Raw genomic sequence first — 54,388 nt, 5'->3', positions numbered from 1 at the left:
CGGCTGACGCGGGCGGAGTTCCTGACGCTGCGGATGCGCGATTTCGTGCTGTCCTGCCGCACCCTCGGCATGGCGCATGCGCGCATTATCTTCCGCGAGATCCTGCCGAGCGCGCTGCCGCCGGTCATCGTCTATGTCAGCGTCGTCATGGCCATCGCGATCCTCAACGAAAGCGCGCTCGCCTTCCTCGGCCTGTCGGATCCGAACATCGCCTCCTGGGGCAATCTGATCGGCGACGGGCGGCGCGTGCTGCGCGGGGCCTGGTATGTCGCGGCGCTGCCGGGGCTCGCCATCATCGTCACGGTGCTGGCCATCTCGCTGGTCGGGCAGGGGGTGAACGACCTGCTGAACCCGCGGCTGGGCCGGCGATGACGCTGCTCGAGATCCAGAACCTTTCGGTTGCCCTGCCGCGTGGCGCGGACCGGCCCTTTGCGGCGCGGGATGTCTCGCTCTCCGTCGCGGCGGGGGAAGTGCTCTGCGTGGTGGGGGAGAGTGGATCGGGCAAGTCGCTGACTGCGGCGGCGATCCTCGGCCTGCTGCCGCCTGGGGTGCGCGCCACCGCGGGGCGCATCCTCTTCGAGGGCACGGACCTGCTGCCACTGCTACTCGCGCAGTTGCGCGGCATCAGCGGCCGTCGCATCGGCATGGTGTTCCAGGACCCGATGACGGCGCTGAATCCGCTGCATACGGTGGGCGCGCAGATCGCCGAGGTCTATCGCACCCATACCACCCTCGGCCGTGCCGCGATCGCTGCCCGGGTGCAGGCGCTGCTGGAGAGCCTGCACCTGCCCGAGCCCCGGCAGATCGCCCGCGCCTATCCGCATGAACTCTCGGGCGGCCAGCGGCAGCGCTGCGTCATCGCCATGGCCATCGCGCTGGAGCCGCGTCTGCTGATCGCGGACGAGCCGACGACGGCGCTGGATGTGACGACCCAGGCGCAGATCCTCGGCCTGATCCGGGAGCTGCGCGCGCGGCGCGGCATGGGCGTGCTGTTCATCACGCATGATTTCGGCGTGGTGGCGGAGGTGGCGACGCGCATCGCGGTGATGCGGCAGGGGGAGGTGGTGGAGCAGGGCCCGGCGGAGGCCGTGCTGAACCATCCGCGCCACGCCTATACCCAGGCGCTGATCGCCGCCATGCCGGCGCTGCGGCCGCCGCCCTATCGGCCGAGCCAGGCGCCGGCGGTGCTGGAGGTGGCAGGCCTGAACAAGACCTTCCGCAAGCGTGGCCGCACGGTGCCGGCGCTGCGCGACGTCTCGCTGCGGCTGCCGCGCGGCACCACGCTCGGCATCGTGGGCGAAAGCGGCTCGGGCAAGTCCACCCTGGCGCGCTGCCTGATGAAGCTGATGACGCCGGATTCGGGGGCCATCCGCATCCTCGGCACGGATATCACGCGCATCGGCAGCGCGGCCTGGCGATCGCAGACCGGGCGGATCCAGATGGTCTTCCAGGATCCCTTCACCTCGCTCAACCCGCGTCGGCGGGCGGGAGACCTGGTGACGCAGGGGCTGGCGCTGCGCGGGGTGCGGGGGCGGGACCTGCGCGAAAGGGCCGAGGACCTGTTCCTGCTGGTGGGGCTCGACCCCGCTTCCCTGGACCGCTTCCCGCATGAATTCTCCGGCGGCCAGCGCCAGCGCATCGGCCTGGCGCGCGCCCTGGCGCTGGAGCCCGATGTGCTGGTGGCGGACGAACCCGTCTCCGCCCTCGATCTTTCGGTGCAGGCGCAGGTGCTGGACCTGCTGGCCGGGCTGCGCCGCAAGCTGGGCCTGTCGATGGTCTTCATCACCCATGACCTGCGCGTGGCGGCGCAGGTCTGCGACCGCGTCGCCATCATGCAGCGTGGGGAGGTGGTGGAGGAGGGGCCGGCGGAGACCCTGCTGACCGCGCCCAGCCACCCCTATTCGCAGGCGCTGCTCGCCGCCGTGCCCGGCCGCGGCTGGGCCGCCGGGCGCCGCGCGGCAACCCCCGACCTCGCCCGGATCGGGACCGACCATGCTGGATGAGGCCGCGCTGCTGATCGCCGAGGCGCAGGCCGGCCGCGCCGTGGTGCTCTGCGAGCAGGACGGGGCGGAGGCCGCGGGCGCGCTGGTGGTGCCCGCCGCGCATGCCAGCGCGGCCCTCATCGCCCTGATGGCGCGGGAGGCGCGGGGCCTGGTCTGCCTGGCGCTGACGCCGGAGCGGGTCCGCCAGCTCGCCCTGCCGCTGCTGCCCGCCAGCTTCGCCGCCCCGCGCCCGCGCTTCACCGTCTCGATCGAGGCGCGGGAAGGGGTTTCCACCGGCATCTCCGCCTTCGACCGCGCGCGGACCATCGCGGTCGCCATCGATGCCACGGCGGGCCCGGAGGCGCTGGTCACGCCCGGCCATGTCTTTCCCCTGGTGGCGGAGCCGGAGGGGCTGCTGGGCCGGCCGGGGCTGGTGGAGGCGGCGGTCGACCTCGGCCGGCTTTCCGGCAGCCAGGCGGCCGGGGTGCTCTGCCAGGTGCTGGACGAGGCCGGGGAGGTGGCGCGCGGCCCGGCGCTGCGCGCCTTCGCCGAGCGGCACGGCCTGGTCTGCGGCACCGTCACCGCCCTGCTGCACCACCGCCTGGCCGCCGCCCCGCTGCTGCGGCGCCTGGCGCAGACCGAGCTGCGCGACAGCGCGGGCGCGCGCTGGACGGCGATCGCCTTCGCCGAGACGGACGGCGGGGCGGAGCATCTGGCCCTGCTGCTGGGCCGGCCGGCGCCCGGCATGGCGCTGCACCTGCATCCCGGCGCGGCGCTGCCGGGGTTGCTGGCGGCCTTCCAGGCGCCACGCGGCGCGGAGGCCGGCCAGGCGGCGCCGGCGCTGGCGGCCATGGCGGCGATGCGGGAGGCGGGCAGGGGCCTGGTGCTGTGCCTGGATGCCGGCCCCGGCATCGGGCTGGTCGAGCTGCTGCGCCGCGGCGCCGCGGCCGTGGCCCGCCCGGCGGAGGCGGTGCTGGTGGCGGCGATCCTGACCGAGCTCGGCCTGGCCGCGACGCCGGCCATCGCCTGAGGCCTGGGCTTGCCTGTATTGCGAATGATTCGCAAATGCGTCAGGCTGCGCCCGCGCCCAGACGTAAGGATCCGGACATGCTGCCTTTCACCTCCGAGGCGGTGATCCCGCTGCGCGACCCGGCCGCCGTCGCCGCCCGGCTTGTCGCGCATCTGGCCGAGCACGGGCTGGTCTTCCGGCCGCAGGGCGAGGCGCTGGTGGCGGAGCTGCCGATCGGGCAGGGCAGCCTGCGGGTCGGCGTGGGCGAGCTGCACCTCGGCGCCGCGGCCACCGATGCCAGGGCGCTGCAGCGCCTCTGCCTGGGCATGGCGGAGCATGTGGTGGAATTCGCCGAGGGCGAGGCGCCCGAGATCCGCTGGGCGGGGCTCGGGGCCGGCACGCTGCTCTCGGATTTCCGGGAGCTGCGCGTGCAGGCGGTGCAGGACCTTGCGCCGCGGCTGCGCCGGCTGGTGCTGTGGGGCGAGGATCTGGCCCGCTTCGACACGGCGGAGGCCCTTCATGTCCGCCTCCATATCCCGCCCGAGGGCCAGGGTCCCGCGCAATGGCCGCGCCAGGCGGCGGATGGCAGCCTGGTCTGGCCGGCCGCCGCCCTGCGCCCGGACCGGCGGGCCTATACGATCCGCCGGGTGGATGTCGCGGCCGGGCTGATCGAGATCGATTTCGTCCGCCACGCCCATGGCGGCCCGGGGACCCGATTCGCCGAACAGGCACGGCCTGGGGATCTTTGCGGCATCACCGGCCCCGGCGGCGGCGGGCTGCACCCGGCCCCCTGGCAATTGCTGATGGGGGACGAGACGGCGCTGCCCGCCATCGCCCGGATGCTGGAATTGCTGCCGCGCAGCACGGCCGGCGTCGCGGTGATCGAGGTGGACGGCCCGGCGGATGAGATCCCGCTGGCCCTGCCACCCGGCTTCACGCTGCGCTGGCTGCATCGCGCGCCGGCCGCGCCGGGCACGGCCAGCCTGCTGCCGGCGGCACTGGCCGATATCGATTGGCCGGCGGCGGAGGATCGTTTCGTCTGGGCCGCCTGCGAAAGGCAGGCTGCGGCGCAGTTGCGAGAGGCGCTGGCCGGGCTCGGCATCAGCCGCCAGCAGAGCCGCGTCGCCGCCTATTGGCGCCACGGACAGGCCGAGGCGGACTGAGATCAGGGGGAGAAGTGGTGCGGGCGGTCGGAATCGAACCGACACTCCTCTCGGAACCGGATTTTGAGTCCGGCGCGTCTACCAGTTCCACCACGCCCGCGCGGCGCCCAGGATAGCGGAAAGCGGGCTCAGGGGGAACTGCCCGGAAGCGCGGGCGGTGCCTCCGTGACGGCGGTCGCGAAGTCCGCGGGGCTGGTGATCTCGAGCAGCTCCAGATCCTCGGAATGCGCCACCTCCACATGTCGGATGCCGGGCGGCTGCAGCACGCTGTCGCCGGGCCGGAAGGTGACCTCCCCGATATCCTCGTAGGTGAAGGTCACCCAGCCGCGCAGCACATAGACCAGCTGGAAGCCCAGATCGTGGGTGTGCCATTGCGGCGCCGCCCCGGTGCCGGGCACGGCGCGGATGACATGCGCGCCGAAGGCCCCGCCGGTGGCGGCCCGCACGCCGAGGTCGCGATAGGCGAAGAAGCTGCGCAGGCCCTGTTCGAAGACCGCCCCCTCCGCCCGGCTGATGGTGGTGCGCCCCTGCATCGCGTCCTCCTGGATCTCCCGGCTGGAAGGCTAGCACGTCGTCGCACGGCGTCACGGTTCCGCAGCAGGACTCACGATCGCGCGAGGGCGTGGCAACAGGAACGCCTGCATCGTGTTAGAATCCACCATGCAAGCTTTACCGACCGCGCCCGAACACGCGGCGCTTTTCCTCGACTTCGACGGCACCCTTGTCGAGATCGCCGAGCGGCCCGATGCCGTTGTGGTCCCGGCCGAACTTCCCCGGATGCTGGAGCGCCTGGCCAACCAGCTGGATGGCGCCCTGGCCATCGTTTCCGGCCGTCCGCTCGCCGAGCTCGATCATCTGCTGCCGGTGGCCATCGCCAAGGCGGGCAGCCATGGCGCGGAGCTGCGCCCGCTGCCGGATGGCGGGACGGAGGGGCCCGCGCTGCCCTCGCCGCCGGCCGCCTGGCGCGCGCGCGCCGACCTGCTGCTGCAATCCTTCCCGAACGCCTTCATCGAGGACAAGACCCACGGCTTCGTGCTGCATTTCCGGCAGGCGCCGGAGGCCGGGCCGGCGGCGCGCGCGCTGCTGGAATCCCTGGTGGCGGAGGCGCCGGACTCCTTCGCGCTGCTGCCCGCGCGCATGGCCTGGGAGGTGACGCCGCGCGGCGCCAACAAGGGCACCGCGGTGGCCAGCCTGATGGCGCGCCACCCCTTCGCGGGCCGTGTGCCGGTCTTCGTCGGCGACGATGTGACGGATGAGGCCGGCATGGCGGTGGCCCGCGCGGCGGGTGGGCTGGGGTTGCGCCTGCAGGATGTCTTCGGCACGCCGGATGTCTTCCGCGGCTGGCTCGCCACGCTCGAAGCGCGCGGGGCGGCAGCATGAGCCGCCTGGTCATCGTCGCCAATCGTGTTCCCGATCCGAAGGAGACCGGCGCCACCGCCGGCGGCCTGGCGGTGGCCCTGAAGGATGCGCTGGCGAAGCGCGATTCGATGTATTTCGGCTGGTCCGGCAAGACCGCGGCGCAAACCGGGACGGAAGCCGCCCTGCTGCGCCATGGCACGACCACCTATGCCACGATCGACCTCGGCCACGACGACTACAAGCATTTCTACCAGGGTTTTTCGAATGCCGCGCTCTGGCCGGTGCTGCACTACCGGCTCGGCATCGCGCGCTTCGACCGGCGCGACTTTGCCGGCTACCAGCGCACCAACAAGGCCTTCGCCGCGGCGCTGGCGCCGCTGCTGCAGCCGGACGACACCATCTGGATCCACGATTTCCATCTGTTCCTGATGGCGGCGGAGTTGCGCGCGCTGGGCTGCAAGCAGCGCATCGGCTTCTTCCTGCACGTGCCCTTCCCGCCGCGCTCCGTCTTCAGCGGCCTGCCGCATGCGGAGAGGCTGCTGGAGGCGATGGAGGCGATCGATGCCATCGGCATGCAGACCGAGGATGATGCCGAGAACCTGCGCGCCGCGCTGATCGCCATCGGCAAGGGCGATGTCGCCATGCGCGTCGGCGCTTTCGCCATCGGCATCGATGCCACCGGCTTCGCCAAGCTGGCCGCGCAACGCGCCGAGGCGAAGGAGGTGAAGCGGCTGCGGGATTCGCTCGCCGGCCGGTCGCTCGCCATCGGCATCGACCGGCTGGACTACACCAAGGGCCTGCCGCAGCGCATCGCGGGCTTCGGCGCGATGCTGGAGCGGTTTCCGCGGCATCGCGGCAAGATCACCTTCCTGCAGGTGGCGCCCGTCAGCCGCGGCGATGTGGCGATGTACCGCGCGCTGCGGCGCGAGCTGGATGAGGGTGTGGGCCGCATCAACGGCCAGATGGCGGAGCCCGACTGGGCGCCGATCCGCTACATCACCCGCGCCGTGGCACGCCCGACGCTGGCGGGCTTCATGCGCATGGCGCGCATCGGCCTGGTGACGCCGCTGCGGGACGGCATGAACCTGGTGGCCAAGGAATATGTCGCGGCGCAGGACCCGGCCGACCCCGGCGTGCTGGTGCTGTCGCGCTTCGCCGGTGCGGCGGTGGAGCTGGATGGCGCCCTGATCGTCAATCCGCTCGACCCGGACGATATCGCCGAGGCGCTGGATGCGGCGATGGACATGCCGGCGGATGAGCGGCTGGACCGATGGAATCGCATGTGGGCCAGCGTGAAGGCCGGCACCGCCGCCATCTGGTGCCGCCGCTTCCTCTCGGCGCTGGAGGGCAACAAGGACGTGGCCGATGCCGGCGAGGCCGAGGCCCAGCCAGCACCGGTCCGCAAGCCGCGCGGCAAGCGCGCGGCTTGAGGGTTCGCCTCAGAAGACGAAGCGGGTTCCGACCAGCAGGCTGCGGCCTGGTGTCACAAAACCGTTCGCCGGTTCCCACTGGCTATTGCCCAGGTTGCGACCCTCGACATAGCCCGTGATGGCCGGCGTCACGCGGTAGGAGGCGGTCAGGTTCAGCACCGTGCCGGACTTGTTGTAGTTCACGCCGGAGATGAAATTTCCCGAATCGTCGTAGGAGGCCGTGTCCGGCGAGGGACCTGTGAACAGCACTTCCGGGCTGATCACGATTCGATCCGTCGGCGCGATACGGGCACCGGCCGAGACCACGTTGCGCGGCCGGCGGGCGAGCGGCGCATCCGTCACCTCGTCCCGCGCCTCCGTGATGGTCCAGCCGAGCCGCGCATCCAGCCAGCGGAAGGGCCGCACCACCAGCCCCAGCTCCACGCCCTGGCTGCTCGCCTTCTCGATATTCTCGAGCGAGGAGAAGCTGCGGTTGAAGTTGATCAGGTTGTTGGTGCGCGTGTTGAAATAGGTGGCGCTGGCGGTCGCGCCGTCGCTGCGGCCGAACAGCGGCAGGTCCGTCTCCGCGCCCACTTCCCAGGCGAAGCTGTCCTCCGCCTCCAGGTTCGGATTGCCGCGGAAGAAGCTGCCGATGCGGCCGTAGCGCTGATACAGCGAGGGCGCCTTGAAGGCGGTGCCGGCCGAGGCGCGGAGGCGGGAGGAGACCTCCGGCAGCGCCAGCACGGCGCCGAGGCGCCAGGAGGTGAAGCCGTCATAATCGTCCGCCGCATCGCGCCGCAGCCCGGCCGAGAGGTCGAGGCGCGGGCCGAGGCGCGCCTGCAGCCCGGCATGCAGCGCCGTGCTGCTGGCGGAGGCATCGGTGGTGGTGCGGAAGGAGGGGGAGCCGGAATTGGCCTCCACATCCTCCCGCTCATGCGTCACGCCGAAGGCGAGGCCGGCGAGGGAGAAGGGACCGATATCGCCGAGCCGGATGCGATTGCCCCAGTCCAGCGTCTGCCGCGTGCCGCGATACAGGTCGTCGGTGGAGGCGCTGCTGCGCGAATCCGGCAGATTGGTGTAGCGGCGCCGATCCTCCGTCACCGCGGCGCGCAGGCCGGTGGTCCAGACGCCATCGAAAAGGCCGGTCTCGGCGCGCAGCTGGCCGAACCAGCGGCGGTCATTGCCCTCGTAGTTCGGGTCGTCGTTCGGGACATTGTCCAGCTCCAGCCGGTTCTCGCGCCAGCGCAGCAGGCCCTCCACGCTGGTGGTGCCGCCGGTCCAGCCGAAGCGGGCGGTGCCGGCGCCGGCGCGGAGCGATTCCGTCTCCTTCGTGTCGTTGTTCATGCGCCGCGGCGTGGCATCGCTGCCCTGGGTGGTCAGGCCCTGTCCCATGACCATGTAATTCCAGCCCTGCAGGCTGCCCGCCGCGCCGAGCGCGCCGCGCGCGGTGCCCTGGCTGCCGCCGGCGATATCGCCGAAGACCTGCAGCGGCACGCCGGCCGGCGCGCGCCGCGTCACCAGGTTGATGACGCCGCCGATGGCCCCCGAGCCGTAGAGGGAGGAACCGGGGCCGCGCACCACCTCGATCCGCTCGATATCGCCCAGCAGCTCATTGCCGAAGTTGAAGGCGCCATTGGCCTCCGACGGGTCGTTCACCGGCACGCCGTCCAGCAGGACCAGCACGTGGCGCGAGGCGGTGCCGCGGATGAAGACGCTGGCCTGCTGGCCGAGGCCGCCGGTCTGCACCATGTTCATCCCCGGCACGGTGGCCAGGGCCTCGGCCAGGGTCTGGTAGCCGCGCTCCTCGATGTCCTGGCGCGTCAGCACGGTGATGGCGGCCGGCACGCGCTCCGCCTCGGTGGGGATGCGGGTGGCGGTGACGATGGTTTCGGGGATGGCCTGCTGCGCCTGGATGGGGTTGGGCAGCAGCAGGGGCAGGGCGAGCGCGAGGGGCGCGGCCCGAAAGGCAGGATTCAGTCGCATCGGTTTCCTCCGAGCGAGCGGACGACAAGCCACGCAGCCCTTGCAGGCCACGCGGCGGCTGGCGTCGTCGCCGCAGGCGGAGACGAGCGGTCACCTTCGGGGATTGCCCGCCGGTGGCCTGTCGTTCCGTTGCGCCGGTGCACCCCGCCCGGCACGCGCGTGACGTCTCTGCGCCGGCCGGTCTCCTGGCTCGCGGAGCGCCGGGAGGCGAACCTCCCGGATCCTGTCCCCGCCTTCTCGGGCTTGAGGGGCCCAATGGCATGAGGGGGACAGGGTCTCCGCCTACAGTTGCGGGGGCAGCCGCGGGCTGGGCCCGGCGGCTTGCGCCACAAGGCCTTCACGCGTTCCCGTTTCAGCCCTTGCGGGCCACCGGCGCATGACGGGTTGTTACCACCGGCTTAAGCCACCGCACAATCGGGCGCTTCAGAACATCCAGCCCAGCGCCTGCAGGCCGAGCCAACCGAGCACGCCCAGCACCGCCGTCGCAAACAGGCAGCCGGCGATGGTCAGCACCACGCCCCACATGGTCACCGTGCTGTCGTGCTCGATCAGGCCGAGCGCCATGACGATATTGCCGAAGGCGGGCGGGCCATTGGTGCCGGGGCCGGGCAGGATCAGCATGATCGCCACATAGGCGGTCAGCCAGCCGATGATGCGTTCGCCGAAGGGCGAGGTGAAGAAGCCCGGACGCGGCTTCACATAGCGCTCGATCCGCCCGAGGCCCTTGGAGGAGGCGGAGGCCAGCCGCAGCAGGTCCGCCCGCTTGATGGTCTGCCGCGCCAGGATGCCGGGCAGCTTCGGCACCCGCAGGCCGAGGCCCATCTGCACGCCGAGGATCAGCAGCGGCGTGCCGAAGACGCTGGCCATGCCGGGCAGCAGGCCGGGCAGCAGCAGCAGCAGCAGCAGCAGGCCGAAGGCGCGGTCGCCAAAGGCCTCCGCCATCTCGCCCAGGCTGATGCGCTCCCCGGGGAAGGCGGCCGCCACTTCGGAGACGATGCGGGAGATCGGCGCCAGATCCTCCGCCGCCATATGGGTCTGGTCGGGGCTCATGCGATATGCGCCTGGATAGGGGTCAGGAGGCGGCGGCGGGCCGGGCTGCGCCGGCCATCCCGTGGCGCCGTCCGTGGCAGTCCGGGACCGCCATGCGCTGAAGCGGGTCGATGACGCGCCGTCTCCTTCTCCTGCCTGACCTGCCCGGTCGAGCAGCCATTCGAATGGCGGAGCGGTAGCATGCAGCCAGCCGGCTTCACAGGGGGGATATCACGGCGCCGTGATGCGGCGGGGGCCGGGCGGGGCGTGCCGCGCTCGGGCCGATCCCCGAGGGGCATGGGGCAGGCCGTCATGAACGGGTCAGGCGGTCCGTGCACGACGCATGCGGGATGACGAAGCGGGGCGCAAGCGATACCCCAGCCCCGTCGAGCTTCCTCCACTCCATTCGGCAAGCCTCCACCCCACGCTCGCTGCGCGGGTTGGATCCCAGCCTAGGCGCGGCGGGCGCTTCGCGCCAGCTTCCGCCGCCGCCCGGTCCCGGCGCTATTGCGGCTCGAAATTCGCGATCCGCAGCAGCTCCGCATTGCGGGCGACATCGGCGGCGATGAAGGCCTCGGCCTGCGCCACCGTCTCGGCCACCGGCTCGAAGCCCAGGCCGGTCAGGCGCGCCACCACCTCCGGCTCCTGCAGCCCGCTGACCAGCGCGGTATTGATCCGGTCCGCGATCTCCCGCGGCATCGCGCGGGGGCCCCAGACGCCGTACCAGGAATAGAATTCGAAGCCGGCCAGGCCACCCTCCACCGCGGTGGGAAGTTCCGGCGCCAGCTGGGTGCGGGTGGCGGTGGCAATCGCCAGGCCGCGCAGCTGGCCGCCGCGCACCATGGGCAGGGTGGCCAGCACCGGGTCGAACATCAGCTGCGCATTGCCCGCCGCCACATCGGTCAGCGCAGGGGCGCTGCCGCGATAGCCGACGATCTCGATATTGGCGCCGGTCACCCGGTTGAACTCGATGCTGGCGAGGTGTCCCGCCGAGCCGAGGCTGCTGGTGGCAAAGGTCCACTTCGCCGGCTCGCGCTTCGCCGCCTCAACCACCTGCGCGACCGTGGTCTGCGGCAGGCGAGGGTTGGAGACGAGCACGAGGGGGCCCCGCGCGGTGCGCGCCAATGGCAGAAAATCCGCCACCGGGTCGTAGGGCGCCGCCTTCATCACATGCCGCGCCATCGGGTGGATCGAGGCGGAGCCAAGGATCGTATGGCCATCGGGGGGCGCCTGCAGCACGGCCTGGCTGCCGATGGCGCCATTGGCCCCGGCGCGGTTTTCCACCACCACCGTCACGCCCAGCTTTTCCTGCAGCTTCTGGGCGGAAAGGCGCGCCATGGCATCGGTGGCCGCACCCGGCGTATAGGGCACGATCATGCGGATCGGCCGTGCCGGCCAGGCCTGGGCCAGCACCGCGGGGGCTGCCAAGGGGGCGGCCAGCAGGCCGCCGCCTGCCGCCAGAATGCCACGCCTGCCGATCATTGTGCACATCCCTGTCATGTTGCGCTGCCGAATGCTGGCACCGGTCGTGGCGCGAGGCAAACGGGGCGTGAATCAGGATGCTTGCACCGATGGAAAGCGTGGATATCGCCCTCTGCCTGGCCATGGATGTCTCCGCCAGCGTCGACTTCGAGGAGTTCCGGCTGATGGTGGGCGGCACCGCCGCGGCGCTGCGCGACCCCGCGGTGCTGGCCGCCGCCACATCCGGCCCCCGCGGCGCGGCGGCCCTGGCGCTGCTGCTCTGGTCCGGGCCGGGCCAGCAGGACCTGGCGGTGGGCTGGACCCGGCTGGCCGATGCGGAAGGGGCGGCGGCGCTGGCGGAGGCCATCGAGAACATCCCCCGCTTGCCGGCCGCCGGCGCCACCGCACTGGGGGAGGGGATGGCGGCGGGCCTCGCCGTGCTGGCCCGCGCGCCGGGTGACCCCACGCGGCTGGTGCTCGATGTCTCGGGCGATGGCCGCCACAATGCCGGCCGCGCCCCGGGCCCGGTGCGGGACCTGGCGGTGGCGGCGGGCCTCACGGTGAATGGCCTCGCCATCCTGAACGAGGAGCCGGACCTGCTGGACCATTACGTGGCGGAGGTGATCGGCGGCCCGGGGTCCTTCGCCATGCCCTGCGGCGACTACGTGGATTTCGCGGAAGCCATCCTGCGCAAGCTGCGGCGGGAATTGCTGGGCGGCGGGCTGGTGGTATAGCCCAGGAACGAAGCCCCAGACGGTGAACCCCATGCTGCTGCTGATCCCCGGCCCCGTGCAGACCCGCCCCGAAGTCCGCGCCTGCATGGCGGAGGATATCGCCCCCTGGGACGAGGATTTCCGGGCCGAATACGCCGCCATGCGCCCCGCCATCGTGCGGATTGCCGGCGGGGTGGCGGGGGTGCATGCCTCCCTGCCGCTGCCCGGCTGCGGCCATATGATCATCGAATCCGCGATCCGCACCTTCGTGCCGGCGGGCGAAAAACTGCTGGTGGTGCGCAATGGCGGCTATGCGGAACGCCTGGCGCGGCTGGCGGAGACCGCCGGGCGGGTGGTGGTGGCCCTCGACGGGCCGGACAATGTTCCCATGTCGCCCGAGCGCCTGGCCCAGGCGCTGGCCGAGAACCCGGATTGCGGCCATGTGGCCCTGGTGGTCAGCGAGACCGGCACCGGCATCATCAACGACCCGCAGATCCTGGGGCCGGTGATCGCGGCGGCGGGGCGGCGAATGATCTGCGACGCCGTCTCCGCCTTCGGCGCGCTGCCCTTCCGCATCGCCGACCATCCGGAATGCGACGTGGTGGTCTTCACCTCGAACAAGTGCCTGGAGGGGCTGCCGGGCTTCGGCTTCGCCGTGGCACCGATCGCCCGCCTGGAGGCCTGCCGCGGCCAGGCCGGCTCCTGGGTGATGGACCTGTCCGATGTCTACGACCACGCGCTGAAGAACGGCTGGGGCGGTTTCCGCTTCACCCCGGCGGTGCAGGCCTTGCGGGCCTTTGGGAAGGCGATGGAGATCTACGAGGCGGAGGGCGGCCAGCCGGCCCGCTTCGCGCGCTACAGCCGCAACCGGGACGTGATGTATGCGGGCCTCAAGGCGCTGGGCTTCACGCCCTATGTGGCGCCCGAGCACCAGGGGCCGATCATCGTCAATGTCTACCAGCCGGTGGACCCGAACTGGAACCTGGAGACCTTCCAGCGGAAGATGAAGCAGCGCGGCGTCATCCTCTCCGACTTCTCCTCCACGAAGCAGCCTTCCATGCGCTTCGGCTGCATCGGCGCGATCGGGGAGGAGGAGATCCGCTTCGCCCTGAAGCAGGCCGAGGCGGTGCTGGAGGAGATGGGGGTGGGGCGGCGCGCCGCGGCCTGAGGGCCGCTATTCGATGCGGATGCCGCTGTCGCGGATGATCGGCGCCCATTTCGCCCGCTCCTCCGCGATCGCCGCAGCCAGCTGCGCCGGCGTCGTCCAACGCGGCTCCAGCCCATTGCGGTTCAGCACCTCCGTCGTCTCCGCATCGGCCAGCGCCAGGCGCATCGCGGCATTGATCCGCGCGATCGCGGGCTCCGGCGTGCCGCGCGGCGCCATCACCGCATACCAGGAGGGCACGTCGAAGCCCGGCACGCCGGATTCGGCGACGGTCGGGATCTCCGCCATCAGGCGCGAGCGTTCGAGATGCGGAATCGCCAGCGCGCGCAGCTTGCCCGCGCGCACCTGTTCCAGCACCGAGGCGGCGGTGGCGAAGGAGAAGTCGACGCGGCCGGCCAGCAGGTCGTTCACCACCAGGCCGCCGCCGCGGTAGTGCACCGCCGTCGTCTCCGTCCCCGCGATGCGGTCGAACAGCAGCCCGGCGAGATGCGGCCCGCCGGCGATGCCGCTGGTGCCATAGGACAGGGTGCCCGGCGCGGCCTTGGCCGCCGCCACCAGGTCCGCGACGCTGCGCCAGGGGCGGTCGACCGGCACCACCAGGATATTGAACAGGTCGACCGCGACGGAGACCGGCACCAGGTCCCGCGACGGATCGACCGGCAGGCGGATCACCATCGGGCTGACCACCATGGCGCCGAGGGTGGCCAGCAGCAGCGTATGCCCATCGGCGGGGCTGCGGGCCACCACCTCCGTCGCGATATTGCTGCCGGCACCGGGACGGTTCTCGACGATCACCGGCTGGCCCAGCGCCTCGCCCATCTTCGGCGCGATGGCGCGGGCGGAGATATCGGTGGCGCCGCCCGGCGTGAAGCCGACGACGAGGCGCAGCGGACGGGCGGGAAAAGCCTCCTGCGCCAGGGCCGGGGCGGCGAGCGGCAGCGCGGCGGCGCCGAGCAGGGCCCGGCGGCCGAGGGTGCGAATTGTCATGACGTTCCGTCCCAGGTGGTTGTTATTGCCACCCTTATGGCACGGATCGCGGAAGGCGCGAAACCGTCAGGCCTTCTTCCGCTTCTTCGCCGCCGCCTCGCCCGTCGCATGGCCGGCGGCCGACAGCGTGTGGAGGCGCTGCGGCAGCGCGGCGCGGATCGCCGGCCGCTCCTCCTTGTCCTTCTTCCAGCGCTTCTTCTCCGGCTTCAGCATGCCGCAGCCGAAGCAGAATCCGGTCTCGTGGTCGTAGCGGCAGATATCGATGCAGGGGCTGGCCATGCAGGGCAGATGGGGCGCCTTGGCCAGGGCGGGAAGGGCATGGCTGCCCTTCCCGGAACACGCATCAGAAGCGGTAGCGCACGCTGGTGCCGATGATCCAGGGATCGATATTCGCCTCCGCCCGCACGGCGCCGTGGTTGACGCTGACATCGGGGCGCAGCCACAGCCGCTTCACGTCGAAGTTGGCGAGGAAGTTCGGCGTGATCTCGTAATCCACGCCCGCATTCACCGCGACGCCCCAGGCATTGTCGACATCGACATGGGTGATGCCCGCGCTGCGCCCGCCGCCCTCGCCGTAGAAGACCGTGTAGTTCAGCCCGACGCCGAGATAGGGGCTGAAGCGGCTGGTCGGCAGCGGGTGGTATTGCAGCGTCACCGTCGGCGGCAGCGCCCAGACGCGGCCGAGGTCGATATTGCCGCCCGGGAGGCCGCGCACGGAGACATCATGCCGCGAGGTGGCGGCAATCACATTCACCGCGAAATTCGGCGTGAGGAAATAGGTGAGGTCGAGCTGCGGGGTCGCCGTCGCGCTCGCATGCGGCTCGCCACCGATGCTGGTATTGCCACCGTTGGAGGGCAGCACGCCGATCACGCCGACGCCCAGCACGATATCGCCCGCCAGCTTGCCGCGCACATCCTGCGCCATCGCCGGCATCGCCGCGACCATGCCCGCCAGGGCCGCTGCGCAGATTTTCCCAATCATCGTCCAAGCCTTTGCTCCGCGGCGCGCCCTGTGCGCGGCCGCGGGAGGGTTCTGGGCCTGGCGGCGTCACGCTGCCTTGATGCAGGTCAAGCGACCGGTCGCTTTCGCATCCTCCGTTGCGGCATCGAAGGCCTTACGAAATGGGAAGGTGCGGTGCTCACTCCGCGCGGATATTCGCCGCGCGCACGACCTCGCGCCAGCGCGCGATCTCCGCCTGCTGGAAGGTTCGGTAATCGTCCGGCGAATTCGCCACCACGTCGAAGCCGATGGCGTTCAGCCGCTGCACCGATTCGGGATGCCGCAGCGCCGCCACCGTCGCCTCATGCACCTTCGCCAGCACCGGCTGCGGCAGGCCGGCCGGGGCCATGACCGCCTGCCAGGAGGTCACGACGAAATCGGCGAGGCCGGCCTCCGCCGCGGTCGGCACATCCGGCAGCACCGGGCTGCGCGTCGCACTCGTCAGCATGATGGCGCGCAGCCGGCCGCCCTGGATATGCGCGGCGACGGTGCCGAGATTCTGGAAGGAGAGCTGCACATTGCCGGCGATGAGATCCGTCGCCGCCGCCGCGCCGCCCTGATAGGGCACATGCGTCACCTCCGTCCCCGTGCGCTGCTTGAACAGCTCCATCGTCAGATGGTCGGAGGAGCCGACGCCGGAGGTGGAATAGCTGGCGCGGCCGCCATTCGCCTTCAGCCAGGCGATCACCTCGGGCAGCGTGCGCGCCGGCACCTTCTCCGCATTCACCACCAGCACGTTCGGCGTGGTGACGGCCATGGTGATGGGCGTGAAGTCGCGCACGGGATCGTAGCCAAGCGTGGGGCGCAGCGCGGCGTTGATGGCGAAGACGCCGATCGAGCCGACGAAGAGCATGTGGCCGTCGGCCGGCGCGCGCATCACCAGCCGCGCCGCCACCTCGCCATTCGCGCCGGCGCGGTTTTCCGCCACCACCGGCTGGCCCACCACCTGGGACATGCGGTTGGCGATGGTGCGCGCGATGATGTCGGAAGGGCCGCCGGCGACGAAGGGCACCATCACGGTGACCGGGCGCGTCGGCCAGGCGTCCTGGGCGCGCGCTGCGCCCGGCAGCAGCGGGGTGGCGGCGAGCGCGCCCAGCAGGGTACGGCGATACATGGATTTTTCCTCCGGTGGTTTCGTTGTGCCCAGCATGGCGCGGGATCCCGCCCGCCGAAAGGCCGCCGAGGGTCGGCGAACTCGGATTGCCGGGTTGGTGAACGTATGGTTACCCTTTCGTATCCCCCCTCCCGGACCGCCCCGCCATGACCCTCGCCGATTCGCCGCTGTCCCGCCGCCTGCTGCTGGGCGCCGGCGCCGCGCTGCTGGCCACCCCCGCCATCGCCCAGGCGCCCTGGCCGAACCGCCCGATCCGCCTGGTGGTGCCCTTCGGCCCCGGCGGGTCCACGGATGTGCTGGCACGGCTGCTGACGGAGCAGATGGCGCCACGCCTCGGCCAGCCCTTCGTCATCGACAACCGCCCGGGCGCCGGCGCGACGCTGGGCACCGGGCTGGTCGCGGATGCCGCGCCGGATGGCTACACCGTGCTGCTTTCCGCCATCAGCGCCTTCTCCGTCGGCAGCACGCTCTATCGCGGCCGCATCAGCTGGGATCCGGTGCGCAGCTTCGCCCATCTCGGCATGATCCAGTCCGGCTACTACGCGCTGATGGCGCATAACGGCACGCCCTATCGCAATCCGGCGGAACTGGCGGCGGCCGCGCGCGCCCGGCCGGGCATCGGCTATGCGACCAGCGGCGTGGGGTCCCTGCCGCATCTCTTCATGCTGCGCTTCGCCCAGCAGGCGCAGATCGAGCTGCAGCACATCCCCTATCGCGGCGGCGCCCAGGCGGTGAACGATGTGGTGGCCGGCGTGGTGCCGGTGACGCTGGACGGCATTGCCAGCTCCGTCGCGCTGATGCGGGAAGGGCGGATCCGCGGCATCGGCATCACCGGCCCGACGCGCCAGGCGCTGTTCCCGGACATGCCCACCTTCGTCGAAAGCGGCTTCCCCGGCCTGGTGGCGGAAGGCTGGGCCGGCATGGCGATGCCCGCCGCGACCCCGCGCCCGATCCAGGACCGCTTCGCGGCGGTGCTGAAGGAGGTGCTGGAACTGCCCGCCATCGTCGCCCGCTACGCCCAGCTCGCCATCGACCCCGGCACGCGCTTCGGCGATGCGGCCCAGGCCTTCGTGGCGCAGGAGGTGGAAACCTGGCGCCCGCTGGTCCTCGCCTCCGGCGCCACAGTGGATTGAAGACAGACATGACGAATCGCCTCGCCGCCTTCCGGCAGAAGCTGGAGGGCAGGGTGGACCTCGCCTTCCTGCCGCTCGGCAGCACGGACCTGCACTATGCCGCGGGCCTCGCGCGCGACATCCCGAAATATGGTGTGACGCTGCATCCCGGCGACTGGCTGGAGGGCGCCTGGGTGGCGCCGGGCCATCCGCCGGTGCTGGCCCTGCCGCGCATGACCGCCGAATTCGGCGGCCGCGGCGCGCCGGAGGGGGTGGAGCTGCGCGTGCTGGGTGACTGGGACGACCCGGCGAAGCTGGTCACCGAAATTTTGGCCGCCTTCCGCCTGCCGCCGAAGCCGCGCATCGCGGTTTCCGAGCGCGCCCATGCCGACAGCCTGATCCAGCTGCAAGCGCTGCTGCCCGACGCCACCTTCGTATCCGCCACCGCGATCCTGCGCGAGTTGCGGCTGATCAAATCGGACGAAGAAATCGCGCTGATGCGCGAGGCCGGCCGCCGCACCGAGGCCGCCTTCGCGGAGGTGCTGCCGAAACTGCGCTTCGGCATGACGGAACTCGATGTGGTGGCGGAGGTCGACTACCAGATGAAGCGCCAGGACAGCCTGGGGCCGACCTTCACCACCACGCTCTACAACACCGGCCCGGAGCATCCGCTGATGCTGGGCCGGCGCATGGAAAGCTGGAAGCGGAAGATCGGGCCGGGCGTCTCCGTCCTGTTCGATTTCGGCGCCTCGCATCAGGGCCTCTGCTACGACTATGGCCGTACCGTCTCCTTCGGCGCGCCCAGCGCGGACCAGATCCGCGTGCATGGGCTGGTGATGCAGGCGCAGAGCGTGGGCATCGCGGCGCTGAAGGTGGGCGCGACCTGCGAGAGCGTGGATGCGCTGGCCCGCCAGGTGATCCTGGATGCCGGCCTCGGCGCCGGCTTCCGGCACCGCCTCGGCCACGGCATCGGCTGGGACGTGCACGAGCCGCCCTTCCTAACCCGCGGCGATACGACCGTGCTGCAGGAAGGCATGATGTTCACCATCGAGCCCAGCATCCTGCAGGACACCGGTTTTTCGGCTCGGACCGAGGATGTGGTGGTGGTCCGGCCGGGCGGCGGGGAGCGGCTGACGGAAGGCTTCCAGGATCTGCTGGTGGTGGACCACTAGCTCCGCCAGACTGCCTCCATAAAGGGAGGACCAGAAGCATGACGACACGGCGCGGGGCCCTTGCGGGGCTGGCGACGATCCTGGCTGCACCCCCGATCCTTGCTGCCCGCAAGGCGCTGGCGCAGCCCGCCTGGACGCCGAACCGGCCGCTGCGCCTGTTCGTCACCTATCCGCCCGGCGGCGTCACCGACATCGTCGGCCGCCTGGCCGCGGAGGCGCTGGGGCCGGAGATCGGCCAGCCCGTGCTGGTGGAGAATCGCGCCGGCGCCGGCGGCAATCTCGGCATGCAGGCGGCGCTGGCAGCACCTGCGGATGGCACCACGCTGATGCTCGGCACCGTCGCGCTGTTCGGCGTGAACCCGGTTCTCTACGCCGGCTCCGGCGTGGATGGCGTGCGGGATTTCGCGCCGCTCGGCATGCTGGGGGAGGCGGCCAATGTGCTCTCCGCCGTGCCGGCGCGGCTTGCCGCGCGCAATGTGGCGGAGCTGGTGGCGGAGGGAAGGCGCCGGCCGCTGACCTATGGCTCGGTCGGCAATGGCAGCTCCTCCCACCTCTCGGCCGTGCTGCTGCTGAAGACGCTGGGGCTGGAGGCGACGCATGTGCCCTATCGCGGCTCCGCCCCGCTGGTCACGGCGATGCTGGCCGGGGAGGTGGATTTCGGCTTCGACACCACCGCCACCTCCACCGCCCATGTGCAGTCCGGCGCCTTCCGCGCGCTCGGCGTCACCACGGCCCGCCGGGCCTCCTCGCTGCCGGAGGTGCCGACGCTGCAGGAGGCTGGGCTGGCCGGCTATGCGCTCAGCGTCTGGTTCGGCCTCTTCGCCCCCGCCGCCACCCCGCCCGAGCGCCGCGCGCGGCTGGAGGAGGCGGTGGCCCGCAGCCAGACGCCGGCCCTGGCCGAGAAGCTCCGCCGCGCCTTCGTCGATCCGCTGGCGGTGCCGCCGGCCGAACTTCCGGGCTGGGTCGCGGCCGATGCGGCGCGCTGGCAGCAGCTGGCGCGGGATGCGCGCATCGAGCTGAACTGAGGCCGGGTTGCCGGTTTTGGAGGGGACGGATAAGCCGACCTTCGACTTGCGGGAGACAGGGAAAGACATGGCCACCGACCTCGACATCGCCCGCGCCGCCACCTTGCGCCCGATCGCGGAGATCGCCGCCGCCGCCGGCATCCCCGATTCCGCGCTGGAGCCCTACGGCAAGTACAAGGCGAAGGTCGGAACGCAATTCGTGGCGGAGGCCTCGGCCCGGCCGCCCGGCGCGCTGGTGCTGGTCACCGGCATCAGCCCCACCCCGGCCGGCGAGGGCAAGACCACCACGACCATCGGCCTGGGCGATGCGCTGAACGCGCTGGGCACGAAGACCATGATCTGCCTGCGCGAGCCCTCGCTGGGTCCCTGCTTCGGGGTGAAGGGGGGTGCCACGGGCGGCGGCTATGCCCAGGTGCTGCCGATGGAGGATATCAACCTCCATTTCACCGGCGATTTTCACGCGATCACCAGCGCGAACAACCTGCTCTCCGCCATGGTGGACAACCACCTGTATTGGGGGAACGAGCTAGGCCTCGATCCGCGGCGCATCTCCTGGCGCCGCGCCATGGATATGAACGACCGCAACCTGCGGGATTGCGTGGTGGGCCTGGGCGGCGCCAGCCAGGGCGTGGTGCGCGAGGACGGCTTTGACATCACTGTGGCCTCCGAGGTCATGGCGGTCTTCTGCCTGGCCAAGGACCTCGCCGACCTGCAGGAGCGTCTCGGCCGCATGATCGTCGGCCGCCGGCGCGATGGCACGGCGGTGACGGCGCGGGACGTGAAGGCGGATGGCGCGATGGCGGCGCTGCTGCGCGATGCGCTTTCGCCCAACCTGGTGCAGACCATCGCAGGCTCGCCGGCGCTGGTGCATGGCGGGCCCTTCGCGAATATCGCGCATGGCTGCAACAGCGTGGTCGCCACGCGGATGGGACTTGGCCTCGCCGATGTCGTGGTCACGGAGGCCGGCTTCGGCGCGGATCTCGGCGCGGAAAAATTCCTGGACATCAAGTGCCGCCTCGCAGGGCTGAACCCCGCGGCCTGCGTCATCGTCGCCACCGTGCGCGCGCTGAAGATGCATGGCGGCGTGGCCAAGTCCGAATTGGGCCGCGAAGACGTGGCGGCGGTGGAGCGCGGTGTGGCCAACCTCGCGCGCCATGTCGAGAACATGCACAAATTCGGCCTGCCCGTGGTGGTCGCGCTGAACCGCTTCACCAGCGACACGCCGGCCGAGATCGCCGCCGTGCAGCAGGCGATGGCGCGGCTGGATACGCAGGCGATCCTCTGCACCCATTGGTCCGATGGCGCGGCGGGTGCTGCCGAACTGGCCCAGGCGGTGCAGTCGCGCATCGCGGCCGGCGCCGCGCGCTTCGCCCCGCTCTACCCGGATGCGATGCCGCTGAGCGAAAAACTGCGCACCATCGCCCGCGAGGTCTATCGCGCCAAGGACGTGGCGATTCCCGCCCCGGCGGCCCAGAAACTGGCGCGGTGGGAGGCGGAAGGTTTTGGCCACCTGCCGGTCTGCGTGGCGAAGACCCAGTATTCCTTCAGCGCCGATCCCACCGCACTCGGCGCGCCGGTCGACCACACCCTGCCGGTGCGCGACGTGCGGCTTTCGGCCGGCGCCGGCTTCGTCGTGGCGGTGTGCGGCGAGATCATGACCATGCCCGGCCTGCCGCGCCGTCCGGCGGCGGAGACCATCGGGCTGGATGCCGAAGGCCGCATCGAAGGGCTGTTCTGACAGCCACGGCCGGCCGCGCGGGGCCTCTCGCGCGGCCGGTTACGCTTCGTCATGGGCGAGGCGCGCGAATTCGTGAAGTAGTAGTTGCGAGTCATTCTCACTCGCACTAAAGCCATCCCAGCCACCCAGCCCGAGCCGCCCGTTTCCGCAGCGACCAGCCAGGTACGCACGTGAAGCACGCGCCGCCGGGCCCCGTCCCGCGGCAGGACGGAGATCGACCCATGCCTTCCTTCACCCAGTGGCTCCTGGCGGGCACCGCCATGGGGCTGGTGCTGGCCCATTCCGCCCAGGCCCAGGAAACAGCGGCGGGCGAGACCATGCGCCTGACCCCGGTGGTGGTGACCGAATCCGGCAATGCTGCAGCGAACAACACCAGCACCATCGGCCAGGACCGGCTGAACCTGGAAGGCGCGACCAATCTCGACGACCTGCTGCGCACGCTCCCCGGTGTCTTCACGCGCGAAACCTCGCAGCAGCCGGGCGTCGCGGTGAATATCCGCGGCTTCGAGGGCTCCGGCCGGGTCAATATGTCGATCGACGGCGTGCGCCAGAATTTCCGCTTCACGGGGCATGAGGCCGGCGGTTTCACCTATGTCGATCCCAACCTGCTGGCGGATATCGACGTCACCCGCGGCACCGTCTCCGGCGTCGGCGGCGGCGCGCTGGCGGGCACGGTGAATTTCCGCACGCTGGATGTGGATGACGTGGTGCAGCAGGGCCATGCCCGCGGCGGCCTGGCGCGGCTGTCCTGGGGCAGCAATGGCGTCGGCTTCCAGGAGATGCTGGCGGCCGGCGCGCGCTCGGGCGGCATCGGCGTGGTCGGCGCGATCAGCCGGCGCAACTCCGACAACTACCAGGACGGCAACGGCAATAGCGTCGCCTATTCGGGCCAGGACCTGATCTCCGGCCTGCTGCGCACGAATATCGATTTCGGCAGCGGCCATACGCTCTCGCTCGGCGGCGTCTTCTACGACAACGATTTCGCGGCGAATTCCTACCGCCAGACGGTGGTGAACCGCACCCTGTCCGCGAACTACCGCTACAATCCCGGCGATCCGCTGATCGACCTGCGGGTCAATGCCTATCGCAACGACCTCACCATGAAATACACCGGCGCCATGGGCACCACGACCAGCGGCATCGGCCGCCGGATCGAGGATGTCGGCATGGGCTTCGATGCCTCCAATACCTCGCGCTTCAACCTGGGCCCGGTGCGGGTGCGCAGCACCACGGGCCTGGAGTATTTCCACGACGACGTCACGGCGCGGAATGGCGGCGTCAATCCCGGTGACGGCACCAGCTCCATGCTCGGCGTCTTCACCGAGAATACCTTCAGCTACGGCATCTTCGATCTCACCCCGGCGCTGCGCTACAACCACTACCAGCTCAGCGGCGCGGGCAGCACGCGCTACGGCGCCTATGACGTCGATATCTCCGATGGCTCACTCGATCCGAAGCTGACGCTGGCGGCAAATGTCACGGACTGGCTGCAGCCCTACGTCACCTGGTCCCGCTCGATGCGCGCGCCCACGTTGCAGGAGACGATGCTGGGCGGCGACCATCCCGGCGGCGGCTCCGCCGGCAGCTATATCGCCAATCCGAACCTGCAGCCGGAGACGCAGCAGGGCTGGGAATTCGGCGTGAATCTCCGCCGCCGCGGCCTGCTGCGGCCGAACGACCAGTTCAGCGCCCGCTTCAACTACTTCATGATGGATGTGGAGGACTATATCACCGCGGCCTATGTCTCCTCCGCCCGCGCCTTCCAGATGCAGAATGTGGCCGGCACCACCAAGGTGGATGGTTTCGAGGCCGAGGTCAGCTACGACCCGCGCTTCGTCTTCGCCAGCCTCAGCTACACCCACACCAATTCCCGCCTGCCGAGCCAGCTGATGGGACTCGGCGCCAGCCAGTACACGCCGGATGACGTGGTCTCGATCCGCGCCGGCGCGCGCTTCCTCGAGGAGAAGCTGACCGTGGGAGCGCGCTGGGACTATGTCTCGGGCGGGCTTGTGGCCGGCTTCAACAGCACCGGCACCGCGGGCCAGTCGAGCCAGGGCGGCGAGCCCTACAACCTGCTCGGCCTGTTTGCGAGCTACCAGGTGGCGCCGAATATCGAGATCAATGCCCGCGCCACCAACCTGCTGGACGAGGCCTATACGCCCTTCCTCAGCACCATCGGCACGGGCCAGGGGCGCACCGTCTATCTCGGCACGCAGATCCGCTTCTGACCGGCCTGCGCCGTCAGTGCGTCTCGCGCAGCAGGCGGAGGAGTTCCTCCGGCACCGGCTCCGCGAGCGCCTGGTCGTAGCGGCGAGTCAGCTCCACCTGCAGCCACCGCTCGAAGGCGGCCGGCGGCGGCGCGGGCGGAAGTTTTGGCCGATCCGGGGGTTGCAGGTGCAGGTTCATGCGATGCAAGCGCAGCCGGCCGCCGTCGGTTCCGCTTCCCCGGTGCACTGCGACATTTCGCAACCCCTTGCCGCTCAGGGCGCGTGCCGCCGGCCCCGCTGGGCGCCGTCCAGGATGAACTCGGCGAGCGCCTTGGCCAGGCAGTCATGCAGCTCATCCGCCACTGCCACGCGGCGGGACCGGGGCGCCCGTTCCAGGTCCAGCCGTTCCGTCTCCACCCAATGGCGCATGATGACCCAGCGGCTGAACATCTGCGCGCCGCTGGCCGCGGCCGAGACGCGCAGCCAGTCCCTGTAGCTTTCCACATCGGCATTGCTGCGCAGGAAGCGGGAGAATTGCGGGTCCATCAGCACCACGTCGGTGCGTTCGCCGCGGATGGCGCGCAGCCGCGCCAGGGCGCCCTGCACGGCCTCCGCCATCTCCTCCACCGGCATGCCGCGCGCCGCCTCCACCGTGCCGAGCTGCCAGATGATGAGGTGCGGCCGCAGCCTGGGGCCCTGCTCGGCCAGGATCTTCGCATGGTCCGCCGCCGTGCTGCCGCGCGCGCCGAAGACCTCCACCCGCACCGCCACGGGCGCGATCCGGGTCGCCAGCCGGGCCTGCAGCCGTTCCGGCCAGGTCGCCTCCTTGCCCGAGGTGCCGCCGGCCTGGGTCGAGGCGCTGCCCACGACCAGCACGCGCAGCTCGGTATGCGCCAGGGCGGCGAAGACGCCGGCCATGGGCGCCGCCTCCATCGTCTCGGACGGCGCGCCGCAGCCCGGTCCCTCCGCCTGCGCCCAGGCAGGGGTGGCGGTGGCCAGGGTGCCGGCCAGGGCGAGAAGGGGCAGCCATGGGGCGCGGGGCATGACGCGCATCAGCTAACGGCCCCGTGAGCGGGCGGCAAGCCCGTTTGCGGCTTGCGCTTGCCTTCGCCGCCATACCAGGCGGAGACCACCGCGACGGCCATCAGCGCCGCCAGCCCGATCCCATTCACCAGCAGCTGCGCCGGCGGGCCGGAGTCCATCTCCAGCGCCAGCCGGCCAAGGAAGGACAGGAAGATGCCGGCGCAGAAAACCGGCAGGCCCTGCTGGCCCATCAGCACGAAGGCAGCCGGCAATGGCTGGCCCAGCCAGTCCGCCTGGCGGGGAATCAGATGCGCCACCAGCCAGCCGAGCAGCAGCACGGAGGCGAGCCGCGCCGGATGCAGACCGGCCTTGTCCACCATGGCGATGGCGCCGGCCATCCATTCGGGCGCATAGAGCCCGAAGCCCGGCCCGTGCCAGACCAGGTTCAGCGCCAGCGCGATGGCCACCAGCAGCAGCCCGGCCAGCACCGCGAGCGCCCGGTTCCAGGGCAGCCGCCGCGCCAGCACCGCCGGATCGGCGCGGCCCAGCACCACGCCGATGGCGAACAGCAGCTGCCAGGCGAAGGGGTTGAAGAACCAGCCGCCGCCGGTCCAACTCGGCAGGGTGAAGCCGGTGGCCCGCGTCGCGGCATAAAGCCCAAGCGACAGGCCGAGCAGCCAGGCCGGCCGGCGGATCAGCGGCAGGGAAAGGGCGAAAAGCCCCATCACCACGATGTAGAGCGGCAGGATATCCAGGAAGGCCGGCTGGTAGCGCAGCAGCAGCGCCTCCAGCAGCGCGCGATAGGGCTCCTGCCCGAAGGGGTCCAGGTGCATCTCATCCAGATAGGCGGCCTGGTTCAGCGCGGCGGCGGAAAAGCCCACCTGGGCGGCGAAGACCACGAACAGGAAGATATGCGCCACATAAAGCGTGCCCATCCGGCCGGCGATGCGGGCGCCGGCGGCGAGCCAGCCGTCACGCTCCAGCACGCGGCCATAGGCGATGCCGGCGGCATAGCCCGCCAGCAGCACGAAGACCTCCGTCGCATCGCAGAAGGCCACGTTGCGCAAGGTGGCGTGCGCCAGCAGATTGCCCGGCGTATGGGTGATGAAGATGAACCAGAGCGCGAGCCCCCGCAGGAAATCCACCCGGATGTCGCGGCTGGGGCGGGCGGGCGAGCCGGGGGAGGGGGTCATGCCGGGGCAGCATCGTGGAAGGGGGCGGCTTGGCGCAAGTCTCGGCTGACGACCTGCTGCGCGAAGGCGCCGCGCGCCATGCGCGGGGCGAGCTGGCGATGGCGGAGCGCCTGTATCGCCGCGTGCTGAAGCTGCGGCCCGGGGATGGCAATGCCTTGAACCTGCTGGCGGTGGCCGCCCGGCAGCGCGGCGACCTGCCGGCGGCGCTGGACCTGTCCGGGAAGGCGCTGGCGGCGCAACCCGAAAGCCCCGTCTTCCTGGCCAATCGCGGCGCCGTGCTGGCGGAATCGGGCCAGCTGGAGGCGGCCATCGCCGCGCTGCAGGCCGCCCTGGCGCGCCGCCCGGCGGATGCCACGGCATTGCGCAACCTGGGCCAGGCGCTCTGTGCTGCCGGCCGGGCGCCGGCCGCCGTGGCGCCGCTGCGCCAGGCCGTGCGGCTGGCGCCCCAGGCGGCGGAGCCCTGGCTGGCGCTGGCCCATGCGCTGCGGGAGGCGGGGCAGGAGGGGGCGGTGCAGGCGGCGCGCCAGGTGCTGGACCTGCCCGGCACCGCGCCCGCCCTGGCCGAACAGGCGCGATTCCTGCTGGCCGCGCTGGGCGAGGGGGCGGCGCCGGACCGCGCGCCGGCCGCCTATGTGCGCGACCTCTTCGACCAATACGCGCCGCGCTTCGACGACGACCTGCAGGACCGCCTGGGCTATCGGACGCCGGCGCTGCTGGCGGCGCTGCTGGAATCCGCCGGCATCGCGCCGGATGGCCGCCGCCGGCTGCTCGACCTCGGCTGTGGCACCGGGCTTTCGGGGCTGGCGCTGAAGCCCTGGTCCAGGCGGCTGGAGGGGTTGGACCTGTCGCCGCGGATGCTGGCGGAGGCGCGGTCGCGCGGCATCTACGATGCGCTGCATGAGGCCGATCTGGTCGAATTCCTCGGCACCCGCCCCGCGGGCTTCGATCTGGTGGCGGCGGTGGATGTGCTAAACTACCTGGGCGACCTCGGCCCCGCCTTGGCGGGCATCGCCCAGGCCCTGGCGCCCGGCGGCCTTGCCGCCTTCAGCCTGGAGGCGGGGCAGGGCGCACCCTTCGCCTTGGGGGAGGGGCTGCGCTACCGGCACGACCCGGAGCATGTCCTGGCCTTGGCCGGGGCCGCAGGCCTGGCGCCGCTGGCGCGCGAGGCGGCGGCGCTGCGGGTGGAAAAGGGCGTGCCGGTGGCTGGCCTGCTGCTGGTGCTGCGGCGCGGTTAAAGCATTTCAAGCCTTGCGGCTTCGCAAGGCGACTCGGAAATGCATTCAAACAATAAGCTGGAGCCATTTCGCCGTCTTCGCTGCCGGTGGAACGGCTCTAGCCGAGCAGCCCCCGCGCCAGGGCCCGCACATCCTGCGCCGCCGGGCAGGTGGGGTGCCGGGTCAGCAGGGGGGTCTGGTGGCGGATGGCATCCGGCACCTTCGGATCCCGCCGCACCACCCCGGCCAGCACCAGGCCGCGGGCGAGAAAGCGCTTTGTCGCGGCCTCCAGCGTCGCATGGGTGCGCTGGCCGCTGGCGGCGCTGCCGGCCAGGTTCACCACCAGCCGCGCCTCGCCGCCCGGCGCGTCCTTCGCATGCAGCTTCAGCACGGCATAGGCATCGGTCAGGCTGGTCGGCTCCTCCGTCGCCACCACCAGCAGCAGGTCGGCCTGCGCCGCCAGCCGGCGCTGCGGCGCCTCCACCCCCGCGCCGAGATCCACCACGACATCCTGGAACTGGTCCGAGAGCTGGCGTGGCAGGTCCAGCGCCGCCTCCAGCGCCGGGCCGGCGAGGCTGGCCAGGGCGCCGCTGCCGGACCGCCCGGCGAGCAGATGAAAACCGGCCGCCAGCGCCATGGTGGCGGTCACCGCCGAAGCGCCGGCCAGCACAGCGGAAAGATCCCGCCCCGGGTTCAGCCCCAGCTGCACATCCGCATTGGCCAGGCCGAGATCGGCATCCATCAGCACCACGCGGCGGCCCTGCTCGGCCAAGGCCTGCGCCAGGGTGATGGAGAGCCAGGTCTTGCCGACGCCCCCCTTGCCGGAGGCGACGGCGATGATCCGTCCCGTCATGCTCGCTCCTGCACCGCCGGCGGGGCGGCAAGGCGCCGCGCCAGGCCTTCCGGCGAAAGGGGTTCCAACCCGTCCGAGGCATCAGGCCCGGTGCCGGCCTCGGTCAGCTTCAGGCCCACCGCCGCGGCGGCCAGCACGCTGCCCAGCCGCCGGGCACTGTCCAGGCGCGTCGGCAGCAGGTAGCGGCAGCCCAGCAGCTGGAAGGCGGTCGCCGTCTCCGCCGCCTCCTCCGCATCCAGCCCGGCGGGCAGCACCAGCACGCAGGCGCCGCGCGCCACCTCCAGCATCGCCGCCAGGGCGCGGGCGCCGGCCGGGTTGAAGGGGTCGCAGCCCGGCAGGTCCACCAGCACCGGCTGACCCGCCGCGCGCCGCGCCAGGGCCTTGCCGAGCGCCGAGGGAGTATTGGCGATGGCCAGCGGCAGTTCCAGCACGCGGGCGAAGGCGGCCAGCTGTTCCGCGGCACCGGCCCGCCGGCCATCGGCGCTGATCAGCAGCGGCCGCGTGCCGGCCAGCACCAGCCGCGTGGCGAGTTTCGCGGTCGTCAGCGTCTTGCCCGCGCCGGGCGGGCCGGCCAGCAGCAGCGGCGCCGGGCCGAGCGGCAGCTTCGCGAAGCCCAGCACGGATTCGAGCGCCGCCGGCAGCCGGCCCTCCGCCAGCCGCTGGGCCAGCACCGCCGGCACATTGTGGCGCGCGAGGGCGGGCGGGATGGGACGCGCGCGCGGCGCATCCGGCGCGATCATCAGCGGCTCGTCATCCAGCTGGTCCAGCGCCGCCGTCACCTCCACCCCGCCGGCGACTCGGCGGGTGGAGAGCAGCACGGCATCCTCGCCCAGCTCGGCGCGCAGCTGCGCCAGCGCGTCGGAAAGCCTGGCGGCGCGGATCACGCGAAGCTTCACGCGTGGGGCTCCGTCACTGCCCGGCCTTTCACTGGACCGTACCGATCGTGCGGATGCGGGCGCGCGCATGGATCTCGGTATGCGCCAGCACCATGGTCGCCGGCCGGAAGCGCTCCACCACGGCGCGCAGATGCGCGCGGATGCTGCCCGAGCAGACCAGCACCGCGGGCTCGCCCTGCGCGCTCGCCGCATCGAAGGCGCTGCGCAGCGCCGTCATGAAGGCCGAGAGCTTCGAGGGCGCCATGGCGAGCTGCTTCTCCTCGCCGGGCCCGATCAGCGATTCCGCGAAAGCCTGTTCCCATTCGGCCGAGAGGGCGATGATCGGCACATAGCCCTGCGGCCCGCGCGCGGCATCGCTGATCTGGCGCGCGAGGCGCGTGCGCACCATGGCGAGGATCGGGCTGAGCGAGCGGGCGCCGCTCGCCGCCGCCTCCTGCATGCCCTCCAGGATGGTCGGCAGGTCGCGGATGGAGACGCGCTCCGCCAGCAGCGCCTGCAGCAGCCGCTGCACCGTGCCGATGCTGGCCTGCGCCGGCACCAGATCCGCCACCAGCCGCTTGTGCTCCGGCGGCATCTCGTCCAGCAGTTTCTGGGTCTCGGCGAAGGACAGCATCTCGGGCATGTATTCCCGGGTGACCTCCGTGAGGTGTGTCGCCAGAACGCCCGCGGCATCCACCACGGTACAGCCGAGCGCCAGCGCCTCCTCGCGGCGAAACTCCTCGATCCAGGCGGCGGGCAGGCCGAAGGTGGGTTCCTGCACCCGCTCGCCGGGAATGGCAGGCGGATTGCCGGAGGGGTCGATCGCCAGGTGCAGCGGCGGCTTCAGCGATCCGCGCCCGGCCTCGATCTCCTTCACCCGGATCACATAGGTATCCGGCGGCAATTGCAGATTGTCCTGGATGCGCACGCTGGGCAGCACGAAGCCCAGCTCCTGCGCCGTGGTCTTTCTCAACGTACGGATCTGCTCGGACAGCCGCGGCGCGTCGCCGGCGGCGAGGCTCAGCAAGCCGTAGCCGAGCTCGAGGCGCAGCAGATCCATCTTCAACGAATCACTGGCAGGCGGCTCGCCCGGCGGCGGCGGCGGCGCCTCCGCCACGGCGCGCTTCGTGCGTTCCGCGAGATCCTGCAGCCGCGCCGCCCAGACCGCGCCCCCGGCCAGCGCCAGGAAGGGGATCAGCGGCATGCCCGGCAGCAGGCCCATCACGACAGCGGCGCCAGCCGCCAGCCGCATCGGCTTGGCACCGCCGAGCTGCAGGGCCAGCGCCTCATCCGCACGGCCCTCGACGCCGCCCTTGGTCACCACGATGCCGGCGGCGAGCGAGACCAGCAGCGCCGGGATCTGCCCCACCAGCCCATCGCCCACCGTCAGCATGGAATAGGTGGTCACCGCCTCGCCGAAGGGCAGGCCCTGGCGGATGGTGCCGATGGCGATGCCGGCCAGCAGGTTGATCAGCGTGGTGACGAGGCCCGCGATGGCATCGCCGCGGACGAATTTCGCGGCACCATCCATGGCGCCGTAGAAGCCGCTTTCCTCCTCCAGCTCCCGCCGCCGGATGCGGGCCTGTTCCTCGGTCAGCAGGCCGGCGGAGAGATCGGCGTCGATCGCCATCTGCTTGCCCGGCATGGCATCCAGGCTGAAGCGCGCCGCCACTTCCGCGATGCGGCCGGAGCCCTTCGAGACGACCACGAAGTTCACCAGCAGCAGGATGGCGAAGACGATGAGGCCGACCAGCACGTCGCCGCCCATCAGGAAGCCGCCGAAGGCCGAGATCACATGTCCGGCGGAGGCCGGGCCCTCATGCCCATGCGTCAGGATGGCCCGCGTGGTGGCGACATTCAGCGCCAGGCGCAGCAGCGTGGTCAGCAGCAGCACGGTGGGGAAGCTGGTGAAGTCCAGCGGCCGCTTCATGAAGAGCGAGACCATCAGCACCAGGACGGAGGCTGTCATCGACAGCGCCAGCCCGGCATCCATCAGCCAGGTCGGCAGCGGCACCACCAGCACCGCGACCAGCAGCACCACGCCGAGCCCGAGCGCGACATCGCCCGTCGGCCGGGCGCGGCCAAGCCAGGCGGGAAGGACCAGACCGCCCATGGGTCAGACCGCGATCTGCAGCGGCGAAGGCGGCGGCGCCTGGCCGGGCGCGGGTGGCACGGCAATGCCGGCGCTGCGGTATTCGCCCAGCTTGTTGCGCAGCGTGCGGATGGAGATGCCCAGGATCTCGGCGGCGCGCGTGCGATTGCCGAGGCAATGCGACAGCGTCTCCAGGATCAGCTCGCGCTCCACCTCCTCCACCTTGCGGCCGACCAGGGATGCGACCTTGCCGCCCGGTGCCGGCGCCGCGGCAGGTGCCTCCGGCGTGGGCGTGGGCGTGGCAACGGGGGGCGGCGTGGCGGGGCGTGCCAGCTCGATCGCCTCGGGCCCGATCTCCGGCCCCTCCGCCAGCAGCACGGCGCGGTGGATGGCATTCTCCAGCTCCCGCACATTGCCCGGCCAGGCATGCGCCAGCAGCAGGTGGCGGGCGAGCGGCGACAGCGGGCGCGGCGGCAGGCCGTTCACCTGCGCATAGCGGGCGCAGAAATGCTCGGCCAGCGGCAGGATATCGGCGGGTCGCTCGCGCAGCGGCGGAATCCGCAGCGCCACCACGTTCAGCCGGAAATACAGGTCCTCGCGGAACCGCCCCGCCGCGACCTCGGCGGCCAGGTCCCGATGCGTCGCCGCGATGATCCGCACATCCACCTTCAGCGGCGCGCCGCCGCCCAGCCGGTCCACCTCCCGCTCCTGGATCACGCGCAGAATCTTGGCCTGAAGGCGCGGGTCCATCTCGCCGATCTCGTCCAGCAGCAGCGTGCCGCCCTCGGCCTGCTCGAACTTGCCCTTGCGCGTGGCGATGGCGCCGCTGAAGGCGCCCTTCTCATGGCCGAAGAGCTCCGATTCCAGCAGCGTCTCCGGCAGCGCGGCGCAGTTCAGCGCGACGAAGGGGCCGCGCGCGCGCTTCGACAGCGCGTGCAGGTGGCGCGCCATCACCTCCTTCCCCGTGCCGCTCTCGCCGGTCAGCAGGACGGAAGCCTCGGCGCGGGCCAGCGTCGCCGCGCGCGCCATCAGCGTGGTCATCGCGGCATCACGCGCCAGCGGCGCATCCGCCTCCCGCGTCGCGCCGGCGGCCTCCAGCATGGCGATGATGAGATCGGCATCCGGCGGCAGCGGCAGGAAGTCCCGCGCGCCGGATTCGATGGCGCGCACGGCGGCATCCGCATCCTCGGCGCGGCCGCAGGCGACCACGGGGCAGGCGATGCGTTCGGCGGCCAGCGCCTGCACCAGCCAGACCACGTCATGCCGCAGATCGACCAGGGCGAGATCCGCGCCTTCGCCGCGCAGCCGCTCCAGCCCCGCCGCGACGCCCTCGGCATGGCCGAGCTTGGCGCCGCGCGCGATGGCGACGCGCGCGGCGGCGCCGAGCTCGCCTTCCAGCGATCCGATGATGAGCAGCCGTGCCATGCGCTCAGCCGCCCCGGTCGGACTTGACGATTTCCGTCATGGTGACGCCCAGGCGGTTGTCATCCACCATCACCACCTCGCCACGTGCCACCAGGCGGTTGTTGACATAGATGTCGACCGCCTCGCCCAGCTTGCGGTCCAGCTCCACCACCGCGCCGCGGCCCAGCTTCAGCAGCTGCGAGACCTGCATGGTGGCGCGGCCGAGCACGGCGCTGACCTGCACGGGAATGTCATAGACCGCATCCAGGTCGCGCGGCCCGGCCGGGCTGGTCGAGCCCTGCTGCGCCTCCGTCGCCGGCACCGCCTCGAAGCCGTCCTGCCCGCTCATGAACTCGGTTCCTCCCCCATTGTGGTGGGCTCTGTCGTGATATCCAGGCCGGCGATGCGCAGCACCTCCGCCACCGCGGCGCGGCGCGCGGCCAGCGAGACCACCAGCGCGCCGTCGCGCCAGGCCAGGCGCGCATCGCCCGGCGCCACCGCGGCATCGCCGCGCACTTCCGGCCCGCCATGCGGCATCCGCGCCGCGATCGCCTCCGCCAGCTTCGGCGCCACATGCAGCACCGCTTCCGGGCGATCCGCGATGGCCGGCAGCATGGGCACCAGAAGATGCGGCACGATGTCCGCCCCCAGCCGCGCCGCGGCGCCGGGCAGGGCATGGTCCAGCATGCGCAGCAGCAGCAGGGCCAGCGCCTCGGCCGAGGCAGAGGCGGTCTCGCGGCCGACCTCCGCGGCCTCGGCCAGCAGCCCGGACGTGCGCTCCAGCGCGCGCTGGATCGCGGCTTCCTGCGCGCGGGCCTGCTCGGCGCGGCCTTCCGCCAGCCCGGCCGCATGGCCCAGGGCGCGGCCCTCCACGATGCCGGCGGCGCGCGCCTCGGCCAGCAGCACCTCCGGATCCGGCGGCGGTGGTGGCGGCGGCTCCGGCGGTGCGCCGAGATCGGGCAGGGGCAGGGCCAGCTTCATGCCAGCATCTCGTCATCGCGCCCGTCGGCGATCTGGATCTGGCCCTGGGCGGCGAGGTCCTTGGCGATGCCGACGATCTGCGCCTGCGCGTCGTCCACGTCGCGCAGCTTCACCGGGCCCATGCCCGCCAGGTCGTCCTTCAGCAGCTTGGAGGCGCGTTCGGACAGGTTGCGGAAGAACATGTCGCGCAGCGTCTCCGACGCGCCCTTCAGCGCCAGTGTCAGCTTGTCCTTCGGCACCGCGCGCAGCAGCGCCTGGATGCCCTGCGCGTCCAGGCGCTGCAGGTCGTCGAAGGTGAACATCAGCGCGCGGATCTTCTCCGCGCTCTCGCGGGAACGTTCCTCCAGCGCCGAGAGGATGCGGCCTTCCGCGGCGCGGTCGAGGTTGTTGAAGATCTCGGCCATCACCTCATGCGCATCGCGGCGCGAGCCGCGCGCGAGGTTCGACATGAACTCCATGCGCAGCGTGCGCTCGACGCCTTCCAGCGCTTCCTTCTGCACGGTTTCCATGCGCAGCATGCGCATCACCACTTCCATGGCGAAGCCTTCCGGCAGCAGCGACAGCACGCGCGCCGCATGGTCCGGCCGGACCTTGGACAGCACCACGGAGACGGTCTGCGGATATTCGTTCTTCAGGTAGTTCGCGAGCACCGCCTCGTTCACATTGCCCAGCTTGTCCCACATGGTGCGGCCGGCCGGGCCGCGGATCTCCTCCATGATCTGGGCGACGCGCTCCTTCGGCAGCGTCTTCAGCAGCATCCGCTCCGTGCTCTCATAGGAGCCGACGAGGTGGCCGGCCTGGCCGATCTGGCTGGCGAAATCCTGCACCACCGCCTCGACCGTCGCGGCGCCGACGGAGCCCAGCGCCGCCATGGCCAGCGACAGGTCGCGGATCTCATCCTCATGCAGCCGCGTGAAGATCTTGGCGGCATGCTCCTCGCCGAGCGCGAGCATCAGGGTGGCGGCCTTCTGCGGACCGGTCAGCGTCGTGCTCATAGCCCCTCCGGCGGCGCCAGCCAGCGGCGGATCACCGTCACGGCGGCATCGGGATTGTTGTCGACCATCTCGGCCAGCGCCGCGAGGGCGGAGGCGCGCATCTGGCCCTCGATGCGCGCGACCTTCACCATCGCGTCCTCTTCCTCCTCCGTCGCCGCCTCGCCCTGCGGCAGCAGCGGGGTGCCGCCGGGGCCGCCCACCTGGGCGGGGCCGGTGATGGTGCCATTGGCCTGGGCCAGCGCCGCCTCCGCCGCGCTGGTGAAGGTCACCGTATTGCCATCCGGCCCGATGCCCACCAGCACCGGCTGCGGCGCCATGGCCAGCACCAGCCGGTTCGCCACCGGCTTGCCAATCAGCAGGATGGCGGCCAGCGCCACCAGGGCCAGGATGCCGCTTTCGATCAGCCGGCCCATCAGCGCCGGCGGCAGGGTCTGGCCGAGGATGGAGAAGCCTTCCGGCGAGGTCTCGCCCTGCGCGGGCTCGACGAAGCGCAGGCTCACCACCTCCACCTTGTCGCCGCGCTCCTCGTTGAAGCCGACGGCGGAGCGGGCGAGGGACATGATGCGGCCCAGCTCATCCGCATTGCGCTCGCGGAAGCGCGGCGGCGCGCCATCCGGCTGCGGTTCCCAGATGCCATCCACCAGCACGGCGAGCGACAGGCGCTTCACCGCCGGCTGTTCCCGCACCGTATTGCGCGTCAGCCGGCCGATCTCGAAATTCGTCGTCTCCTCGGACCGCTGCTGCTCGCTGCGGTTGCCGCCGGCCTGCGCCTCGGCACCCGGCAGCTGGTTGGCGACGGAGACATTGCCGGCCTCGCCGCTGCGGTTGCTTTCCGTCGAGGATTGCGTGCTGCGCGGCACCTGGTTTTCGGGGTCGAAGCGCTCCTCCGTCGTCTGGATGCGCTCGAAATCCATCTCGACCGAAGCCTCCGCGCGCACGCGCCCCGGGCCCAGCGTGCGCTCCAGCAGATCCTCCACGGCGCGGGCGAGGCGCAGTTCGGTCGTGCGGCGCAGTTCCTCGGCGGTCTGCGCCGCGGCGGGGCCGGTCAACGCCTGGCCGCCGCGTGCCAGCAGCTCGCCGCGGCTATCGACGATGGAGACCTGCTGCGGCCGCAGCCCGGGCACCGCAGCGGCGACCAGGTGCAGCACCGCCTGCACGCCCTCCCGGTCCAGCCGCTGCGCGCCCTGCATGGTCAGCACCACGCTGGCCTGCGCCTCCCCGCGCTCGCGGGAGAAAGGCTCGCGGCGCGGCAGCACCAGGTGGACACGGGCGGTGCGCACGCCCGTCAGGCCGCGGATGCTGCGGGCGATCTCGCCTTCCAGCGCGCGCAGGCGGTTCACATCCTGCTGGAAGGGGGTGGTGGTCAGGCTCTCGCCGCGGTCGAAGATCTCGTAGCCGACGGAACCGCCGCTCGGCAGGCCCTCGCGCGCCATCATCAGGCGGATGCGCGGCACATCCGATTCCGGCACCAGGATCTGCGCGCCGCCGGCGGACAGGCGATGGGGAATGCGGGCGCGTTCCAGGGCGGCCACCATCTGCCCCGCATCGCGCGGGTCCAGGTCACCATAGAGCAGCGCCATCGGCGGTTCCGAGGCGCGCATGGCCAGCATCGCCACCAGCCCGAGCACGGCGAGGCCCACGCCGGCCAGTGCCGCCAGGCGCAAAGGGCCGAGGCCGCGCAGCTGGGCGATCAGCCCCCCCATGCGGTCGCCCCCCTCTGCCTTGTCGCGCGCATCGCGCCGCGCCCCGTCGATCGCATCCTGCCATCCCCAGGCCGGACCAAGCCGGCTCGGCAGGTTCTGCCGGGTGCGGGGTAACGGCGCGGTTAATGGGGCGGCGATTTGTCGTGGGCGATCGCGGGCGGGCCGTCGCGGCAGCCGGCCGCCGCGGCCATTTCAGGCAGGAATTCCAGCAGCTTGCGCCGCGTGTCGGAGAGCTCAGCCGAGCTTCTTGTCGTAGGTGATCCACATGGTGCGCGTGGCGAGGCGGTCATAGACGCCGCGGCCGCGGTAATTGTCATCCGCGGTGATCCAGCGGATCACGCCCCAGCCGCGCTGCCGGCCGATCTCGGCCACCGCCTCGATCAGCGCATCGGCGATGCGACGGCCGCGCTGGGCGGGATCGACGAAGAGATCGTCCAGGAAGCCGCCGGTGCCGGCGGCCAGCGGCCGGGCGAAGGGGCGGTAATGCGCCAGGCCCAGCGCCGTGCCATCCGCATCCTCCGCCACCAGCGCCTTCACCTCATGCGCCGGGTCCATGATCCAGCCCCAGACGCGCGCGCGCATCTCGGCCGTCTGCTCCACCCGGTAGAAGGCGGCATAGCCGGCATAGAGCCTTTCCCAGTCCGCGCGGTGGCGGGGCGCGAGGGGGAGGATGGTGAAGCCGCTCATGCCGCCGCCTCCAGGCTGATGCGACCGGCGGCGGCCAGGCCGACGCAGATCGCGCCCACATGCATGGACTGCCCGATCAAGCCGCGTCGCAGCCCGGCCAGCACCTCCGCCACCGGCGGGGTCTCGACGCTGATGAGCTCCGTGGGCTCCGGCGTCGCCGGCGCCACCAGCCGCACGCCGGTGGCCAGCACGATGTGCAGGCGGTTGGTCTGGATCGCCGGATTGGCGTGGCCGGCATAGAGGTAGGTCCATTCGCCCCCGCCGTAGCCGGTTTCCTCCAGCAATTCGCGGCGCGCGGCGGCGATCGGGCCCGCATCCTCGCGGTCCATCACGCCGCCGGGCAATTCCAGCGACCAGCTCTGCGCGCCGTGCCGCCACTGGCGCACCATCACCAGGCGGTCATCCCCGGTCAGCGCCACCACGGCGCACCATTCGGGATAGTCCAGCACATACCAGGGGGCGATCTCGAGGCCGGCCGCGGTGCGCAGCCGGTCGGCGCGCAGCCGGATCCAGCGGTCCTCGACCAGGATTTTCGAGTCTGTGGTGGTCCAGGGGGGGGAGTCGGTGTCCATGCGCCACCCTCGCGCGGCGCGGCGGTGCGGCGCAAGGCCGGCGGGCGCGTGACAGTTGCGCGTAACCGCGGGCCGCGCGGCGGCGAAGCCCGGGCAGAACAACGAAAGGCTCGGCCCGATGCACCGCCGCCTCCTCCTGGCCCTGGCGCCGGTCCTGCTGGCCGGCCGGGCCCGCGCCGATGGGCCGCCACGCGCCATCAACCACCGCGCCGGCGTGGCGCTGGATGGCTGGGACGCCGTCGCCTGGTTCAGCGAAGCGCGTCCGCGCCGGGGCGATCCCGCCTTCCGTGCCGCGCATGCCGGGGTGGACTGGCACTTCGCCTCCGCCGCGCATCGCGCGCGCTTCCTGGCCGATCCCGCCGCCCATCTCCCCCGCTTCGGCGGCTTCTGCGCCTATGGCGTGGCACGCGGCTATAAGGTGGATATCGATCCGGAGTCCTGGCACATCCGCGATGGACTCCTGTACCTGAACTACGATCGGGGGGTGCAAAGGCAGTGGCAGCGCGACATCCCCGGCCATATCGCCCGGGCCGAGGCCAATTGGCCGCGGCTTGCGGAGAGCTGAGATGTCCAGCGAGGCGCTTTGCCTGCCCGGGCTGCCCTGCATGGGGCTGACGGGCGGCGAGGCGCGCTCCGCGCAGGAGGAACGCTGGGGCGGCCTGCTGGCCGCGGCCCAGGCTGGCGATGCGCGGGCCTATGACACCCTGCTGCGGGAGGTGACGCCGCGGCTGCGCCAGATCGCGCGCGCCCGCATCCGCGATGCGGCAGAGGTGGAGGATGCGGTGCAGGACGCGCTGATGACCATCCACGCGCTGCGCCATACCTATGACCCGGCGCGGCCCTTCGGCCCCTGGATGACCACCATCGCGACGCGCCGCGCGATCGACCGGCTGCGCCGCCGCGGCCGCGGCGCCGGCCGCGAATCGACGCTGGACGAATTGCCCGAGACCGTGGCCGCGGTGGCGCCGGTGGCGGAGGAGCGGATCGCCGCGCGCAACCTGCGCGAGGCGGTGGCGGATCTGCCGGAAAGCCAGCGCACCGCGCTGCGCCTGGCGAAGCTGGAGGATCTGTCGCTGGCCGAGGCCTCCGCGCGCTCCGGCCTCAGCGTCGGCGCGCTGAAGGTGGCGACGCACCGGGCCATGCGGTCGCTGCGCCGCCGCTTCGGCGTGGAGGAAGGAGACGAGCGTGCAGACCGATGAGCTGATCAGCCGGCTGTCGCAGGGCCTGGCCCCGGTGCGGCGGGTGACCCCGCCGATGCGGGCGGCCTTCGGCTGGCTGGCCCTGGCCTTCGGCGTGGTGGCGGTGGGCGTCGCGCTCTCCGGCTTCCGGCACGACCTGGAGCAGCGGCTGATGCTGATGCATGAGCAGGTGAACATGGCGGCCGCCCTGGCCACCGGCGTGGCCGCCGCGGTGGCGGCCTTCCACCTGGCGCTGCCCGACCGCAGCGAACGCTGGGCGCTGCTGCCGCTGCCCTTCGCCGCCTTCTGGATCTCCGGCCTCGGCTGGGGCTGCATCGCGGAATTCCTCGCGCGCGGCTGGCCGGCGCTGGGCATGAGCCTGGGCTGCATGAGCTTCATCATCGGCTTCGGCGCGCCGCTGACGCTGGGTATGCTGTGGATGACGCGCCACGCGGCGCATATCCGGCCCGGCCCGGTTGCGGCGCTCGCCGGTCTGGCGGCGGCGGCCATCGCCTCCGTCGGCCTGTCGCTGGTGCATCACCTGGATGCGGCGGCGATGGTGCTGATCTGGCATGGCGGATCAGTGCTGCTGGTGATGCTGCTGGCGCGCATCTGGGGCGCGCGGGCGATGCGGGCCATGGACAGCTGAGGGCGCCGGCCCGGGCGACCTGCCGTCGACCACACCGGAATGTGTTCGCGGCGGGCCGCGCACGACCGGGCAAGCCCGGCCAGGAGGGTGCGAAAGCCTAGGCGGAAAGGCCCGGAAGAGACACATTCCGCTCCGTGCCGCCCGGCCCCCGCCGGGCGGCCGCGAACCCTGCGGAGCCTGCGATGACCAAGCTGCCCGGCCAGGCCTTCCAGCGACCGCCGCGGATGCGGCGATGAGCAGCCTGGCCGCCGCCCTGGCGCAGCGCCTGGGCGCCCAGCATGTCGCGACCGATGCGGTCTCCTGCGCCCAGGCCACGGCGGATCTCTCCGACTGGCCCGGCAGCGTGCCGGCCGAGATCGTCATCCGCCCCGGCAGCACGGAGGAGACGGCGACGGCGCTGCGCCTGCTGGCCGAATTCGGCCGCGCCATCGTGCCGCGCGGCGCCGGCCTGTCCTATACCGCGGGCGTGGTCCCGCGGGCGCCGGCCATCGTGGTGGATACCAGGCGGCTGGACGGCATTTCCATCGATGCGGAGAACCTGACCGCGGTGGTCGGCGCCGGGGCCACCTGGCAGGCGCTGGCCGCGGCGCTGGCCCCGCATGGGCTTCGCGCGGCGCAGGCCTCGCCCGTCTCGGGCTCCGTCACCACCATCGGCGGCACGGTGGCGCAGAACCTGCCCGGCGGCATGGACGGAATCCTGGGCCTCGCCGTGGTGCTGGCGGATGGCAATGCGGTGCGCACCGGCGCGCTCGCGCTGCGCAATGCGCCGCCCTTCTGGCGGCATATGGGGCCGGATCTCACCGGCCTGTTCCTGGGCGATTGCGGCGCCTTCGGCGTGAAGACGGAGGTGGCGCTGCGCCTCGCGCCGAAATGCGCCGCCGCCTTCGCGTCCTTCGCCTTCGAGACCAGCGCGGCGATGATGGCGGCGATGGTGCGGATCGCCCAGTCCCGCACCGTGAACCGCGCCTTCGCCATGGACCCGCTGCCGCAGGCCGAGGCCACCCGGGCGGAGCCCGCCTGGGCGCTGCACCTGACGGCGGAGGGCGTCACCGCCCCGGCGGCGGAGGCGGGCATCGAGGCGGCGCGCGCTCTGGCCCTGGCCCAGGGCGGGCGGGAGATCCCGGCGAGCCTGCCGAAGACGCTATGGGCGCGGCCCTATTCGATCCGCGGCCTGGTCGGGCCGGGCGGGGAGCGCTGGGTGCCGGTGCATGGCATGCTGCCGCTGGGCGCGGCCGCCGCCTGCCTGGCGGCGCTGGAGGCGGAGTATGCGGCGATGGGCCCGGCCCTGGCCGAGGCCGGGATCAGCATCAGCCACATGATCTCCTCGCTCGGCGCCTATGTGACGATCGAGCCCATGTTCTACTGGCAGGACGCGCTGGATGCGCTGCATCTGGAGCACCTGCCGGAGGCCAGCCGCGCCCGCTTCGCGCATTTCCCGGCCAATCTTGCGGCGCGGGACCTGGTGCGCCAGGCGCGGGACCGCCTCTCGCTCATCATGGACCAGCATGGCGCGGTGCATGCCCAGCTCGGCCGCTTCTACAAGCTCGGCTCCCGCATGGAGCCGGGGGCGGCGCAGCTGCTGCATTCCGTCAAGGCGATGCTGGACCCGCGCGGGCGGATGAATCCCGGCGCCCTGGAAGGCTCGCAGGGATAGCTAGGCCGTCAATTCCGGCTGCATCACCCCGGCGGGCAGCACCACGCGCAGCGCCAGGTCGCGGTCCGCGCGCAGATGCTGGCGCATCAGGCTCTCCGCCTCCTCCGGCCGATTGGCGACCAGCGCCTCGATGATCTGGCCGTGCTCCGCCAGCGCGCGTTCCACCCGGCCATGGCGCAGGGTCAGCAGGCCGAAGCGATGCACCTGGTCGCCGAGCTGCGCCATGAACTGGGACAGGCGCGAATTGCCGGCCAGCCCCAGGATGCGGCTGTGCATCAGGACCGAGCTGTCATAGGCCGCGCGCAGCGCGCCCGCCTGCATATGCGCCAGCGCGTCCCGGTGGTCCGCCAGCAGCCCCTCGGCATCGGCCGGGCCCAGGCGTTCGGCCGCGATCCGGACGGCAAAGCCCTCCAGCTGCTCGCGCAGCTGATAGACCTCGACGATGTCATGCACCGAGAGCTCGGAGACCACGATGCCGCGCTGCGGCAGGATGCGGACCAGCCCGCCGCCGGCCAGTTCGCGCAGCGCCTCCCGGATCGGGGTGCGGCTGATCTGCAGCTCATCCGCCAGCTGGTTCTCGGAGAGCAGGGCGCCCGGCGCATAGCGGGAATCCAGGATGCCGCGCTTGATTGCCTCCAGCGCCTGCTCGCGCAGGCTGCGGGGGGCGGCTTCGCGCGGGCCGGCATCGCCGATCTCGCGCGGGGCGCGGTCGGAGGATTCACGCGGCGCGCGGGCAGTCTCGGTCTTGTCCCGTGTCATCGGCGCTTCCGTCACCCAATCGGGGCCGACCTGAATGGGCCGGCCACGACCAAGGTGTATACCGGGAGCGCCAGTTACGGCAAATCAGCGTGATTTCCAGCCGAGTGATGCCAAAATGTCATGGCTCGCCCGGATATCCGCATCCGGGTCGGCGCCGGGCTGCAGCGCATCCGTGATGATCTCCAGCACCGTCTGGCCCTGGTAGCCGATCTCCCGCAGCGCCGCGCCGGCGGCCGCCGCATCCACGATGCCGGTGCCGAGGCGGGTGTGCTTGAAGACCTCGTAGCCGCTGTCGGAGATATGGACGTTCTTGATGCGCTTCCCCAGCAGGCGGATGGCCGCCGCCACATCCTCCTTGATGAAGGCGCTGTTGCAGATGTCGAAGTTCAGCCCGACTTCGGGGCCGATCTCCTCGGCGAGGGAGAGCATGTCCTGCGCGCTCGGCGCCCAGGTGAAGGGCACGTTCTCCAGGATGATCTCAACGCCCGAGCCCTTCGCGAAATCGACCAGCTCGCGCATGCCTTCGAGGAACCAGGCGCGCATCCAGGGCAGCGGCGGGTCGATCAGCGAATTCACCGGGCCGGGAATGGCGCAGACATAGGGGCAGCCCCAGTCGGCGGCGAGGTCGATGGCCTCCCGGTACCGGTCCAGCGTATAGCGGCGCATCTTCGCGCAGACGCTGTTCGGGTTGTTGTCCAGCAGCGGATAGCAGAAGGAGGTGATGGCGGAGCCGCTGTCGGCGAGCCAGGATTTGTATTCGCGACGCTTCGCCGGCGTGAGCTCCGAGGGCCAGCAATGCGGCGGGAAGATCATCATCTCGAAGGCGCGATAGCCCTGGCGGTGCAGGTGCTGCATCGCGCCCAGCCCGTCATGCGAATAGAGGAAGGGAAAGGTGGAGACGGCAACCGGCAGGGCGGCCATGGGCATCCTCCTACAGCGTGTGTTCGAGACGGGTGTTGACGATCAGCTCGGCGATGGTGGCGGTATCCGGCAGCCGCAGCAGCAGCGCCACGATCTCCGCCACGGTGGCGGGCGAAAGGCGCGTGGTGGAGATGCCGGGCAGGCCGGCCAACAACTCCGTGTCGATGGCACCGGGGCAGAGCGCGGTGACGCGCAGGCCATCCTCCCAGCCCGCGAATTTCGCGGCCTGGCTGAGCGCGACGAGGGCCTGCTTGGTCATGGCATAGCCGATGGAGACGCTGGCATCGCGGATGCGCTTGCCGTCGGTGGAGGCGATGTTGACCACGCGGCCATGCCCCGCGGCGCGCAGGTGGGGCAAGGCGCGGCGCGTGGCGCGGAAGGGCGCCTTCACATTGACGGTCCAGAGCTCGTCCAGCTCCGCCTCGCCCCCTTCGTCCCAGGTGACGCGGCGCAGGATGCCGGCATTGTTGATGAGCCCGTCGAGCCGGCCATGCCGCGCCACGGCAGCATCGATCCAGCCCTCCGCGCTTTCGGGATTCATCGCATCGTAGCGATGCACGCTGACACGCTCCTCGCCCAGGCCCAGCCGCTTCGCCGCGGAGGGATCACGCAGGCCGAGAGCCAGCGTATAGCCTTCCGCATGCAGGCGCCGCGCGATGGCCGCGCCCAAGCCGCGCGAGGCGCCGGAGAGGGCGATGACGCGGCCGGCGGCGGGCAGCAGCTCCGCGTCGCGCATGGTCAGAACAGGCCCTGATAGACGCCACCGTCATTGACGATGTTCTGGGCTGTCATGAAGCCGGCCTGGGCGCTGCAGAGATAGGCGACGAGATCGCCGCATTCGGCGGGGTCCGCGAAGCGCCCGGCGGGGCAGCCGGCGATGCGATCCTCCACCATCGCCTCATAGGTCGTGCCGCGGCGCGCCGCATGGCCGTGCAGGTTGGTGCGCAGCGCGTCCGTGTCGAACAGGCCGGGGCAGACCGTGTTCACCGTGACATTGTGCGGGATAAGTTCGCGCGCGATGGAGCCGATGGCGCCGGACAGCGCCACGCGCGCGGCATGGGAATGCGCGAAGCCGATCTGCGGAAACTTGATGAAGCTGACGGAGATGCTGACGACGCGGCCGAATTTGCGGTCGCACATGCCGGGCGTGGTGCGGCGGATCAGCTCCATCGAGGAATGGAAATGCACATCCCACCAATAGAGCCATTCCGCGCGGTCCCATTCCCGGAAATTGCCGGGCACCTGGCGGACACCGGGATTGCAGACCAAAATGTCTGGCGCCGGGCAGGCGGCGAGGATCGCGTCGCGCCCTTCCTCGGTGTTCACATCGGCGGCGACGATCTGCACCGCGACGCCGGTCTCGGCGCGCAGTTTCGCCGCAGCGTCTTCAAGCGCCTCCGCGCCGCGCGCCACGATGGTGAGGTTGGCGCCTTCTTTGGCGAGCGAGCGCGCGCAGGCCTCGCCGAGGCCGCGGCTGCCGCCGCAGACCAGCGCGTGGCGACCCTTGATGCCGAGATCCATGTCAGAGCAGCCCCAGTTCCTGCAGCCCGCTGCGCAGCCCATCCAGCGGCGCACCCGTGAGTGGCCGCAGCGGCGGGCGCGGCGTGCCGCCGCCGGCAAAACCCATCATGTCCATCGCTGCCTTGGTCGCCGGATAAAGCGTGCGGCCGCCGCTGACGAAAAGATCTGTCAGCCTGCGCCCCATCTCCTGCAGCTCCGCCGCATCCTCCCGCCCATCGCGCGCCGCGTAGTAGAGATCGAGGCAGCCGGTCCAGACATTCGGGAAGCAATCCACCGTGCCATCCGCGCCGAGCGCAACGGCCGGCACGCCAAAGACGGAGGAGGGGCCGCAGAAGACACGCAGCCGATCCTTCACCGCCAGCAGCGTGCCGTAGAAATTGTTCCAGTCGCCGGAGGATTCCTTGATGGCGACGATCTTCTCAAGATCCGCAAGACGGTCCGCCAGCGCAGGCGAGATCGCGTTCACCGCATTGCCGGGAATGTTGTAGGCGATGATCGGCAGTTGCACCGCATCCGAGACCGCCTTGTAGTGGGCAAAAATCTCGTCGTCGGTGAGCTTCACGAAAAAGGGCGGCAACACCAGCACGCCATCGGCGCCGGCCTCCTTCGCCTTGGCGGCCAGCGCGATGGTATCAGCCTCGCCCACGCAGCCTGTGCCGACAATGACGGTGCCGCGGCCGGCGGTAGCCTTCACCGCCTCGTGGTACAGCGCGGCGCGCTCGGCTAGGTCCAGCGCCCAGAACTCGCCGGTGCAGCCGCAGGCCACAATGCCCGTCGCGCCGGCATCCAGCATGCGGGTGACATTCGCCGCGAAGCCGGCGCTGTCGATGCGGCCCTGGCTGTCGAAGGGCGTGGTCAGGGCCGGCATGGGGCCCGACCAGTCGACATCGTCGCGGTTCATGCGGAAATCTCCTCGGTGGCACGCGCCTCGAGGCGCAGTTCGGTGGTGGCGTCGAACAGATGCAGGCGATCCGCCCGCAGGGCGAAGGGGACGATTTCGCCCGGCCGCAGATGCGATTCGGCCGGCGCGCGGGCGGTGAGGGAGGCGCCCTCCGCATCCAGCATCACGATGGTCTCGTGCCCGGTGGGCTCCACCACGCGCACGGTGGCGCGGAACGGACCCTCGCCCAGCAGCACATCCTCCGGCCGCACACCCAGCGCGACCTTGGTGGGGGCGCCCGTGACGTGGAAGGGCACGGTGATGGCGGGGTGGCGGAAGACGCGGCCGTTGAATTCGCCATGCACGATGTTCATCGGCGGCGTGCCGATGAAGCTGGCGACAAAGAGGTTGGCGGGCCTGTCATAGACCTCCCGCGGCGGCGCGAATTGCCGCAGCTCGCCGCCCTCCATCACCGCGATGCGATCCGACATCGTCATCGCTTCCAGCTGGTCATGCGTCACATAGACGAAGGTGCGGCCGAGCTGGCGATGCAGCTCGATCAGCTCCGCCCGCATATGCGCCCGCAGCTTGGCGTCCAGGTTCGACAGCGGCTCATCCAGCAGGAAGACCTTCGGGCTTCGAACCAGGGCGCGGCCGAGCGCGACACGCTGCTGCTGCCCGCCCGAAAGCTGCCGCGGCTTGCGGTCCAGCAGCGCCTCCAGCTTCAGCATGGCCGCGATGCGCTTCACTTGCGCCTCACGCTCCCCGCGGGCCATGCCCTGCTTCTTCAGCGGATAGGCGATGTTCTCGCCCACCGTCATATGCGGATAGAGCGCGTAGGACTGGAACACCATGGCCACGTCGCGCTTGCCCGGCGCCACGTCATTCACCACGCGGCCGCCGATGCTGATGGTGCCGCTGGTCGGAAACTCCAGCCCTGCCAGCATCCGCAGGCTGGTGGTCTTGCCGCAACCGGATGGACCGAGCAGCGAGACGAATTCCCCGGCGCCGATCGCCAGGTCCAGCTCCCGCACCGCGACGGCGTTGCCAAAGGCCTTGCGGACCTTGCTGAAGGTGACCTCCGCCGCGCTCATCCCTTCACGCCACCCGCGCCGAAGCCGCGCGTCAGGTATTTTTGCAGGAAGGCGAAGATGATGATGAGCGGCACGCTCATCATGACGGAGGCAGCCATCAGCAGGGACCATTCGATGTTGAAGGCGCTGACCAGCATGCTCATCACCCCGGTGGTGAGCGGCCGCGCCTCGTCCGTGTTCACCAGCACCAGCGCGTAGAGATACTCGTTCCAGGACAGGATGAAGGTGAAGAGACAGGTGGAGATGATGCCCGGCAGCGCCTGCGGCAGGATGACGTCGACAAAAGCCTCCATCCGCGTCGCGCCATCCACCAGCGCCGCCGATTCCAGATCGTCCGGAATGCCCTGCATGAAGCTGCGCAGCAGCCACAGCGCATAGGGCAAAGCGAAGCTGGTATAGGCGATGACCAGGCTCAGCAGCGAATTGGCGATGCCGAGCCAGACCATCAGCAGATACAGCGGCAGGATCAGCACAACGGAGGGAAGTAGGTAGGTGAAGAGCACCAGCTGTGCCAGTCTCTCCCGCCCCGGATAGCGGAAGCGCACCAGGCTATGCGCGCCGAGCGTCGCCACCGCCACCACCAGCACTGTGGTGGAGAAGGACAGGATCAGCGAATTGCGCATATAGGTGAGGAAGGGCGTCTCCCACAGCAGGCGCGCGTAGTGCTCGAAGGTGATCTGTTCCGGCCAGAAGGTCGGCGGCATGCGGAACAGCTCGAACTGCGGTTTTACGGAGGTCAGCACCATCCACAGCAGCGGGAAGGCGGTGACCAGCACGATGGTCCAGGCCATCAGGTTGAACAGCACGCGCTTCACTTGGCGGCATCCTGCTTGGCCTGCCGCAGATACAGCAGCATGAAGACCAGCATGACGAACATCATGGCGACGGCCACCGCGGTGGCGCGGCCCATGGCATCCATGCCGAAGGCTTCCTTGTAGACCATCAGCGGCAGCGTCTGCGTCGCGATCAGTGGCCCGCCGCCGGTCATCAGGTAGATCAGGTCGAATTCCTTGAAGTCCCAGATGGCGCGCAGCAGCACCACCACCAGCAGCACATCCTTCAGCTGCGGCAGCGTCACATCCCAGAAGCGGCCCCAGGCGCCGGCGCCATCGATCGTCGCCGCCTCATACAGATTGTCCGGAATCGTCTGCAGCCGCGCCAGCACGGCGATGACGACGAAGGGGAAGTATTTCCAGGCGCCGACCAGCACGATGCTGACCATGGCATTCGGCATGGAGCCCAGCCAGTCCAGCGGCATGTTCAGCAGGCCCGCCGAGATCATCAGGTGGTTCAGGATGCCATAGAGGTCGTTGAACAGCCAGCGCCAGACCAGCACGGCGACGACGGTGGAGACGAAGTAGGGAAACAGGATCAGGCTGCGCGCCAGCGACCGGAAGATGATGGCCTGGTGCAGCATCAGCGCGGCGGCGATGCCCAGCACCACCTGCAGCGTGAGCGTGCAGATGGTCCAGATCAGCGTATTGGCCAGCGAATGCCAGAACTCCCCGCCCGCCAGCAGTTCCGCGTAATTCGACAGGCCGACGAAGTGGCCCTGCAGCGTCGGCGTATAGATCGAGAACAGGCTGAGATAGATGGCCGAGACCAGCGGATAGACGATGACGGCGCAGAAGATCAGCACGCTGGGGGCGATCAGCATCACCCCCAGCCAGGCATCGCGTCGGTCGAGCGGATTCGTGGCAGGCTTCACGCGCAGGATCAGCCGCGCATGATCTGCTCGAGCCGCTGCGCGGTGGTGGAGACCACCTGCGCCACCGGCTCGTTGTTCACGACATAGCGCTGCACCGCTTCCGCCAGCACATGGCTCGCGATGATGCGGCCCGCCGCGGTGTTCGGCTTATGCGAAGTGCTCTCCCATCCCAGGTTGTGCCCGGCCGCCGCAGCGGTGGACATGCGATCCACCTCCGCGCGGTATTTCTGGATCAGCGCATTCTCCTGATAGGCCGGCATGGCGCTGATGGTCTTCAGCACCGGCAACACATGGCCCGGCGCCGCATGCAGCTGGCGGATATATCCATCGGCGCGGAACAGATGCGCGGCGAAGCGCTTCGCCAGCGCCATGTTCGGCGCCACCTTCGGGATCATCACGCTGGGGAAATCGTTGAAGGTCCAATGCGGCACGCTGGTCGAGATCGTCGGGTATTCGGCGCAGGTGATGCTGTCCGCGATCCGCGGATTCTGCGCCGCCACATTCGCCAGCACGCGGCCCGTGTAGATGCCGGTTGCGGTGGCGCCGGCGACGAAGCCGGTCAGGCTCTCGCCCCAGGAATAGTTGGTGGCGCCGGGCGGGCAGAACTCCCGCATCGACTTGTAGAATTCCAGCGCATTGCGGAAGGCGTCGCTATCCACCGCCACCTGCAGGTCCGGCGTGAAGATCTGCCCGCCGGCGCCATGCACGAAGCAGATGAAGATCAGGCTGGTCATCGAATTGCGCGCATAGGGCAGGGGCGCGCCATAGACGCCGCCGCGCTGCGTGCGCCGGCACAGGTCGCGCAGCTGGTCCCAGGTGCGGGGCGCCGCCTCCACGCCCGCGGCGCGCATCAGATCCGTGCGCAGCCACATCATGTTCGCCGCGGAATTGCCGATGCCGGTGCCGGCATACTGGCCCTGCGTGATCTCATAGATGCGGTTGGCGCCGTCATAGTAGTTCTCGGTGCCGACGGCCGAGATCACGTCGTTCATCGGCTCCAGCAGGCCGTTCTGCCAATAGGTCGCCACCGCGAAATGCGGCAGATGCGTCACCACCGAAGGCACCTGGCCGGAGGCGAAGGCGGCGGCCATCTGTGCCGGATAGCCTTCGTCGGAGGTCGCTTCGAAGACCACGCGCACGCCGGGATTGGCTTCCTCGAAGCTGCGGATCTGGAAGTTGTAGGCCTCGCGCTGTGCCGGCGCGGTCTGCGGCGACCACCAGCGCAGCGTGGTCTGCTGTGCCGCCGCGGGCCGCACGCCGGCGGCGGCAAGCCCCGCGGCGCCGAGCCCGAGGCTGCGGCGGGTAACGCCCTTGCTGGTGGTGTTCATTCTCTCGTCCCCACTGCTTCCCGGTTGTTGTCGCCTTTAACGGGTGACCGCCAGGCGAACGAGTGGCCGCAGTGTGAAACCGGTCGGAGCGATCCCGCAAGGGTAAATCAGCCGCTTTCGACATTGACCATGACGATTCCGGCCCCCTATGTTCGCCCTGCGAACACAGGCCATACACGGACTTCCACAACGATGGACGACGCCATCCCCCAAGGCTTTCCCAACGCCACACGCCCGGGCGAGGAGCGGGAGATCGTGCAATCCGTGCTGCGCGCGCTGGATGTGCTGCGCAGCTTCGACCGGCAGACGCCGCGGCAGACGCTGTCGCAGGTGGCGGAGCGCACGGGGCTTTCGCGTGCGACAGCGCGGCGCTTCCTGCTGACCTTCACCCATGCCGGCTACATGGAGCAGGATGGCGGGCGCTTCCGGCCGACCGCGAAGCTGCTCGAACTCGGCCATTCCGCCGTCGCCTCGCTCGGGCTGTGGGACCTGGCGCGGCCGGTGATGGCGGATCTCTCCGCGCGCCTTGGCGAGGCCGCCTTCGCGGCCGTGCTCGATGGGCAGGATGCGCTCTACGTCGCGCATGCGCCGTCGCCCGGGCGTGTGGTTGCGGTGGGCATCGCGGTGGGGCGGCGGCTGCCGGCGTATTGCACCTCCGTCGGCCGCGTGCTGCTGGCGGGCCTGCCCGATGCGGCGCTGGCGCAGGCGATGGCGGCGCTGAAGCCGACGGCCTTCACGGCGAACACGGTGACGTCGAAGGCCAGGCTGCGCGAGATCGTCGACCAGGTGCGGCGCGACGGATATGCGATCGTGGATGAGGAGCTGGAGGTCGGCCTGCGCTCCGTCTCCGTGCCGCTGCGCGCGCCAGGCGGCGCGGTGCTCGCCGCGCTGAATGTCTGCGGCCCGTCCTCGCGCGTGACGGCCGAGGCGCTGCACAGCCGCTTCCTGCCGGAGATTCTGCAGGCCGCGGACCGCATCAACCGCTCGCTGCGCGACTGAAGCGCCCGGGCGTGAAGCGATCCGTCGCGAAGCCGGGATCGCGCCCCAGCAGCAGCGCCGCCGCCATGGAGGCGACCAGCGGGCCGAGCGTGTAGCCGGCATCGCCGGGCACCGCGACATGCACGCGCGGCTCCTGCGGCAGCGGGCCGAGGATGCACTGGCCATCGGCCGTGGTGTTGACGCCCGCCCAGCTCCGCAGCAGCCGCAGCCCGCCGATCGGCGGCACGATGTGCTGGGCGAGCGACAGGTTGCCGATCAGGGACGCCGCCTCCACCGTCGGAAAATCCTGCGGCCCAGCAAAACGCGCGGGCCAGCCGCCGCCGATCACCACTTGGCCGGCGGCCAGCTGCTTCAGCGTGATCATGCGCTCCGCATGCTGCACCAGGTGCAGGATCAGCGGCGCCGTGGCCTCCGTGATGTTCATGTGCAACGGCTCCGCCACCGTGGGCAGAGGCGCGCCCAGCGAGCCGGCCAGCGCACCGCTGCCGGCGCCGGCAGCGAGCACCACACGGCCGGCGCGGATCACGCTGCCGTCCGGGCCGTGCAGCAGCAGCGCCTCCCGCGTCGCCTCGATGCGCGCGATGCGATGGCCGATGCGGTGCGGCACGCCGCGGCTTCGCAGGTCCTGGCGCAGAGCCTCGTTCGCCAGCAGCGGGTTCAGCTTGCCTTCCTCGGCGCAGATCTCCGCGCCATGCACGGCATCGCCGAGATAGGGCGCCACGCGGCGAAGCGCCGCGCGATCCAGCATCTCGACCTGCAAGCCGAGCGCCTGTTCGCGCTGACATTTCTGCGCGAGGAACTCGTAGTGCTCGGCGGTTTCGCAGACCATGAGGCCGCCGGATTGGCGCAGCTCGATATCCGCGCCGAGATCCTCGGCCAGCAGTCGCCAGCGCCGCGCGGCTTCGGGATAGAGCGGCAGGGAGGCTTCGAGATTCGGCACCAGCTCCGGATACATCCGCAGGAAGCGCGACTGCATCTGCACATGCAGGCTGCCGGCATTGGCGGTGGTGCCGGCGTGGTGGCCTGAATCGAGCAGCGTGACATCGCTGCCCGCCATCGCCAGCTCGCGCGCCAGGCACATGCCCACGATGCCGCCGCCGATGACCGCGATATCGGTCATGGCCCGATGAGATCCGAGATGCGCAAGGGCCGCGCCGGCACGCGTGGGGCGAAACTGTCGTCCACGCCCATGCGCGCGGCCAGCAGCGGCCCACAGTAGCGGCCCTGGCAGCGGCCCATGCCGCAGCGCGTGCGGCGCTTCACCTCGCCGATATCGGCGGGGCCGGCGGCGATCGCGGCATCGATCTGTGCCAGCATCACCTCCTCGCAACGGCAGATCAGCGTTTCGGGTTGCGCCAGCGACAGGCCGGGGAAGGGGGTAGCGAAAACCTGCCAGAGCGCGTTTTGGAAGGCGCGGTGCCGTGCCAGGCGGGCGCGCGCGGGCGCTTCCGAGGGCACGGCGTGACCGAGGCTGCGCGCCACGGCGAGGCCCGCGATTTCGCCCTCCGCCAGCGCCGCCGGCGCACCACCTAGGCCGCAGCCATCGCCCACGGCGTAGAGCCCCTCGATGCTGGTCCGCATTGCCGAGTCGCGCTGCGGCCGCAGCAGCCCGTCCTGCATCGCATGCGTGGCGCCGATCGCGCGCAGCAGCGCGTTCTCGGGCTGGAAGCCATAGCCGCAGAGAACGGCATCCACCATCTGGCGCGTGCCGTCATCCAGCTCCACCAGCAGCGCGCCATCCACCGCGCGCGTGACGCTGCGGAGCAGCCGCCCGCGCTTCAGCGGAATGCCGCGGCGGCGCAGCGCGGCGAGCATGCCCAGACCCTTGGCCGCCAGTTTAGGCGCGGCCCGCAGCATGCGTGCCAGGGCGAGCGGCCGCAGACCGGAGGAGGCTTCCGCCACGGCCACCACCTCCGCCCCACCCTCGGCAAGCTCCAGCGCCACCTGCAGGTTCAGCGGTCCATTGCCCGCCACCAGCAGGCGGCGGCCGGGCAGGGTGCGGTAGCTGCGCCAGAGGGTCTGCGCGGCGCCCGTGGTCATCACGCCCGGCAGGGTCCAGCCGGGGAAGGGCAAGGCGCGTTCCTGCGCGCCGGTCGCCAACACGGCCGCGCGCGGCCGCAGCCGCAAGGTGCGGCCCTGCCGCGTGGCGAGGAAGAGCAGCGGCGCGAAAGCGCCCCAGACCTCGGTGCCGTCCAGGATGCGCACGCCGGCCTCGCGGCAGGCGGCGAGCAGTGCGGCGCCTTCGGATTGCTGCGCATCCATTGGCGCGAGTCCCGGCATGGCCTGCTTGTAGTACTGGCCGCCGGGGATGCTGCGCTCATCGACCAGCAGCACATCCACCCCGGCACGCCGCGCGGCCAGGGCGGCGGCGAGGCCACCCGCGCCGCCGCCGACCACCAGCAGATCGGGCGTTTCCTCCGGCAGATCTTCGAGCGCCAGCGGCGGGGTGCCCGTGGCGCGTGTCGGCAGCGGCGCCGGATGCGGCTGGCGCTTCACCTGTTGGCCGGACACGGCTTTCGTCATGCAGGCGCGCGTATTGGGCACGCCGTCCACCACCATCACGCAGTCCTGGCAGGCGCCCATTCCACAATAGAGGCCGCGCCCGCCGCTGCGGGACTCGCGCAGGTCCAGCACGCCGGCTTCGGTCAGCGCGGCGGCCAGGCTCTGGCCGGGCCGCACTGCGATGGCGCGGCCCTCGAAGTCCAGCGTCACTCGGCGGCGCGCGCGCGGCTGGCGGCGTGCTTGCGCTGGTGGGCGCGCCAGGTAGTGGCCCAACGCGCCGGGTCCTCCGGCGCCTCCGCATCCACGCGGCCGATCGGCGCGTTGTGCGGGGCGGTGCGCACGAGTTCCGGGTTTTCGCGCGCCTCCTCGCAAACCTTGGCCAGCACCTCGCACCAGAGGTCGATATCCTCCTTCGACCACAGCTCGCCCGCTTCCGGGGTGAAGGGTTCCGGCACCACCCAGGGCTCGTGCGAGAGCCAGGGCGCGTCGATGCCGTAGTCGGTCATGCGGTTGCCGACCTCGACCACGCCGAGCCCCGTCTCCTCCTTCAGCGGTCCCAGCCCGTAGCGCGTCATCTCCATCCGCCAGGTCTTGGCGTCTGGGTTCGACCGCGCGACGCCGGGGATCGCGAGCAGCTTCTTCTCCATGTAGTTGTTGGCGAGCACAGCGAGATCGGCCGCTTCCTTGATGCCATCGGCGCCCATCGCCCGCGCCCAGGCATAGGCGCGCATGACGATATGCAGGTTCCCCAGGAATTCGCGCACCTTGCCGACCGATTGCGGGCGGTCATCGTCAAGACCGTAGCTGCCATCACCGTTCTTCACGACCAGCGGCTTCGGCAGGAACGGCGCGAGTTCGGAAGAGCAGCCATAGGCGCCGACAGCCGGCCCACCGCCGCCCTTCGGCCCCCCAAAGGTCTTGTGCAGCATGAACATGCAGGCGTCGAAGCCGAGCTCGCGCGCGCGGATGCGGCCCATCACGCCGTTGAAATTGGCGTGGTCGTAGAAGGCGAGGCCGCCCGCCTGCTTCACCAGCGCCGTCCATTCGCGGATCTGCGGGTTGTAGACGCCCATGTCGTCGGGGTTGTTGATCATCAGCGCAGCGGTGCGATGGGACAGCGCGGCCTTCAGCGCCTCGATCGAGGGATAGCCGTTCTCCTCCAGCATCAGCGTCACCACCTTGAAGCCGGCGGTGGCGGCGGTGGCGGGGTTGCAGGGATGCGCCTGGATCGAGGTGATGATCTCGTTGCGCTGTTCCAGCTCGCCCTTCGCAGCAAAATAGCCGCGGGTGACGCAGGTATGCGTATAGGCCGCATCCGCCCCGCCGGCGGCCTGGAAGACGAACTGGTCCATGCCGGACAGCTCGCGCAGGATGAGATCGAAGTTGTGCACGATCTCCAACAGGCCCTGGATGCTCGACGCCGGCTGCAGCGGATGGATCTCCGCCATCTGCGGCCGCAGACCCAGCGCCTCGCTGAGCCGCGGATTGTACTTCATGGTGCAGGTGCCGAAGAGGCTGACGCCCATCATGCCCAGCACCTGCTGCGACAGATGCAGGTAGTGGCGCAGCACGTCGTGCTCCGTCATTTCCGGCAGCGCCGGCTTTGCACGGCGACGCATGCCGGCGGGGACCAGCGCGGCGGCGTCTGTCTCCGGCTTCGGGAAGACCAGGCCGCGACGCCCGGCGACACCCATCTCCATCACGACCGGCTCGTTCCAGCGCGCCTGGTGGATCAGTTTTGCGGTCATCGCAGGATCTCCTCCAGCGCCTTGGCCAATCGCGCGATGTCCTCCGGCGCATGCACCTCCGTCACCGCATAGAGCGCGGACTGGCCGAGCGCCGGGATATCCGCCGAAAGATCCTTGCCGCCAAAAATGCCGCGCGCCAGCAGTGCCGCATTCACCTGCGCCACGCTGCGGCCGGTTGCCGAGAAATCGACGACGAACTCACGGAAGAAGCCGGACTTCCACCGAAC

At 71.0% G+C, this 54,388-nt stretch carries 53 protein-coding genes, 1 tRNA gene and 1 riboswitch (2 of these 55 only partly in view); of the genes, 19 read left to right on the top strand and 35 right to left on the bottom strand.

Annotation, left to right across the window (positions count from 1 at the left end; genetic code table 11):
* The 4 genes from ACTIF1_RS13470 to ACTIF1_RS13455 form a co-directional block, all read left to right on the top strand.
* On the top strand, nt 1-372 hold the 3' end of the coding sequence (locus ACTIF1_RS13470) for an ABC transporter permease (RefSeq protein ID WP_439596949.1). Its footprint begins 462 nt before the window's first position; only the last 372 of its 834 coding nucleotides appear in the window; its start codon lies beyond the left edge, outside the window; its stop codon occupies nt 370-372.
* The gene (locus ACTIF1_RS13465) at nt 369-2,003 is read left to right on the top strand and encodes an ABC transporter ATP-binding protein (protein ID WP_439596948.1); all 1,635 of its coding nucleotides are present in this window, start codon (nt 369-371) and stop codon (nt 2,001-2,003) included. The genes ACTIF1_RS13470 and ACTIF1_RS13465 overlap by 4 nt, the downstream gene beginning before the upstream one ends.
* Nucleotides 1,993-3,012: a 3,4-dihydroxy-2-butanone-4-phosphate synthase gene (locus ACTIF1_RS13460; protein WP_439596947.1), complete on the top strand. Its 1,020-nt coding sequence runs from the start codon at nt 1,993-1,995 to the stop codon at nt 3,010-3,012. The genes ACTIF1_RS13465 and ACTIF1_RS13460 overlap by 11 nt, the downstream gene beginning before the upstream one ends.
* Nucleotides 3,013-3,089: 77 nt before the next feature.
* Nucleotides 3,090-4,154 carry a DUF2218 domain-containing protein gene (locus ACTIF1_RS13455; protein WP_439596946.1) on the top strand — a complete coding sequence of 355 codons (1,065 nt, stop codon included), beginning with the start codon at nt 3,090-3,092 and terminating at the stop codon, nt 4,152-4,154.
* Between the two features lie 15 nt (nt 4,155-4,169).
* Here the strand turns inward: ACTIF1_RS13455 and ACTIF1_RS13450 are convergent.
* A tRNA-Leu gene (locus ACTIF1_RS13450) sits at nt 4,170-4,254 on the bottom strand.
* A gap of 28 nt (nt 4,255-4,282) precedes the next feature.
* Nucleotides 4,283-4,687, bottom strand: a complete 405-nt coding sequence (locus ACTIF1_RS13445; RefSeq protein WP_439596945.1) for a cupin domain-containing protein — start codon at nt 4,685-4,687, stop codon at nt 4,283-4,285.
* A gap of 127 nt (nt 4,688-4,814) precedes the next feature.
* Between ACTIF1_RS13445 and otsB the strand changes: the two genes are divergently transcribed.
* Nucleotides 4,815-5,534 (top strand): trehalose-phosphatase, encoded by a 720-nt coding sequence (gene otsB / locus ACTIF1_RS13440; protein ID WP_439596944.1) that lies wholly within the window; start codon nt 4,815-4,817, stop codon nt 5,532-5,534.
* Entirely contained in the window at nt 5,531-6,943 is a 1,413-nt protein-coding gene (locus ACTIF1_RS13435; RefSeq protein ID WP_439596943.1) for an alpha,alpha-trehalose-phosphate synthase (UDP-forming), read from the top strand. Before otsB ends, ACTIF1_RS13435 begins: the two co-directional genes overlap by 4 nt.
* 9 nt (nt 6,944-6,952) lie before the next feature.
* On the opposite strand, the gene ACTIF1_RS13430 is transcribed toward ACTIF1_RS13435, so the two are convergent.
* The 3 genes from ACTIF1_RS13430 to ACTIF1_RS13420 form a co-directional block, all read right to left on the bottom strand.
* The gene (locus ACTIF1_RS13430; protein WP_439596942.1) at nt 6,953-8,905 is read right to left on the bottom strand and encodes a TonB-dependent receptor plug domain-containing protein; all 1,953 of its coding nucleotides are present in this window, start codon (nt 8,903-8,905) and stop codon (nt 6,953-6,955) included.
* Nucleotides 8,906-9,063: 158 nt separating this feature from the next.
* Nucleotides 9,064-9,294, bottom strand: a riboswitch (cobalamin riboswitch).
* Nucleotides 9,295-9,328: 34 nt separating this feature from the next.
* Nucleotides 9,329-9,955 (bottom strand): exopolysaccharide biosynthesis protein, encoded by a 627-nt coding sequence (locus ACTIF1_RS13425; protein ID WP_439596941.1) that lies wholly within the window; start codon nt 9,953-9,955, stop codon nt 9,329-9,331.
* 483 nt (nt 9,956-10,438) lie between these two features.
* A complete protein-coding gene (locus tag ACTIF1_RS13420; RefSeq protein WP_439596940.1) occupies nt 10,439-11,416 on the bottom strand; it encodes a Bug family tripartite tricarboxylate transporter substrate binding protein in 978 nt (325 codons plus the stop codon).
* Between the two features lie 89 nt (nt 11,417-11,505).
* On the opposite strand from ACTIF1_RS13420, the gene ACTIF1_RS13415 reads away from it, so the two are divergent.
* Together ACTIF1_RS13415 and ACTIF1_RS13410 are read left to right on the top strand one after the other, a co-directional pair.
* On the top strand, nt 11,506-12,129 hold the full coding sequence (locus ACTIF1_RS13415) for a DUF1194 domain-containing protein (protein WP_439596939.1): 624 nt from the start codon (nt 11,506-11,508) through the stop codon (nt 12,127-12,129).
* Between the two features lie 31 nt (nt 12,130-12,160).
* Entirely contained in the window at nt 12,161-13,276 is a 1,116-nt protein-coding gene (locus ACTIF1_RS13410) for a 2-aminoethylphosphonate--pyruvate transaminase (protein WP_439596938.1), read from the top strand.
* 6 nt (nt 13,277-13,282) lie between these two features.
* Here the strand turns inward: ACTIF1_RS13410 and ACTIF1_RS13405 are convergent, their stop codons facing one another.
* The 4 genes from ACTIF1_RS13405 to ACTIF1_RS13390 form a co-directional block, all read right to left on the bottom strand.
* Nucleotides 13,283-14,260: a Bug family tripartite tricarboxylate transporter substrate binding protein gene (locus tag ACTIF1_RS13405; RefSeq protein ID WP_439596937.1), complete on the bottom strand. Its 978-nt coding sequence runs from the start codon at nt 14,258-14,260 to the stop codon at nt 13,283-13,285.
* A 66-nt stretch (nt 14,261-14,326) separates the two neighbouring features.
* A complete protein-coding gene (locus ACTIF1_RS13400; RefSeq protein WP_439596936.1) occupies nt 14,327-14,539 on the bottom strand; it encodes a DUF1289 domain-containing protein in 213 nt (70 codons plus the stop codon).
* Between the two features lie 64 nt (nt 14,540-14,603).
* Nucleotides 14,604-15,242, bottom strand: coding sequence for an OmpW/AlkL family protein (locus tag ACTIF1_RS13395; RefSeq protein WP_439596935.1), 639 nt, complete (start codon nt 15,240-15,242; stop codon nt 14,604-14,606).
* Between the two features lie 157 nt (nt 15,243-15,399).
* Nucleotides 15,400-16,374 carry a Bug family tripartite tricarboxylate transporter substrate binding protein gene (locus tag ACTIF1_RS13390; protein ID WP_439596934.1) on the bottom strand — a complete coding sequence of 325 codons (975 nt, stop codon included), beginning with the start codon at nt 16,372-16,374 and terminating at the stop codon, nt 15,400-15,402.
* A gap of 146 nt (nt 16,375-16,520) precedes the next feature.
* Between ACTIF1_RS13390 and ACTIF1_RS13385 the strand changes: the two genes are divergently transcribed.
* The 5 genes from ACTIF1_RS13385 to ACTIF1_RS13365 all read left to right on the top strand — a co-directional run bounded on the left by ACTIF1_RS13385 (nt 16,521) and on the right by ACTIF1_RS13365 (nt 23,649).
* Complete coding sequence (locus ACTIF1_RS13385) at nt 16,521-17,507, top strand: Bug family tripartite tricarboxylate transporter substrate binding protein (RefSeq protein WP_439596933.1); 987 nt, start codon at nt 16,521-16,523, stop codon at nt 17,505-17,507.
* Nucleotides 17,508-17,515: 8 nt separating this feature from the next.
* Complete coding sequence (locus ACTIF1_RS13380; RefSeq protein ID WP_439596932.1) at nt 17,516-18,658, top strand: M24 family metallopeptidase; 1,143 nt, start codon at nt 17,516-17,518, stop codon at nt 18,656-18,658.
* Nucleotides 18,659-18,696: 38 nt separating this feature from the next.
* A complete protein-coding gene (locus ACTIF1_RS13375) occupies nt 18,697-19,683 on the top strand; it encodes a Bug family tripartite tricarboxylate transporter substrate binding protein (protein ID WP_439596931.1) in 987 nt (328 codons plus the stop codon).
* 67 nt (nt 19,684-19,750) lie between these two features.
* Entirely contained in the window at nt 19,751-21,421 is a 1,671-nt protein-coding gene (locus ACTIF1_RS13370; protein WP_439596930.1) for a formate--tetrahydrofolate ligase, read from the top strand.
* Between the two features lie 221 nt (nt 21,422-21,642).
* Nucleotides 21,643-23,649 (top strand): TonB-dependent receptor domain-containing protein, encoded by a 2,007-nt coding sequence (locus ACTIF1_RS13365; RefSeq protein WP_439596929.1) that lies wholly within the window; start codon nt 21,643-21,645, stop codon nt 23,647-23,649.
* Nucleotides 23,650-23,662: 13 nt separating this feature from the next.
* Here ACTIF1_RS13365 and ACTIF1_RS13360 read toward each other — a convergent pair whose 3' ends face one another.
* The 3 genes from ACTIF1_RS13360 to ACTIF1_RS13350 all read right to left on the bottom strand — a co-directional run bounded on the left by ACTIF1_RS13360 (nt 23,663) and on the right by ACTIF1_RS13350 (nt 25,844).
* On the bottom strand, nt 23,663-23,827 hold the full coding sequence (locus tag ACTIF1_RS13360; protein WP_439596928.1) for a hypothetical protein: 165 nt from the start codon (nt 23,825-23,827) through the stop codon (nt 23,663-23,665).
* Between the two features lie 74 nt (nt 23,828-23,901).
* On the bottom strand, nt 23,902-24,672 hold the full coding sequence (locus ACTIF1_RS13355; RefSeq protein ID WP_439596927.1) for an SGNH/GDSL hydrolase family protein: 771 nt from the start codon (nt 24,670-24,672) through the stop codon (nt 23,902-23,904).
* Between the two features lie 8 nt (nt 24,673-24,680).
* Complete coding sequence (locus ACTIF1_RS13350) at nt 24,681-25,844, bottom strand: OpgC family protein (RefSeq protein WP_439596926.1); 1,164 nt, start codon at nt 25,842-25,844, stop codon at nt 24,681-24,683.
* A 29-nt stretch (nt 25,845-25,873) separates the two neighbouring features.
* Between ACTIF1_RS13350 and ACTIF1_RS13345 the strand changes: the two genes are divergently transcribed.
* Nucleotides 25,874-27,079, top strand: a complete 1,206-nt coding sequence (locus ACTIF1_RS13345) for a tetratricopeptide repeat protein (RefSeq protein ID WP_439596925.1) — start codon at nt 25,874-25,876, stop codon at nt 27,077-27,079.
* A 97-nt stretch (nt 27,080-27,176) separates the two neighbouring features.
* Here ACTIF1_RS13345 and ACTIF1_RS13340 read toward each other — a convergent pair whose 3' ends face one another.
* From ACTIF1_RS13340 to ACTIF1_RS13295, 10 genes are all read right to left on the bottom strand, one after another.
* Nucleotides 27,177-27,911, bottom strand: a complete 735-nt coding sequence (locus ACTIF1_RS13340; protein ID WP_439596924.1) for a nucleotide-binding protein — start codon at nt 27,909-27,911, stop codon at nt 27,177-27,179.
* The gene (locus tag ACTIF1_RS13335) at nt 27,908-28,807 is read right to left on the bottom strand and encodes a GTP-binding protein (protein WP_439596923.1); all 900 of its coding nucleotides are present in this window, start codon (nt 28,805-28,807) and stop codon (nt 27,908-27,910) included. The genes ACTIF1_RS13340 and ACTIF1_RS13335 overlap by 4 nt, the downstream gene beginning before the upstream one ends.
* 28 nt (nt 28,808-28,835) lie before the next feature.
* The gene (gene flhA, locus ACTIF1_RS13330) at nt 28,836-30,899 is read right to left on the bottom strand and encodes a flagellar biosynthesis protein FlhA (protein ID WP_439596922.1); all 2,064 of its coding nucleotides are present in this window, start codon (nt 30,897-30,899) and stop codon (nt 28,836-28,838) included.
* Nucleotides 30,900-30,902: 3 nt separating this feature from the next.
* Entirely contained in the window at nt 30,903-32,303 is a 1,401-nt protein-coding gene (locus tag ACTIF1_RS13325) for a sigma-54-dependent transcriptional regulator (protein WP_439596921.1), read from the bottom strand.
* A gap of 4 nt (nt 32,304-32,307) precedes the next feature.
* Nucleotides 32,308-32,631 carry a flagellar motor switch protein FliN gene (gene fliN, locus ACTIF1_RS13320; protein WP_439596920.1) on the bottom strand — a complete coding sequence of 108 codons (324 nt, stop codon included), beginning with the start codon at nt 32,629-32,631 and terminating at the stop codon, nt 32,308-32,310.
* Nucleotides 32,628-33,263, bottom strand: coding sequence for a hypothetical protein (locus tag ACTIF1_RS13315; protein WP_439596919.1), 636 nt, complete (start codon nt 33,261-33,263; stop codon nt 32,628-32,630). The genes fliN and ACTIF1_RS13315 overlap by 4 nt, the downstream gene beginning before the upstream one ends.
* Nucleotides 33,260-34,258 (bottom strand): flagellar motor switch protein FliG, encoded by a 999-nt coding sequence (gene fliG, locus ACTIF1_RS13310; protein ID WP_439596918.1) that lies wholly within the window; start codon nt 34,256-34,258, stop codon nt 33,260-33,262. The genes ACTIF1_RS13315 and fliG overlap by 4 nt, the downstream gene beginning before the upstream one ends.
* On the bottom strand, nt 34,255-35,961 hold the full coding sequence (gene fliF, locus ACTIF1_RS13305) for a flagellar basal-body MS-ring/collar protein FliF (protein WP_439596917.1): 1,707 nt from the start codon (nt 35,959-35,961) through the stop codon (nt 34,255-34,257). The genes fliG and fliF overlap by 4 nt, the downstream gene beginning before the upstream one ends.
* A gap of 234 nt (nt 35,962-36,195) precedes the next feature.
* Nucleotides 36,196-36,648 (bottom strand): GNAT family N-acetyltransferase, encoded by a 453-nt coding sequence (locus tag ACTIF1_RS13300; protein ID WP_439596916.1) that lies wholly within the window; start codon nt 36,646-36,648, stop codon nt 36,196-36,198.
* Nucleotides 36,645-37,220 (bottom strand): NUDIX hydrolase, encoded by a 576-nt coding sequence (locus ACTIF1_RS13295; protein ID WP_439596915.1) that lies wholly within the window; start codon nt 37,218-37,220, stop codon nt 36,645-36,647. Before ACTIF1_RS13295 ends, ACTIF1_RS13300 begins: the two co-directional genes overlap by 4 nt.
* A gap of 118 nt (nt 37,221-37,338) precedes the next feature.
* Between ACTIF1_RS13295 and ACTIF1_RS13290 the strand changes: the two genes are divergently transcribed.
* The 4 genes from ACTIF1_RS13290 to ACTIF1_RS13275 all read left to right on the top strand — a co-directional run bounded on the left by ACTIF1_RS13290 (nt 37,339) and on the right by ACTIF1_RS13275 (nt 40,701).
* Complete coding sequence (locus ACTIF1_RS13290; RefSeq protein WP_439596914.1) at nt 37,339-37,785, top strand: YHS domain-containing (seleno)protein; 447 nt, start codon at nt 37,339-37,341, stop codon at nt 37,783-37,785.
* Nucleotide 37,786: 1 nt separating this feature from the next.
* Nucleotides 37,787-38,419: an RNA polymerase sigma factor gene (locus tag ACTIF1_RS13285; protein ID WP_439596913.1), complete on the top strand. Its 633-nt coding sequence runs from the start codon at nt 37,787-37,789 to the stop codon at nt 38,417-38,419.
* Nucleotides 38,406-39,047 (top strand): NrsF family protein, encoded by a 642-nt coding sequence (locus ACTIF1_RS13280; RefSeq protein ID WP_439596912.1) that lies wholly within the window; start codon nt 38,406-38,408, stop codon nt 39,045-39,047. Before ACTIF1_RS13285 ends, ACTIF1_RS13280 begins: the two co-directional genes overlap by 14 nt.
* A gap of 232 nt (nt 39,048-39,279) precedes the next feature.
* Complete coding sequence (locus tag ACTIF1_RS13275) at nt 39,280-40,701, top strand: FAD-binding oxidoreductase (RefSeq protein WP_439596911.1); 1,422 nt, start codon at nt 39,280-39,282, stop codon at nt 40,699-40,701.
* Here ACTIF1_RS13275 and ACTIF1_RS13270 read toward each other — a convergent pair whose 3' ends face one another.
* The 9 genes from ACTIF1_RS13270 to ACTIF1_RS13230 all read right to left on the bottom strand — a co-directional run bounded on the left by ACTIF1_RS13270 (nt 40,702) and on the right by ACTIF1_RS13230 (nt 48,912).
* Entirely contained in the window at nt 40,702-41,460 is a 759-nt protein-coding gene (locus ACTIF1_RS13270) for a GntR family transcriptional regulator (RefSeq protein ID WP_439596910.1), read from the bottom strand.
* A gap of 84 nt (nt 41,461-41,544) precedes the next feature.
* Entirely contained in the window at nt 41,545-42,381 is an 837-nt protein-coding gene (locus ACTIF1_RS13265; RefSeq protein WP_439596909.1) for a sugar phosphate isomerase/epimerase family protein, read from the bottom strand.
* A gap of 10 nt (nt 42,382-42,391) precedes the next feature.
* A complete protein-coding gene (locus ACTIF1_RS13260) occupies nt 42,392-43,117 on the bottom strand; it encodes an SDR family NAD(P)-dependent oxidoreductase (protein WP_439596908.1) in 726 nt (241 codons plus the stop codon).
* A 2-nt stretch (nt 43,118-43,119) separates the two neighbouring features.
* Nucleotides 43,120-43,902 carry an SDR family oxidoreductase gene (locus ACTIF1_RS13255; protein WP_439596907.1) on the bottom strand — a complete coding sequence of 261 codons (783 nt, stop codon included), beginning with the start codon at nt 43,900-43,902 and terminating at the stop codon, nt 43,120-43,122.
* A gap of 1 nt (nt 43,903) precedes the next feature.
* On the bottom strand, nt 43,904-44,803 hold the full coding sequence (locus ACTIF1_RS13250) for a dihydrodipicolinate synthase family protein (RefSeq protein ID WP_439596906.1): 900 nt from the start codon (nt 44,801-44,803) through the stop codon (nt 43,904-43,906).
* Nucleotides 44,800-45,876, bottom strand: a complete 1,077-nt coding sequence (locus ACTIF1_RS13245) for an ABC transporter ATP-binding protein (protein ID WP_439596905.1) — start codon at nt 45,874-45,876, stop codon at nt 44,800-44,802. The genes ACTIF1_RS13250 and ACTIF1_RS13245 overlap by 4 nt, the downstream gene beginning before the upstream one ends.
* Nucleotides 45,873-46,691 (bottom strand): carbohydrate ABC transporter permease, encoded by an 819-nt coding sequence (locus ACTIF1_RS13240; protein ID WP_439596904.1) that lies wholly within the window; start codon nt 46,689-46,691, stop codon nt 45,873-45,875. Before ACTIF1_RS13240 ends, ACTIF1_RS13245 begins: the two co-directional genes overlap by 4 nt.
* Entirely contained in the window at nt 46,688-47,584 is an 897-nt protein-coding gene (locus ACTIF1_RS13235; RefSeq protein ID WP_439596903.1) for a carbohydrate ABC transporter permease, read from the bottom strand. Before ACTIF1_RS13235 ends, ACTIF1_RS13240 begins: the two co-directional genes overlap by 4 nt.
* Before the next feature lie 8 nt (nt 47,585-47,592).
* Entirely contained in the window at nt 47,593-48,912 is a 1,320-nt protein-coding gene (locus ACTIF1_RS13230) for an ABC transporter substrate-binding protein (protein ID WP_439596902.1), read from the bottom strand.
* 192 nt (nt 48,913-49,104) lie between these two features.
* Between ACTIF1_RS13230 and ACTIF1_RS13225 the strand changes: the two genes are divergently transcribed.
* Nucleotides 49,105-49,911 carry an IclR family transcriptional regulator domain-containing protein gene (locus tag ACTIF1_RS13225; protein WP_439596901.1) on the top strand — a complete coding sequence of 269 codons (807 nt, stop codon included), beginning with the start codon at nt 49,105-49,107 and terminating at the stop codon, nt 49,909-49,911.
* Here ACTIF1_RS13225 and ACTIF1_RS13220 read toward each other — a convergent pair.
* The 4 genes in view from ACTIF1_RS13220 to gcvPA are tightly spaced (each overlapping or abutting the next) and all read right to left on the bottom strand, a layout consistent with a single transcriptional unit that may run on beyond the window.
* Complete coding sequence (locus tag ACTIF1_RS13220; RefSeq protein WP_439596900.1) at nt 49,889-51,031, bottom strand: NAD(P)/FAD-dependent oxidoreductase; 1,143 nt, start codon at nt 51,029-51,031, stop codon at nt 49,889-49,891. The two genes, ACTIF1_RS13225 and ACTIF1_RS13220, sit on opposite strands and share 23 nt — an antisense overlap.
* On the bottom strand, nt 51,028-52,623 hold the full coding sequence (locus ACTIF1_RS13215) for an FAD-dependent oxidoreductase (RefSeq protein WP_439596899.1): 1,596 nt from the start codon (nt 52,621-52,623) through the stop codon (nt 51,028-51,030). The genes ACTIF1_RS13220 and ACTIF1_RS13215 overlap by 4 nt, the downstream gene beginning before the upstream one ends.
* On the bottom strand, nt 52,620-54,161 hold the full coding sequence (gene gcvPB / locus ACTIF1_RS13210; protein WP_439596898.1) for an aminomethyl-transferring glycine dehydrogenase subunit GcvPB: 1,542 nt from the start codon (nt 54,159-54,161) through the stop codon (nt 52,620-52,622). Before gcvPB ends, ACTIF1_RS13215 begins: the two co-directional genes overlap by 4 nt.
* On the bottom strand, nt 54,158-54,388 hold the 3' end of the coding sequence (gene gcvPA, locus ACTIF1_RS13205; RefSeq protein WP_439596897.1) for an aminomethyl-transferring glycine dehydrogenase subunit GcvPA. 1,167 nt of this gene lie beyond the right edge of the window; only the last 231 of its 1,398 coding nucleotides appear in the window; its start codon lies beyond the right edge, outside the window; its stop codon occupies nt 54,158-54,160. The genes gcvPB and gcvPA overlap by 4 nt, the downstream gene beginning before the upstream one ends.

The organism is Falsiroseomonas sp. (assembly GCF_051860665.1).
Taxonomy (GTDB): domain Bacteria; phylum Pseudomonadota; class Alphaproteobacteria; order Acetobacterales; family Acetobacteraceae; genus Falsiroseomonas.
This window is presented reverse-complemented; position numbering and strand designations above follow the sequence as displayed.

What these genes read in the sequence shown, in the direction of transcription:
- ACTIF1_RS13290 (WP_439596914.1), top strand. Translation starts at nt 37,339, where the DNA reads ATGCACCGCCGCCTCCTCCTGGCCCTGGCGCCGGTCCTGCTGGCCGGC.
- gcvPB (WP_439596898.1), bottom strand. Translation starts at nt 54,161, where the DNA reads ATGACCGCAAAACTGATCCACCAGGCGCGCTGGAACGAGCCGGTCGTG.
- ACTIF1_RS13355 (WP_439596927.1), bottom strand. Translation starts at nt 24,672, where the DNA reads ATGCCCCGCGCCCCATGGCTGCCCCTTCTCGCCCTGGCCGGCACCCTG.
- fliN (WP_439596920.1), bottom strand. Translation starts at nt 32,631, where the DNA reads ATGAGCGGGCAGGACGGCTTCGAGGCGGTGCCGGCGACGGAGGCGCAG.
- ACTIF1_RS13270 (WP_439596910.1), bottom strand. Translation starts at nt 41,460, where the DNA reads ATGACACGGGACAAGACCGAGACTGCCCGCGCGCCGCGTGAATCCTCC.
- fliF (WP_439596917.1), bottom strand. Translation starts at nt 35,961, where the DNA reads ATGGGGGGGCTGATCGCCCAGCTGCGCGGCCTCGGCCCTTTGCGCCTG.
- ACTIF1_RS13390 (WP_439596934.1), bottom strand. Translation starts at nt 16,374, where the DNA reads ATGTATCGCCGTACCCTGCTGGGCGCGCTCGCCGCCACCCCGCTGCTG.
- fliG (WP_439596918.1), bottom strand. Translation starts at nt 34,258, where the DNA reads ATGAGCACGACGCTGACCGGTCCGCAGAAGGCCGCCACCCTGATGCTC.
- ACTIF1_RS13370 (WP_439596930.1), top strand. Translation starts at nt 19,751, where the DNA reads ATGGCCACCGACCTCGACATCGCCCGCGCCGCCACCTTGCGCCCGATC.
- ACTIF1_RS13415 (WP_439596939.1), top strand. Translation starts at nt 11,506, where the DNA reads ATGGAAAGCGTGGATATCGCCCTCTGCCTGGCCATGGATGTCTCCGCC.
- ACTIF1_RS13350 (WP_439596926.1), bottom strand. Translation starts at nt 25,844, where the DNA reads ATGACCCCCTCCCCCGGCTCGCCCGCCCGCCCCAGCCGCGACATCCGG.
- ACTIF1_RS13375 (WP_439596931.1), top strand. Translation starts at nt 18,697, where the DNA reads ATGACGACACGGCGCGGGGCCCTTGCGGGGCTGGCGACGATCCTGGCT.
- ACTIF1_RS13380 (WP_439596932.1), top strand. Translation starts at nt 17,516, where the DNA reads ATGACGAATCGCCTCGCCGCCTTCCGGCAGAAGCTGGAGGGCAGGGTG.
- ACTIF1_RS13460 (WP_439596947.1), top strand. Translation starts at nt 1,993, where the DNA reads ATGCTGGATGAGGCCGCGCTGCTGATCGCCGAGGCGCAGGCCGGCCGC.
- ACTIF1_RS13300 (WP_439596916.1), bottom strand. Translation starts at nt 36,648, where the DNA reads ATGAGCGGCTTCACCATCCTCCCCCTCGCGCCCCGCCACCGCGCGGAC.
- ACTIF1_RS13250 (WP_439596906.1), bottom strand. Translation starts at nt 44,803, where the DNA reads ATGAACCGCGACGATGTCGACTGGTCGGGCCCCATGCCGGCCCTGACC.
- ACTIF1_RS13465 (WP_439596948.1), top strand. Translation starts at nt 369, where the DNA reads ATGACGCTGCTCGAGATCCAGAACCTTTCGGTTGCCCTGCCGCGTGGC.
- ACTIF1_RS13425 (WP_439596941.1), bottom strand. Translation starts at nt 9,955, where the DNA reads ATGAGCCCCGACCAGACCCATATGGCGGCGGAGGATCTGGCGCCGATC.
- ACTIF1_RS13410 (WP_439596938.1), top strand. Translation starts at nt 12,161, where the DNA reads ATGCTGCTGCTGATCCCCGGCCCCGTGCAGACCCGCCCCGAAGTCCGC.
- ACTIF1_RS13260 (WP_439596908.1), bottom strand. Translation starts at nt 43,117, where the DNA reads ATGCGCGACGCGGAGCTGCTGCCCGCCGCCGGCCGCGTCATCGCCCTC.
- otsB (WP_439596944.1), top strand. Translation starts at nt 4,815, where the DNA reads ATGCAAGCTTTACCGACCGCGCCCGAACACGCGGCGCTTTTCCTCGAC.
- ACTIF1_RS13315 (WP_439596919.1), bottom strand. Translation starts at nt 33,263, where the DNA reads ATGAAGCTGGCCCTGCCCCTGCCCGATCTCGGCGCACCGCCGGAGCCG.
- ACTIF1_RS13230 (WP_439596902.1), bottom strand. Translation starts at nt 48,912, where the DNA reads ATGAACACCACCAGCAAGGGCGTTACCCGCCGCAGCCTCGGGCTCGGC.
- ACTIF1_RS13430 (WP_439596942.1), bottom strand. Translation starts at nt 8,905, where the DNA reads ATGCGACTGAATCCTGCCTTTCGGGCCGCGCCCCTCGCGCTCGCCCTG.
- ACTIF1_RS13225 (WP_439596901.1), top strand. Translation starts at nt 49,105, where the DNA reads ATGGACGACGCCATCCCCCAAGGCTTTCCCAACGCCACACGCCCGGGC.
- ACTIF1_RS13435 (WP_439596943.1), top strand. Translation starts at nt 5,531, where the DNA reads ATGAGCCGCCTGGTCATCGTCGCCAATCGTGTTCCCGATCCGAAGGAG.
- ACTIF1_RS13295 (WP_439596915.1), bottom strand. Translation starts at nt 37,220, where the DNA reads ATGGACACCGACTCCCCCCCCTGGACCACCACAGACTCGAAAATCCTG.
- ACTIF1_RS13400 (WP_439596936.1), bottom strand. Translation starts at nt 14,539, where the DNA reads ATGGCCAGCCCCTGCATCGATATCTGCCGCTACGACCACGAGACCGGA.
- ACTIF1_RS13285 (WP_439596913.1), top strand. Translation starts at nt 37,787, where the DNA reads ATGTCCAGCGAGGCGCTTTGCCTGCCCGGGCTGCCCTGCATGGGGCTG.
- ACTIF1_RS13255 (WP_439596907.1), bottom strand. Translation starts at nt 43,902, where the DNA reads ATGGATCTCGGCATCAAGGGTCGCCACGCGCTGGTCTGCGGCGGCAGC.
- ACTIF1_RS13275 (WP_439596911.1), top strand. Translation starts at nt 39,280, where the DNA reads ATGAGCAGCCTGGCCGCCGCCCTGGCGCAGCGCCTGGGCGCCCAGCAT.
- ACTIF1_RS13445 (WP_439596945.1), bottom strand. Translation starts at nt 4,687, where the DNA reads ATGCAGGGGCGCACCACCATCAGCCGGGCGGAGGGGGCGGTCTTCGAA.
- ACTIF1_RS13395 (WP_439596935.1), bottom strand. Translation starts at nt 15,242, where the DNA reads ATGATTGGGAAAATCTGCGCAGCGGCCCTGGCGGGCATGGTCGCGGCG.
- ACTIF1_RS13455 (WP_439596946.1), top strand. Translation starts at nt 3,090, where the DNA reads ATGCTGCCTTTCACCTCCGAGGCGGTGATCCCGCTGCGCGACCCGGCC.
- ACTIF1_RS13420 (WP_439596940.1), bottom strand. Translation starts at nt 11,416, where the DNA reads ATGATCGGCAGGCGTGGCATTCTGGCGGCAGGCGGCGGCCTGCTGGCC.
- ACTIF1_RS13385 (WP_439596933.1), top strand. Translation starts at nt 16,521, where the DNA reads ATGACCCTCGCCGATTCGCCGCTGTCCCGCCGCCTGCTGCTGGGCGCC.
- ACTIF1_RS13340 (WP_439596924.1), bottom strand. Translation starts at nt 27,911, where the DNA reads ATGACGGGACGGATCATCGCCGTCGCCTCCGGCAAGGGGGGCGTCGGC.
- flhA (WP_439596922.1), bottom strand. Translation starts at nt 30,899, where the DNA reads ATGGGCGGTCTGGTCCTTCCCGCCTGGCTTGGCCGCGCCCGGCCGACG.
- ACTIF1_RS13360 (WP_439596928.1), bottom strand. Translation starts at nt 23,827, where the DNA reads ATGAACCTGCACCTGCAACCCCCGGATCGGCCAAAACTTCCGCCCGCG.
- ACTIF1_RS13325 (WP_439596921.1), bottom strand. Translation starts at nt 32,303, where the DNA reads ATGGCACGGCTGCTCATCATCGGATCGCTGGAAGGCGAGCTCGGCGCC.
- ACTIF1_RS13245 (WP_439596905.1), bottom strand. Translation starts at nt 45,876, where the DNA reads ATGAGCGCGGCGGAGGTCACCTTCAGCAAGGTCCGCAAGGCCTTTGGC.
- ACTIF1_RS13265 (WP_439596909.1), bottom strand. Translation starts at nt 42,381, where the DNA reads ATGGCCGCCCTGCCGGTTGCCGTCTCCACCTTTCCCTTCCTCTATTCG.
- ACTIF1_RS13365 (WP_439596929.1), top strand. Translation starts at nt 21,643, where the DNA reads ATGCCTTCCTTCACCCAGTGGCTCCTGGCGGGCACCGCCATGGGGCTG.
- ACTIF1_RS13220 (WP_439596900.1), bottom strand. Translation starts at nt 51,031, where the DNA reads ATGACCGATATCGCGGTCATCGGCGGCGGCATCGTGGGCATGTGCCTG.
- ACTIF1_RS13405 (WP_439596937.1), bottom strand. Translation starts at nt 14,260, where the DNA reads ATGACAATTCGCACCCTCGGCCGCCGGGCCCTGCTCGGCGCCGCCGCG.